General features: G+C 43.3%; 54 protein-coding genes, 2 tRNA genes and 2 other annotated features (2 of these 58 cut by a window edge). Of the genes, 3 read left to right on the forward strand and 53 right to left on the reverse strand.

Translation table 11 applies throughout. The features are described 5' to 3' along the window. The 44 genes from QPK24_RS19090 to QPK24_RS19305 all read right to left on the reverse strand — a co-directional run. Positions 1-1,559: the 5' portion of a LysM peptidoglycan-binding domain-containing protein gene (locus tag QPK24_RS19090; RefSeq protein WP_285743848.1), read on the reverse strand. It extends 49 nt beyond the left edge of the window; the window shows 1,559 of its 1,608 coding nt (coding positions 1-1,559); the start codon lies at positions 1,557-1,559; its stop codon lies off the left edge, out of view. Between the two features lie 228 nt (positions 1,560-1,787). Then, complete coding sequence (gene pheA / locus QPK24_RS19095; protein WP_285743850.1) at positions 1,788-2,660, reverse strand: prephenate dehydratase; 873 nt, start codon at positions 2,658-2,660, stop codon at positions 1,788-1,790. Continuing rightward, positions 2,657-3,619 carry a homoserine kinase gene (thrB, locus tag QPK24_RS19100; protein ID WP_285743852.1) on the reverse strand — a complete coding sequence of 321 codons (963 nt, stop codon included), beginning with the start codon at positions 3,617-3,619 and terminating at the stop codon, positions 2,657-2,659. Before thrB ends, pheA begins: the two co-directional genes overlap by 4 nt. 37 nt (positions 3,620-3,656) lie before the next feature. Beyond that, positions 3,657-4,943 (reverse strand): homoserine dehydrogenase, encoded by a 1,287-nt coding sequence (locus tag QPK24_RS19105; protein ID WP_285743854.1) that lies wholly within the window; start codon positions 4,941-4,943, stop codon positions 3,657-3,659. 38 nt (positions 4,944-4,981) lie between these two features. Next, a complete protein-coding gene (locus QPK24_RS19110; protein ID WP_285743856.1) occupies positions 4,982-5,419 on the reverse strand; it encodes an ACT domain-containing protein in 438 nt (145 codons plus the stop codon). A 152-nt stretch (positions 5,420-5,571) separates the two neighbouring features. Further along, positions 5,572-6,882, reverse strand: coding sequence for a GTPase ObgE (gene obgE / locus QPK24_RS19115; protein ID WP_160036365.1), 1,311 nt, complete (start codon positions 6,880-6,882; stop codon positions 5,572-5,574). A gap of 13 nt (positions 6,883-6,895) precedes the next feature. Next, positions 6,896-7,639: a Spo0B domain-containing protein gene (locus QPK24_RS19120; RefSeq protein WP_285743858.1), complete on the reverse strand. Its 744-nt coding sequence runs from the start codon at positions 7,637-7,639 to the stop codon at positions 6,896-6,898. A 144-nt stretch (positions 7,640-7,783) separates the two neighbouring features. Further along, positions 7,784-8,095: a 50S ribosomal protein L27 gene (gene rpmA, locus QPK24_RS19125; protein ID WP_160036363.1), complete on the reverse strand. Its 312-nt coding sequence runs from the start codon at positions 8,093-8,095 to the stop codon at positions 7,784-7,786. Positions 8,096-8,113: 18 nt separating this feature from the next. Further along, positions 8,114-8,446: a ribosomal-processing cysteine protease Prp gene (locus QPK24_RS19130; RefSeq protein WP_160036362.1), complete on the reverse strand. Its 333-nt coding sequence runs from the start codon at positions 8,444-8,446 to the stop codon at positions 8,114-8,116. A 12-nt stretch (positions 8,447-8,458) separates the two neighbouring features. Then, positions 8,459-8,770, reverse strand: a complete 312-nt coding sequence (rplU, locus tag QPK24_RS19135) for a 50S ribosomal protein L21 (RefSeq protein ID WP_160036361.1) — start codon at positions 8,768-8,770, stop codon at positions 8,459-8,461. Between the two features lie 13 nt (positions 8,771-8,783). Further along, positions 8,784-8,871 (reverse strand) — a sequence feature (ribosomal protein L21 leader region). 76 nt (positions 8,872-8,947) lie between these two features. Beyond that, positions 8,948-10,138 carry an Rne/Rng family ribonuclease gene (locus QPK24_RS19140; protein WP_285743863.1) on the reverse strand — a complete coding sequence of 397 codons (1,191 nt, stop codon included), beginning with the start codon at positions 10,136-10,138 and terminating at the stop codon, positions 8,948-8,950. Between the two features lie 67 nt (positions 10,139-10,205). Continuing rightward, positions 10,206-11,060 carry a M50 family metallopeptidase gene (locus QPK24_RS19145; protein ID WP_285743865.1) on the reverse strand — a complete coding sequence of 285 codons (855 nt, stop codon included), beginning with the start codon at positions 11,058-11,060 and terminating at the stop codon, positions 10,206-10,208. Next, positions 11,053-11,958: a M23 family metallopeptidase gene (locus QPK24_RS19150; RefSeq protein ID WP_285743867.1), complete on the reverse strand. Its 906-nt coding sequence runs from the start codon at positions 11,956-11,958 to the stop codon at positions 11,053-11,055. Before QPK24_RS19150 ends, QPK24_RS19145 begins: the two co-directional genes overlap by 8 nt. A 324-nt stretch (positions 11,959-12,282) precedes the next feature. Then, complete coding sequence (gene minD, locus QPK24_RS19155) at positions 12,283-13,077, reverse strand: septum site-determining protein MinD (RefSeq protein ID WP_160036358.1); 795 nt, start codon at positions 13,075-13,077, stop codon at positions 12,283-12,285. A 5-nt stretch (positions 13,078-13,082) separates the two neighbouring features. Next, positions 13,083-13,745 (reverse strand): septum site-determining protein MinC, encoded by a 663-nt coding sequence (locus QPK24_RS19160; protein WP_285743869.1) that lies wholly within the window; start codon positions 13,743-13,745, stop codon positions 13,083-13,085. 76 nt (positions 13,746-13,821) lie between these two features. Beyond that, the gene (gene mreD / locus QPK24_RS19165) at positions 13,822-14,355 is read right to left on the reverse strand and encodes a rod shape-determining protein MreD (RefSeq protein ID WP_285743870.1); all 534 of its coding nucleotides are present in this window, start codon (positions 14,353-14,355) and stop codon (positions 13,822-13,824) included. Then, a complete protein-coding gene (mreC, locus tag QPK24_RS19170) occupies positions 14,355-15,194 on the reverse strand; it encodes a rod shape-determining protein MreC (protein ID WP_407082928.1) in 840 nt (279 codons plus the stop codon). The genes mreD and mreC overlap by 1 nt, the downstream gene beginning before the upstream one ends. 256 nt (positions 15,195-15,450) lie before the next feature. Beyond that, on the reverse strand, positions 15,451-16,467 hold the full coding sequence (locus tag QPK24_RS19175) for a rod shape-determining protein (RefSeq protein WP_160036354.1): 1,017 nt from the start codon (positions 16,465-16,467) through the stop codon (positions 15,451-15,453). 153 nt (positions 16,468-16,620) lie between these two features. Then, positions 16,621-17,310 carry a RadC family protein gene (gene radC / locus QPK24_RS19180; RefSeq protein WP_285743874.1) on the reverse strand — a complete coding sequence of 230 codons (690 nt, stop codon included), beginning with the start codon at positions 17,308-17,310 and terminating at the stop codon, positions 16,621-16,623. An 85-nt stretch (positions 17,311-17,395) separates the two neighbouring features. After that, positions 17,396-18,013: a Maf family protein gene (locus QPK24_RS19185; RefSeq protein WP_285743876.1), complete on the reverse strand. Its 618-nt coding sequence runs from the start codon at positions 18,011-18,013 to the stop codon at positions 17,396-17,398. Between the two features lie 106 nt (positions 18,014-18,119). Beyond that, positions 18,120-18,458, reverse strand: a complete 339-nt coding sequence (locus tag QPK24_RS19190) for a DUF4321 domain-containing protein (RefSeq protein WP_407083033.1) — start codon at positions 18,456-18,458, stop codon at positions 18,120-18,122. A gap of 25 nt (positions 18,459-18,483) precedes the next feature. Beyond that, positions 18,484-19,791 (reverse strand): SPOR domain-containing protein, encoded by a 1,308-nt coding sequence (locus QPK24_RS19195; RefSeq protein ID WP_285743880.1) that lies wholly within the window; start codon positions 19,789-19,791, stop codon positions 18,484-18,486. A gap of 124 nt (positions 19,792-19,915) precedes the next feature. Beyond that, positions 19,916-21,283: a UDP-N-acetylmuramate--L-alanine ligase gene (gene murC / locus QPK24_RS19200; RefSeq protein ID WP_285749446.1), complete on the reverse strand. Its 1,368-nt coding sequence runs from the start codon at positions 21,281-21,283 to the stop codon at positions 19,916-19,918. Positions 21,284-21,290: 7 nt separating this feature from the next. Beyond that, entirely contained in the window at positions 21,291-22,667 is a 1,377-nt protein-coding gene (locus tag QPK24_RS19205; RefSeq protein ID WP_285743882.1) for a bifunctional folylpolyglutamate synthase/dihydrofolate synthase, read from the reverse strand. 74 nt (positions 22,668-22,741) lie between these two features. Next, positions 22,742-25,429 (reverse strand): valine--tRNA ligase, encoded by a 2,688-nt coding sequence (locus tag QPK24_RS19210; RefSeq protein WP_285743883.1) that lies wholly within the window; start codon positions 25,427-25,429, stop codon positions 22,742-22,744. A gap of 88 nt (positions 25,430-25,517) precedes the next feature. Then, positions 25,518-25,801 (reverse strand) — a binding site (T-box leader). Positions 25,802-26,033: 232 nt separating this feature from the next. Beyond that, a complete protein-coding gene (locus tag QPK24_RS19215) occupies positions 26,034-27,374 on the reverse strand; it encodes a LysM peptidoglycan-binding domain-containing protein (protein ID WP_285743886.1) in 1,341 nt (446 codons plus the stop codon). 147 nt (positions 27,375-27,521) lie between these two features. Then, positions 27,522-28,427, reverse strand: coding sequence for an RluA family pseudouridine synthase (locus tag QPK24_RS19220; RefSeq protein ID WP_285743888.1), 906 nt, complete (start codon positions 28,425-28,427; stop codon positions 27,522-27,524). Next, a complete protein-coding gene (gene hemL, locus QPK24_RS19225) occupies positions 28,424-29,728 on the reverse strand; it encodes a glutamate-1-semialdehyde 2,1-aminomutase (RefSeq protein ID WP_285743889.1) in 1,305 nt (434 codons plus the stop codon). Before hemL ends, QPK24_RS19220 begins: the two co-directional genes overlap by 4 nt. Positions 29,729-29,780: 52 nt before the next feature. Continuing rightward, positions 29,781-30,782, reverse strand: a complete 1,002-nt coding sequence (gene hemB, locus QPK24_RS19230; protein ID WP_285743891.1) for a porphobilinogen synthase — start codon at positions 30,780-30,782, stop codon at positions 29,781-29,783. A gap of 162 nt (positions 30,783-30,944) precedes the next feature. After that, positions 30,945-32,480, reverse strand: coding sequence for a uroporphyrinogen-III C-methyltransferase (gene cobA, locus QPK24_RS19235; protein WP_285743893.1), 1,536 nt, complete (start codon positions 32,478-32,480; stop codon positions 30,945-30,947). A gap of 5 nt (positions 32,481-32,485) precedes the next feature. Then, complete coding sequence (gene hemC / locus QPK24_RS19240; RefSeq protein ID WP_160036342.1) at positions 32,486-33,430, reverse strand: hydroxymethylbilane synthase; 945 nt, start codon at positions 33,428-33,430, stop codon at positions 32,486-32,488. 4 nt (positions 33,431-33,434) lie between these two features. Beyond that, positions 33,435-34,085 (reverse strand): precorrin-2 dehydrogenase/sirohydrochlorin ferrochelatase family protein, encoded by a 651-nt coding sequence (locus QPK24_RS19245; RefSeq protein ID WP_285743895.1) that lies wholly within the window; start codon positions 34,083-34,085, stop codon positions 33,435-33,437. Between the two features lie 11 nt (positions 34,086-34,096). Beyond that, positions 34,097-34,924, reverse strand: coding sequence for a cytochrome c biogenesis protein CcsA (gene ccsA, locus QPK24_RS19250; RefSeq protein WP_285743897.1), 828 nt, complete (start codon positions 34,922-34,924; stop codon positions 34,097-34,099). A 17-nt stretch (positions 34,925-34,941) separates the two neighbouring features. Next, on the reverse strand, positions 34,942-36,327 hold the full coding sequence (hemA, locus tag QPK24_RS19255; protein WP_285743899.1) for a glutamyl-tRNA reductase: 1,386 nt from the start codon (positions 36,325-36,327) through the stop codon (positions 34,942-34,944). A 373-nt stretch (positions 36,328-36,700) separates the two neighbouring features. After that, complete coding sequence (speD, locus tag QPK24_RS19260) at positions 36,701-37,099, reverse strand: adenosylmethionine decarboxylase (protein ID WP_285743901.1); 399 nt, start codon at positions 37,097-37,099, stop codon at positions 36,701-36,703. Positions 37,100-37,526: 427 nt separating this feature from the next. Beyond that, entirely contained in the window at positions 37,527-38,114 is a 588-nt protein-coding gene (locus QPK24_RS19265) for a non-ribosomal peptide synthetase module (RefSeq protein ID WP_285743903.1), read from the reverse strand. A 248-nt stretch (positions 38,115-38,362) separates the two neighbouring features. Then, positions 38,363-39,022 (reverse strand): ribosome biogenesis GTP-binding protein YihA/YsxC, encoded by a 660-nt coding sequence (gene yihA, locus QPK24_RS19270; protein ID WP_285743905.1) that lies wholly within the window; start codon positions 39,020-39,022, stop codon positions 38,363-38,365. Positions 39,023-39,040: 18 nt separating this feature from the next. Then, positions 39,041-41,377: an endopeptidase La gene (gene lon, locus QPK24_RS19275; protein WP_285743907.1), complete on the reverse strand. Its 2,337-nt coding sequence runs from the start codon at positions 41,375-41,377 to the stop codon at positions 39,041-39,043. Between the two features lie 87 nt (positions 41,378-41,464). Further along, positions 41,465-43,204 (reverse strand): ATP-dependent protease LonB, encoded by a 1,740-nt coding sequence (gene lonB, locus QPK24_RS19280; protein WP_285743909.1) that lies wholly within the window; start codon positions 43,202-43,204, stop codon positions 41,465-41,467. 183 nt (positions 43,205-43,387) lie between these two features. Beyond that, entirely contained in the window at positions 43,388-44,485 is a 1,098-nt protein-coding gene (gene ispG, locus QPK24_RS19285) for a flavodoxin-dependent (E)-4-hydroxy-3-methylbut-2-enyl-diphosphate synthase (protein WP_285743911.1), read from the reverse strand. 123 nt (positions 44,486-44,608) lie between these two features. After that, positions 44,609-45,868 carry an ATP-dependent protease ATP-binding subunit ClpX gene (gene clpX, locus QPK24_RS19290; RefSeq protein WP_285743913.1) on the reverse strand — a complete coding sequence of 420 codons (1,260 nt, stop codon included), beginning with the start codon at positions 45,866-45,868 and terminating at the stop codon, positions 44,609-44,611. 12 nt (positions 45,869-45,880) lie between these two features. Further along, positions 45,881-46,471, reverse strand: coding sequence for an ATP-dependent Clp endopeptidase proteolytic subunit ClpP (gene clpP / locus QPK24_RS19295; protein WP_160036331.1), 591 nt, complete (start codon positions 46,469-46,471; stop codon positions 45,881-45,883). A 436-nt stretch (positions 46,472-46,907) separates the two neighbouring features. Next, positions 46,908-48,236, reverse strand: coding sequence for a trigger factor (tig, locus tag QPK24_RS19300; protein WP_285743916.1), 1,329 nt, complete (start codon positions 48,234-48,236; stop codon positions 46,908-46,910). Positions 48,237-48,369: 133 nt separating this feature from the next. Further along, the gene (locus QPK24_RS19305; RefSeq protein WP_285749448.1) at positions 48,370-49,308 is read right to left on the reverse strand and encodes a hypothetical protein; all 939 of its coding nucleotides are present in this window, start codon (positions 49,306-49,308) and stop codon (positions 48,370-48,372) included. Positions 49,309-49,544: 236 nt separating this feature from the next. On the opposite strand from QPK24_RS19305, the gene QPK24_RS19310 reads away from it, so the two are divergent. Further along, positions 49,545-49,618: transfer RNA gene (locus tag QPK24_RS19310), tRNA-Arg, on the forward strand. Positions 49,619-50,021: 403 nt separating this feature from the next. Here QPK24_RS19310 and QPK24_RS19315 read toward each other — a convergent pair. Both QPK24_RS19315 and QPK24_RS19320 read right to left on the reverse strand, forming a co-directional pair. Next, positions 50,022-50,276 carry a hypothetical protein gene (locus QPK24_RS19315; RefSeq protein WP_285743918.1) on the reverse strand — a complete coding sequence of 85 codons (255 nt, stop codon included), beginning with the start codon at positions 50,274-50,276 and terminating at the stop codon, positions 50,022-50,024. Between the two features lie 176 nt (positions 50,277-50,452). Continuing rightward, positions 50,453-50,526: transfer RNA gene (locus QPK24_RS19320), tRNA-Arg, on the reverse strand. A 144-nt stretch (positions 50,527-50,670) separates the two neighbouring features. On the opposite strand from QPK24_RS19320, the gene QPK24_RS19325 reads away from it, so the two are divergent. Then, positions 50,671-50,964, forward strand: a complete 294-nt coding sequence (locus tag QPK24_RS19325; RefSeq protein WP_160036328.1) for a magnetosome magnetite crystal formation protein family — start codon at positions 50,671-50,673, stop codon at positions 50,962-50,964. A gap of 152 nt (positions 50,965-51,116) precedes the next feature. Here QPK24_RS19325 and mgtE read toward each other — a convergent pair whose 3' ends face one another. The 4 genes from mgtE to QPK24_RS19345 form a co-directional block, all read right to left on the reverse strand. Next, a complete protein-coding gene (gene mgtE / locus QPK24_RS19330; RefSeq protein WP_285749450.1) occupies positions 51,117-52,502 on the reverse strand; it encodes a magnesium transporter in 1,386 nt (461 codons plus the stop codon). Positions 52,503-52,752: 250 nt separating this feature from the next. Continuing rightward, complete coding sequence (locus QPK24_RS19335; protein WP_263621324.1) at positions 52,753-52,881, reverse strand: hypothetical protein; 129 nt, start codon at positions 52,879-52,881, stop codon at positions 52,753-52,755. Positions 52,882-52,954: 73 nt separating this feature from the next. Next, the gene (locus QPK24_RS19340) at positions 52,955-53,308 is read right to left on the reverse strand and encodes a hypothetical protein (protein WP_285743922.1); all 354 of its coding nucleotides are present in this window, start codon (positions 53,306-53,308) and stop codon (positions 52,955-52,957) included. A gap of 15 nt (positions 53,309-53,323) precedes the next feature. Further along, complete coding sequence (locus tag QPK24_RS19345; RefSeq protein ID WP_285743924.1) at positions 53,324-53,662, reverse strand: hypothetical protein; 339 nt, start codon at positions 53,660-53,662, stop codon at positions 53,324-53,326. A 179-nt stretch (positions 53,663-53,841) separates the two neighbouring features. Here QPK24_RS19345 and asnB point away from each other — a divergent pair, with 179 nt between their 5' ends. Next, positions 53,842-55,686 carry an asparagine synthase (glutamine-hydrolyzing) gene (gene asnB / locus QPK24_RS19350; protein WP_285743925.1) on the forward strand — a complete coding sequence of 615 codons (1,845 nt, stop codon included), beginning with the start codon at positions 53,842-53,844 and terminating at the stop codon, positions 55,684-55,686. Between the two features lie 105 nt (positions 55,687-55,791). Here the strand turns inward: asnB and QPK24_RS19355 are convergent, their stop codons facing one another. The 3 genes from QPK24_RS19355 to QPK24_RS19365 form a co-directional block, all read right to left on the reverse strand. Then, positions 55,792-56,418, reverse strand: coding sequence for an XTP/dITP diphosphatase (locus tag QPK24_RS19355; protein WP_285743927.1), 627 nt, complete (start codon positions 56,416-56,418; stop codon positions 55,792-55,794). A gap of 6 nt (positions 56,419-56,424) precedes the next feature. Beyond that, the gene (gene rph / locus QPK24_RS19360; RefSeq protein WP_160036323.1) at positions 56,425-57,180 is read right to left on the reverse strand and encodes a ribonuclease PH; all 756 of its coding nucleotides are present in this window, start codon (positions 57,178-57,180) and stop codon (positions 56,425-56,427) included. A gap of 98 nt (positions 57,181-57,278) precedes the next feature. Further along, positions 57,279-57,671: the 3' portion of a GerMN domain-containing protein gene (locus QPK24_RS19365; RefSeq protein WP_285743930.1), read on the reverse strand. Its footprint extends 663 nt past the window's final position; 393 of the gene's 1,056 nt are visible here — the last part of the coding sequence; its start codon lies beyond the right edge, outside the window; it ends in the stop codon at positions 57,279-57,281.

Consider the following 57,671-nt stretch of genomic DNA (forward strand, 5'->3'; position numbering starts at 1 on the left):
CTTGATGCTTGATTATTATTGCTTGGCGCTTTATTTCGCTTATTTGAAGATACCGCTGCTTTTTTCACTTTATTAGATTTGGTAACTGCTTTACTTTTCTGGATCGCCTTCTCTTCTTCTAATATAGGGAGCTGATTAAGTCCGTTTAAATCAACAATCGGTTCCTGTGGCAACTCAGCACTATTCTGTCCACTAGTTTGAATCGTCTCTGCTTGGAAAGATGTCTGCCCATAATCGTTTTGATAATTAGGATTATAATAGGGCGGCTGAACTCCATATTCAGTTGGTCTGAAATAATTTGTGTACTGCGGGTTGTGACCGTAGGCTTGTGGATGCAGCATAGGCTGAGCATTTTGGGCTGTTGCCGCTTTCCAGTCCGCTTCTGCTTGCATATAACTATATGGTAATGGTTTAGTATGACCGCATCCGCAATCTCCTCCATAAGAAGGAACGTCAACAAGAGCATAATTTACAATGTAACCACCCTGTTCATAAGTGGTATGTGGTTGCTGACCTACTTCTCCACCTTTCCCTGACTGATAAGGTGTGTTCTGAACACTCTGCGGGAACTGGTTATACGGCAGCGGCTGAGGATAATCTTGCTTTTTATCATTTACATATCCATATTCCAGAGGTTGTTGATACGGGTTTTGATATCCCTGGTACCCTGCATTTCCCCCGTACATTCCTTTATCATATGCTGGGTATTGATAAGGATTCATGTACTCACTCTTGCAATCCTCTTTTTTTGAATAATACTCTTCTTTCTTAGGTTCGTACTCTGGTTTTTTCAATGGCGGTATTGGAACAGGTATCGGAACAGGCAGTGGTGCAGGTTTGATCATCTCTGGTTTAGGTACGGGTAGAGGCAGCGGCTTAGAAGGTGGAGGAGCTATTGGTTTTACTTCTGGTTTAGGAATAGGTTCAAGAATTGGTTTTTTGACTTCTTCTTTGGGTAGTTCTGGTTTTGGTATCGGTTTTGTCATTTCCTCTTTTGGCGGAATCGGTTTTGGTTTAGGGATCTCTGCTTTCGGAGGCTTCGGCTTTGTTATTTCAGCTTTTGGGAGCACAGGCATTTCCGGCATCTCTGGTAGCTCTGGAAGCTGCGGATAGTTGGGCATAGGAGCGGTATTCTTTTTCCCTGCATGCCCCTGGATAACGGTTGCTGGTGTACCCGAAGTTCCCTCTTGCAAAATTTCTGTTGTTATAACTTTCGGTGTACTGCTAGATCCAGATGGAATAAACACCGTTTCTCCGACAATCAGTGCATTCGGATTCTTTAACTGCGGATTTGCAGCAATCATATCTTGAAGCGAAACGCCCCAGGCTTTAGAAAGCTTCCATAATGAATCTCCTTGAACTACCTTGTGCTGATGCAAAATCGATCCGCCCGGTTGCGTCGCGACGGGGGCAGAAGGGATTTTCACCTTCATACCAACGGTTAATTGATTAGGATTTGCAATCTCTGGGTTTGCACTAATGATTTTTTCAAGCGACACATTATATTTCTTGGACAAGAAATACAGGGTATCTCCTTCTTTTACAATGTGTATTCTCACGGGTTCATAACCTCCTTACAATCTTCAGGCATGACATTCGCCCTTTCTTTCGTTACTCTCATCCTATGCAGGACTTTTGACATTGACATCACTTCTCGCAAAAAAAACCTCATTCAGCAAAAATCTCTCTTGAGAGATAGGTTGCTAAATGAGGTTTAAGGCGGCTATGTAACACAATTACATATTCTTGAGTTTTTTATGAGATGCAATAAGCAGCTATCTCCAGAATTATTCTTCCTTGTATATGTAGCAAGGATAGGAGCCAAGTACACGCACTTGGCAACCAAGCGCCTCGATTTCCGCAAATGCAGCTGGAAGCAACGCAGAATCGACTGATTCCAGTACATCAATATAAAAATGATAATTACCCAATCTTTTTTTCGTAGGTCTGGATTCGATCCGTGATAAATTTAATTTGCGCCAAGCAAAGGCGGATAAGACCTGATGAAGCGCCCCTGCGAAATCCTCTGGAGGAGTAACTAAAATACTGGTCTTCATATGATCGGCTTCTCTATCTAACCGGATAGGTTCACGCCCAATCAGCACAAACCGGGTATAGTTATTATCATGATCTGTGACCCGCTCAGCCATCAGATCAAGACCATGTTTTTGCGCTGCAAGACGTGTAGCAATGGCCGCCCAGCCTTTTCCCGGATTTTTCTTCACAATCTCCGCTGCTTCCGCCGTACTTCCGACGCTCTCAAGTTCTGCTTGAGGTGCATAGGTACGGATAAACTGCAGACACTGCGGGATTGCTACGGGATGAGACATAATTTTCTGAATACGTGTGAAATCAATCTCATCTCTGTCATTCAGAAATTCGGATTGATCCCCGATCAAATTCTGTATAGAAGGATATACCCACTCACATTGCATGGGAATATCCACTTCATGTATTAACCAATCCATATGTAGACTTACGGAACCATCTATTGTATTCTCCACTGGAATAACACTGTAATTACTATCCCCTCGGTCTGTGGATCGAAATACATCGGAGATTAACTTGTAATGAATACCTTTATAGGACTCGCCCCTAAACAAAAAATCGAGCGCTTCATGGGATACTGTACCTTCTGGCAATAGTGCAACTCGTTTCATGCTTTAACTTCCCCTTTTAACATGTCCAAAAATGAGTCTGTGTGCATTTTTGTTATTATTTGCACTCCGCTATGATCCGGTTGGAGCCATAGGGTATCTGCCTCAAGGCCATGTGATTTCATCGTTTGCAGCATATAATTCTCGAGTTCATGCTTCTGATCTTCCTCTCTATGCACAAGCGCAAGCACAGTAGGCCCCGCTCCACTAAGCGATGCTCCAAGCGCCCCCCTCAGAGGAGCTTGTTCCAAAATTTCCGCCATCCCAGGTACAAGTTCTGCACGATAAGGCTGATGGAGCCTATCTCTCATTGCAGCAGCGAGCAAATCATAGCGCCCAGCTGCCACCGCTCCAACTAAAAGAGAAGATCTGCTAATGTTATAGACCGCATCCTGAAGGGAAAGAACTTTGGGTAATGCTTCACGCGCTTTGCTTGTTGATAACTGAAAATGCGGAATCACTGCTAGAATTTCTAATTCTTTTGGAGGATCAATCTTCACATAATGAGCATTATCCCCATCCCAAGCTGTAGCAACAAAACCACCAAATAGCGAGGCACCGACATTGTCGGGATGTTTCTCTATTTGCGTAGCTAACGTAAATAATCGATCCTTTGATAAAGGAGAGCCAATAAGTTCGTTTGCAGCTACAAGGGCACCGATAATAGCAGAAGCACTGCTCCCAAGCCCGCGTGTAAGCGGGACCTCAGAATACATAGATATAGAAAGTTCGGGAATTTCCACTCCTGCTTCTTCAAATACACGCTGTGCTACTTTATAGATTAGGTTTGATTTATCCGTTGGAATTCCGTCCAGGTGTTCACCATGCAAAACGATGCAAGTCTCTTCCGCTTGCTGCATCTCTATATAGGAATACAAGGTGAGTGCCATTCCCAAAGAATCAAAACCGGGTCCTAAATTCGCTGTGCTGGCCGGGACCTTCACTCTTACGATGTTGTTCATAATTCGTACTTCCCCTCCAAGTCATCCGTTAATGAGTTCAGCCTTCTACGCGGTACACGCTCTTTACTTTACGAATTACATCAAGCGATTCAAAATGCTTACGCACTTTCTCCATGTTGGCTTTACTTGCATCATGTGTCACGATAATAATCTCTGCATCCGGATTAAATTCGTTTGGCTGTTGTACGACCGATGCAAGACTCACGTTGTATTCCGCAAATATTTGAGTGATCTGAGCGAGAACGCCTGCCTTATCATCCACATGAAGCAAAAGGAAATATTTATACTTAATTTCTTCATCGCTAATTAGTCTCTTCTCTTTGTAAGGAGCAATTGCTTTCAGTCCGCTGACACCAAGCTTCACGTTACGAATAACGGATACAAGGTCAGCTACAACAGAAGTAGCTGTAGGCATCTCTCCTGCTCCCGCTCCGTAAAACATTGTCTCTCCAACCGCTTCTCCATGCACGTAAACGGCATTGAACACTCCATTGACTGAAGCAATCGGATGCTTTTTCTTTACCATAGTCGGTTGAACACTAATTGTGATTTGGTCGTCTTGACGCTCTGCAATACCTAGCAGCTTCATTTCATAACCGAGACGCCTTGCATAACTGATATCCTCTTTTGTAACAGAAGAGATTCCGCTGACAGATACGTCGCGAAGTTCCACATTCGTATGGAACCCTAGTGTAGCCAGAATTGCCATCTTACGTGCTGCATCAAGCCCTTCTACATCAGAAGTCGGATCTGCTTCTGCATATCCAAGTTCCTGTGCTTCTTTTAAAACTTCCTCATAAGAAACGCCTTCTTGGCTCATTTTTGTCAAAATGTAATTGGTTGTTCCGTTCACGATTCCCATAATTTTAGTAATACGATCAGAGGAGAATCCTTCAATTAACGTACGGATGATAGGAATCCCGCCGGCCACACTAGCCTCGTAATATACGTCACAGCGTTTTTCTGCTGCTTTGGCTAAGATTTCCGAACCATAAAGTGCCATAAGATCCTTATTGGCAGTTACAATATGTTTTCCTCGCTCAAGGGCTTCTAAAATATACTCTTTCGTCTGATCCACTCCGCCCATGACTTCCACTATGACATCAATATCCGGATGACGAATCACTTCCCAGGGATCTTCTGTTAATTTATCGGAATCAACATTGATATTACGGGCTTTTTCTGTATTTTTTACAGCAATCTTCTCGATCACAATCGGTGATCCAACCTGACTGCTAAGATCCTCCTGATTCCCTTCCACGATGCGAACCACACCAGTTCCTACAGTCCCCAAACCAAGCAAACCTACTTTAATTGGTTTCATATCATTCATCCCCTAATGTACGATTTAGTGTTTCTCCTCTAACCCTGGCCAATTAGTCTTGTACGTTTCACTCCATGCAAATTTTCAAGTTGGTCCAACATTTCGCCGATTTCTTCGGTTATATGTGAGATTTCCACAGAGATTACTACATTCGCCCTCCCTTGAAGCGGAAGACTTTGATGTATTGTAAGTACATTCCCTCCACATGCTGCCACTAAAGACAGTACTTGAGAAAGCATACCTGATTCATGCTCCAAGTCAATAGAAATGGTGACAATCCTTTCTTTCTCTAGCTGATTAACGAGATGAATTCCATCCTTATATTTGTAAAATGCACTTCGGCTAAGGCCTACCCGCTCCGCTGCCTCATGCACTGTTTTCACTTCACCTGTCGCAAGCAGCTGCTTCACTTGCATGGTCTTTACGACAGCTTCTGGTAAAATATCTTCCCTAACTAAGTAGTAACGCTCTTTCAAAACGTCCTCTCCTCAAAGACTATTGTATTCATATAGTGGACATTATATAGGATAGTAACGAAAAGGGCAATAGACAGAGGGAAGGAAGATAGTAAAAAAAGCGGATACCCACTATTAGGATATCCGCTTTATTATGTCTTTTTTGCGCTGTTTTAAAAGTAACTGCTGCTCTCAACAAACTCAAATTCAAAATCAGCAATACGAACAATCGTACCATCTTTCGCACCACGTTTACGAAGCTCATCATCTACACCCATGTAACGGAGAGTACGAGCCAACTTCATAATGGCCTCATGTGAATTCAGCTGCATTCGTTTCATCATACGCTCAATCTTCGCACTGTGTACAACAAACATCTCATTTTCACGGACAATGGTAAACCCTTCATCTTCCGCTTTTTCAAGTTTGTAGACTTTACGCTCATTCACTTCAGCAACTTCTTCCACAACCAGTTCTTCTGGAATGGAATCGAGCAGATCTGCTGCTTTATAGAGAAGTTCTTTAATTCCTTGTCTTGTTAAGGATGAGATTGGTAAGATCTCTATGTCTGGACGAACTTCTTTGACTTTTTTCGTAAAGGCAGCCAGGTTCTCTTCCGATTCAGGCATGTCCATCTTGTTAGCTGCAACAATTTGCGGTCTGGACATCAGTTTTTCATTATATTGACGCAGCTCATCATTAATTTTAACCCAATCTTCAAAAGGATCTCTTCCTTCCGATCCACTCATATCCACGACATGAATAATGACGCGAGTCCGCTCGACATGTCTTAAAAATTCGTGACCCAGGCCAACTCCTTCACTCGCTCCTTCAATGAGACCAGGCAAATCTGCCATAACGAAGCTTCGTCCTTCTCCTACTTCAACCACACCTAAATTCGGCGTAATGGTGGTAAAATGATAGGCTCCGATTTTGGGTTTTGCTCCAGAAACAACGGACAGCAACGTGGATTTACCTACGCTCGGAAATCCTACCAGCCCTACATCGGCCATTACTTTCATCTCAAGAACAATATAACGCTCTTCGCCCTCTTCCCCATTCTCCGCAAGTTCTGGAGCCGGATTTTTAGGCGTTGCAAAACGGATATTTCCTCTTCCTCCGCGGCCCCCGCGAGCAATGACAACTTGCTGACCATGGCGCGTCAGATCTGCGAGTATTTCCCCGGTATCTTCATCCGTCACAACCGTACCTGGAGGAATTCGAACAATCATATCCTCTGCATTGGCACCGTGCTGACTTTTGTTACGACCTTTTTCACCGCGTTTTGCTTTGAAGTGGCGCTGATAACGAAAGTCCATGAGTGTTCTAAGACCTTCATCAACTCGGAAAATAACGCTGCCGCCTCTTCCTCCATCGCCGCCTGCAGGTCCACCCTCTGGTACATACTTCTCACGTCTAAAAGAGACAAGACCGTCTCCTCCGTCGCCGCCTTTTACATATATCTTCGCTTTATCTACAAACATAACTGCTCCTTCCTCATATACCGCAAGTCACACGAAACTGGAATAATGCATGCTCTTCCGCTGCCTGTTCCGCTTTGACTTTTACTTTAATTCCTTGCTTTATGGTAAACAAATTACTCCACGCTTCGGTCTCAGGCGATACCTTCTCTCCTTCAAAACGCACGATGATATCACCTTGATCCTGATGAAAAAGTATCATCAGCTTGCGGATCTCTCCCCAAGACGATCGGCTACTGAATTGATAAGCTCTGACCGTATCTGCAATCGCCCCTGTCAATATCTCACCGTCCTCGGGAGAAATCAAGGTGTCTAGTCGCAAGCCTTCTTCAACTTCAATATGAAGCTCTAGGGAGCTGCCACTCGTTCTGTACGATTGCAAATAAAAAACAAGAGAAGATATGCCGAGTTTGGAGATTTTACTTTCTTCCGTTGTTCTCTCTTTTATTCTTTCCACAACTTGTATCGATTTATCAGCTTTACCTAAACGAATATATCCATACAATACTTGCAGATCATTCATCCAGTCATGTCTGTGATGGTTTAATGTTGCTATGGCAGCATTCTCCATCCTCTGTGTAATATGCCTGCGCTGTTCCTCAAGTTGCTTGTCCATCCTTTTACATATGAATACAAAGACAAGAGTGATCCATATGCTAAGCAACAAACATGAAATCAAACTCTTCGAGATGATTACCACTACTAACGGAATTAGAATTGAGGTTATGGCCGCATAGGGAACTTTTTTCCAGGAATTCATAACTTCTCCCCGTTCTTCGAATCTAGTCAGCCTGTCTTCAGGCTATACAGGCAGTATATCACACACAATGTTATCAGACAGTAACACGGTATAAAAAAAGCCTTCGGCAAACATGCCGAAGGCTCCTTAGGCTTAAATGCCTTATTACGCTTCTACTGCAGCTGCTACAGGAGCAACATCAACAGGGTAGACGCTCACTTTTTTACGATCGCGGCCCAAACGTTCAAATTTAACAACGCCTTCCACTTTCGCAAACAAAGTATCATCTTTACCGATACCTACGTTCGTACCTGGGTGAATTTTCGTTCCACGTTGACGAACAAGGATGCTGCCACCACTAACTGTTTGACCGTCTGCACGTTTAACACCAAGACGTTTAGAGTGGGAATCACGACCGTTCTTTGTGGAACCTACCCCTTTTTTGGATGCGAATAACTGAAGATCCAATTTTAACATTGTAGTCTACCTCCTTCTTTAGTTATTATGCTGCTTTATCTGAATATACTCACCGTATGAATCGACAATTGAATTCAGCATTACCACAAGTGATTCAAGCAGCAGCTGTACCTGAGGATAGATATTGTCTTGAATTCCGGAAGGAAGATAAGCACTAAGAAAACCATGCTCCATTTCCGCATCAAGTTGAACACCTGTAAGGGCCTCAATTGAATTCACGGCACCCACGGTTACGGCAGATACACCCGCACATACAATATCTTCACCGGCTTTTGCATAATTCGCATGGCCTTTCACTGAAAAACCACGAATACTGCCATCACTAAGACGAAAAATGTGTACAGTAATCACTGTTCCACCTTCTTACGCTTGGATTTTGCCGATTGTTACTTTAGTGTAAGGTTGACGATGACCTTGTTTTACACGGTAGTTCTTTTTAGGTTTGTATTTGTAGATAACAACCTTTTGACCTTTGCCATGTTTTTCAACAGTCGCTGTTACAGTTGCGCCGGCTACTACCGGAGTACCTGCAGTCAAACCATTTTCACTGGAAACAGCCAAAACACGGTCAAACGTTACAGTTTCACCATCAGCTGCGTTCAATTTCTCGATGAAAAGAACATCGCCTTCTTGAACTTTGTATTGTTTACCACCAGTTTCAATAATTGCGTACATTTGCTTGCACCTCCTCATGTCTCAGACTCGCCTAATCCAGGTGACTGCACGTCCATACGGAGTGTAGTACTTCAACCTGATCGGAGCGGTTGCAGCATGTGCAGCAATGAATACTAAACACATACTTTGTGATTATAACAGATCCAATTAGAAAAATCAATAATTTCTCTAAACCTTCTAGTCGATAAAAAGTGTACTTTCTTCTCTTACTTTTTTGCGTGTTAACTCAAGTAACCCAAGTCTTGTCCATCCAATGACTACGGATTTTGTTCGATCTTTCTTAATTTCTACCTCAAGAGTCCGTAAGACCCTGCTACGGTTCTCTTCCTTCTCCATATCAATAAAATCAATAATGATAATTCCACCGATATCTCGAAGACGAATAAGCCTAGCGATCTCCGCTGCGGCTTGGAGGTTTGTTGCGGTTACTGTCTCCTCAAGATTTCGTCCGCCAATATACTTTCCTGTATTGACATCAATTACGGTGAGAGCTTCCGTATGATCGATAACTACATACCCTCCACCGCCAAGCCAAACTTTCCGCTTAAAATCTTTCTCCAGCTGTTCTTGAACACCGTAAGCTTCAAACACAGTTTGATTTCCTTGATAGACATGAATTTTCGGAATTTCACTATATACCATTTCCAAAAAATATGCTGCAGCCTCTTTAGCTCTTTGCTCATCGTCGATGACAAATTCATCGCCGCCTTCTGTATAGCTGTCACGTATAAATCGCTGCACAATACTTAAGTCCCGATGAAGCAAACGCGGAGCGCTGCATGTCTCTGCTTTGAACTGAATCCTTTCCCATTGTTTACGGAGCTGAATCAAATCTCCATCAATGGATTCCAAACTTTCTGATTCTGATACGGTGCGAATGATCATGCCTTCTTTTTCTGTTCTGCACTTTTCACTCATGATCTTTAACCGGTTTCGTTCACTTTCTTTAGCAATTCTTTTGGAAACAGCGACGTATCCAGCGAGCGGCATGTATACAATGTAGCGCCCAGGGAGTGCATAATGTGTCGTTACCCTGGCTCCCTTGCCTCCTACGGGTTCTTTGAAGACCTGCACGATGATCTCCTGACCAACATGAAGTAGTTCCGTAATCGAAGGTTTGACCTCGGGCTGCTTATCCAAATGCGGGTGTAATACATCATCAATGTATAGAAAGGCGTTTTTTTTCTGGCCAATATCCACAAAGGCAGCTTGCATACCTGGTAATACATTGACCACCCGTCCTTTAAAAAAAGACCCGAGTAATCCACGTTCCCCTGTCCGTTCTGCTGCGTACTCAACTACCTTGCCTCTCTCCAAAAGTGCCATTTGCGTTATGTTCGGTTGGCATTGTACAATCATTTGTTTCATGGCTTCACCTCTAGAGACTTTTAAAAAAGGAAAATAATAGCGACTGAACGTTCACTTATTTTGTAAATTACCCCTTTTTCTCGAAATATGACTCAATAATGCGCTGTTCCGGCAAAATACCTATGATCTTGCCCCTAGCATTCATGACATAGATCATATGATATTTCTCTCTCTTAAATAAACGCAAGATTGTATCTAAAGGTTTCGCAGGTATCGAAATTATTGGCTGTGCAAGACTAGCAGAGGATAAATGATAAGCAAATAACTTATCTCTATTAACTAAAAACCGAACAAATCGGTAAGGAATATTGCGATAATCTTCGATCCCCGAATAGAGTAAAAAGCATCCCATCAGCAGGATATTTAATTCTATTTTACCTGACTCCTTCATAATAAGCGGGGACAACGAGATAATAATCATGACGACACTAGCGACAATGCTGAGCCTGTAAGTAATAACGAGTGTTTTGTAATAAGGAAGAAATAAACTGATCAAAGCCTGAGCGATTTTCCCTCCGTCAAGCGGAAGAATAGGGAGAAGATTAAACAAGGCAATGATCGCATTCGCCTGAATAAAATAAATCAAAAACTCTCCATCCCACCAGTGTAGGCTGAGCATTCCAACTGCTGCTCCCATCATAATTACATTCTGAAGAGGTCCGGCTAGTGAAATGAGGATTTCTTTTGCCGCTGTTAAATCACCTCTGTCCTCAATGACAGCAACACCGCCAAACGGCAGCATCTGGATAGATCTTACCTGAATACCGAGAAGTGCTGCTGCTGATGCATGTCCTAATTCATGAATAAACACAATCACAAATAAAGTGATGAGTTCAATAAACTGTCCCGTGGCAACAGACAGCATCATTAGGAGAACGAATACCGGATGCATGGACAGCTGAACACCCATCACATTAATCAAATGATATCACTTCCGTCGGATCAATATAGGTGTCTCCTTCTTTCAGTGCAAAATAGAAAGTTTGATCCTGCTTCGAAGTACTTGCCGGGATTTGACCTATGAGATCTCCCTCTTCGACCCAAGAACCCACGGTTAACTTGGTTTCTTCCAGACGACCATAAATACCAGTAAGTGTTGCTGTGTGCTGAATGACGATCGTAGTTCCCGCCTCGGGACTGTTACTGACTTCAATAACCCGTCCTGCATCCATACTTTGTACTTGCTGAATTCCTCCCCCATTCGAATCGGGTACAATCTCAATCCCCTTCATCGTAATCGCAAACGGCTGCGCAATGGTTCCCTGTATCGGGGCCATATATTTGCGCGAGGCAGAAACTTTTAGCGGGGATGGATCATCATTTTGAAAGATCGGAAGAAAAGAAGGAGCGCCTCCAAAGTGTTCTGTATACCATACTGCAGCTGAAGAAAAATCCATCTCGCGGTGGAGACTATCAGCAATAAACAGTTTGGCTGGCTGTAGAAAAGAAACATCCCACTTGAATGCTCCCATGACTGCTCCAAATAATATCACACTGACAGCAAGCCTCCTTACAAAACCTCTCCTAAATCCACCAGAACGGACGGGAGGACTTTCTTCAGGCAGTTCACCCCAGCCTCGATATCCCTGTTTCCATAGAATTTCCGGGTCCCGTTCTTCCTCTGTTTGATCTGTTTGATCTATTCGCTCATATGGGAAAAGCCGCTCAGCCGGCTGTTCAAAAGGCTGCTGTTTCTGCTGCAATCCTTGTCCTGTTAATTCAAACCCCAGTAAATTCTTTTCCGGATGGCTTGTCTCGGATTCAAGAAGCTCCCTAATGCGTTCTTTTCTTCGTTCTTTTATATTTTGTTTGATATCCATATTCAGTCCTCCTAGTGAGGTATACTTCCACTATTTGATTTTATGAGCTGGAACAGATGAATATGAACAAGCCTTCTTTTTATATCAAAAAAAGGCACTAGAGCTTTTAAGCTCCAATGCCTTTTAATCATTCGCAAACCATCGCTTTTATATCATTTATCTCAGTGCCGACAAAAATACGAGAACGATCAAAAATAGACCCATCCCGTAAATACAGCACAATATTTAAGTACTCACGAAGATGAACAACATAAGCAGATATATTAAACATAATCAGAAACATGCAAACATAAGTTTGGCCGTTTCTTTTGAGCCGACCCGCTATTAACCCATCCCGAAAAATTTCTTAAAGCGTGTAAACACACCTTTTTTCTGTTCAAGCATCATAAGCGGAACCGTATCACCAAGAATCCGTCTTGCTATGTTACGATACGCCATAGCTGCCTGCGAATCAGGATTCATAACCGTTGGTTCACCTGAGTTAGCTGCTCTAATCACAAGTTCATCATCAGGAACAATTCCAATAAGGTCAATGTTTAACACTTGAAGAATACTATCAATATCTAGCATATCGCCTGATTTGACCATATTATTACGAATTCGATTGACCACAAGTTTAGGAGATTTCACATGCGAACTTTCAAGCAGACCGATCACTCTATCCGCATCACGTACAGCCGCATTCTCAGGAGTGGTTACAACAATCGCCTGATCTGCTCCTGCAATCGCATTTTTGAATCCTTGCTCAATTCCAGCCGGGCAATCGATAATGACATATTCAAAATCTTTTTTCAGTTCTAACACGATATCTTTTACCTGGTCGGGGGATATCGAATTTTTATCTTTGGTCTGTGCAGCAGGAAGCATATATAGTTCATCAAAGCGCTTATCTTTGACTAATGCTTGTCCTAATCTACACCGGCCCTCAGCCACATCTACCAGATCATATATAATCCGATTTTCAAGGCCCATAACAACATCTAGGTTGCGAAGTCCGATATCTGTATCTACCAGACATACCTTCTTGCCCAGTAAGGCAAGAGCGGTGCCTATGTTGGCGGAAGACGTTGTTTTTCCAACGCCGCCTTTCCCTGAAGTGACAACAATCGCCTCTCCCATGTATGCTACACCCCTTTAAACGCGTTAAAATCACGGTGCAAACGAACGATATTACTCGTCTTGTCGATCTGCATTTGTCCGTTCTGCAAGTAAGCAAACTCCATTCCCGCTTCACGCTTCTCCCATTCATCCGGAGGACGGCTGATAACCTCTGCAATTCGCAGTTGAGTCGGAGCAAAATGCGCGGCACTAATGATTGCTTCTTCATCACCGGCGCTTCCAGCATGAGCCATCCCGCGCAGCGCACCCATAATAAATATGTGACCTGTACAGCTGACGGTCCCGCCTGGATTAACGTCTCCAAGTAATAGAAGGTTACCCTCATGATGTAAAACTTGACCCGACCGAATAATCCCAGTGATGGTCGTAATCGCTTTTGCATCGTTATGGTCATTCTTAGCATCCGGAGACTCAATGGAACGGATCAGCAGATTACCTTTCTTTTTCAAAATTTGAAGAATGGCATCTTTCTGATCTTCAGTTACGACACGCGAACCTAATTTGACATCGACATGAATAATGGGACCAGACAATATATTTTGATGGCTGTGTTCCAGTTTATATCGTAATTCACTTAGTAGCTCTTCTAAATCACACTCGTCATCCATCAGAAAAACCAGGCCATCCTTGATGCCTTTAATCATCACATGATTCGATTTTACTGTCATAAGCCTGTCCCTCCCATCTCAAACATTCGTGCCGAAGCGCAGCAGTTCCTTCTTTTCCCTGCAAAATGCAAAAACATTACGTCTTATCTTTACTTAGTGATCTATGTCGAGACAGCTTATCCAGCTGTTTACGCAAAGGTACATAGATAATAAGAGCAAATATAAAATGAATAAATACCGTAGGTATCATGTATTCTACAAGTGCCCAGTCATAGGAAACATGATTAAGCTGAAAGAGTTTGTATATAAAGAACAAAATCGTATCGAACAATAAACTGCCTAAAATGACAACCATCATCATAACAGGCATCGTCGTTCGCTGAGATTTAAAAATAAGACCTAGTAAATACGCGGCCAGTCCCATGGAAAAAGAATACGGGCCAATCATGTGTCCATAAAAAACAACATCATGCAGCAACCCGAAAATAATACCAAGGACTAATGCCGTATGTCTGTGATAGTACACGGTCACAAACAAGATCGCAATATACACTAAGTTATAACCGATCCGAGGCAGCAATGCATCCGGAATAATCCATGGCATGACCGTACCTTCCAGCACAAAGAGGAGGAACAACAGAATGATGAGTACCTGCTTCCGGCCTGCCATTATGGAGTAACCTCCGGAGGAATAACAACAAATACTTCCTTCCAGTCAGTGAAGTTTGCTGCTGGCTTAATATAGGCAACTTGGGCCAAGCCATATTCACTTACTTCTATATCTTTAACTTCACCAATAATCATATATTTCGGAAAACCTTCAATGATTCCAGAAGACATAATAATATCGTTCACTTTAATGTTGGAACTTTCCGAAATTTTGGTCATTTGCAGGTACCCAGTTTTCGGATCATATTTCTCAATCATACCAAATGTATTATTCTCTTTGCCTACGACGGTAGCTGCAATCGCATTTGCATCACTTGAGCTTGGATCGAGTGCGGTAAGAAGAGTGACGGTCGCAGTAAAGTTACTTACATGACTAATTGTACCTACCAGTCCATCAAGGGAGGTTACTGCCATTCCTTCCTTAATTCCTGCATTCTCACCGATGTCAATGTTCAGTACACGGTTGTTAGGATCCGAATTTACACTGATGACTTGTGCAGTCCGAAGTGTATAGTTATGTCTATTCTTCTGTTCTTCAGTGAACTTCAAATCTTCCTGAAGCCTTTGATTCGTCTCGGCGAGATTACCGTATCTAACAGAATCCTGTTTATACTGTGCAACTGCTGTTTTTAACTCTTCGTTTTCTTCCTGAAGTCTCTTCAGGTTGGCTATATCCTCAAAAAATCCGGAAACATAAGAGGCAGGTTTATAAAAAACTTGCTGTACAAATCCAACCATATCTTTGGTGAATTTCTCAGGCAAGGAAAGTCCTGCTCTTGACCCCACAGTGAAACCCATTAAAGCTATAAAAATAATGATACCAACAAGTAAAATAAACAATCTTTTGTTGCCAAGCCATTTAAACAGTTATAACACCCTCTTACATCCCTATTTCGTTATCATGTCTGATACTTAAAAAGGGAAAGCAAGTGTAGCGAGGCCAAAGGCCTGTTCTCTACTTTCTTGCGATCCCAACAGTAGCATCAACATAAAAAATGAATGGTGCATGATGCCATATTGCACCAACACCTACAGCCATACCGGCTCAGCTCGCGGCGGATGCAGCCAGCGGGCTGAAAGTATAAACTATCGCGGCTTAGCGTTTACTTCTTGATTTAAATAAATGAATATTATCCAGTGCTTTACCTGTACCAATCGCTACACAATCCAGAGGATTCTCAGCTACAATCACAGGCATGCCTGTTTCACCAGCAAGAAGCTTGTCCAGATTACGAAGAAGCGCACCTCCACCTGTTAGAACAATACCGCGATCCATGATATCGGCTGCGAGTTCTGGCGGACATTTCTCAAGTGTAACTTTCACTGCTTCTACAATAGAGCCTACTGTGTCTGCCAAAGCTTCGCTGATTTCATCAGATGTAATGGTAATCGTCTTAGGCAGTCCAGTAACAAGGTCACGACCACGAATCTCCATTGTCTCAACTTCATCCAGCGGAAGAGCTGAACCAACTTCCATTTTGAGCTGTTCTGATGTACGTTCACCAATCATCAGATTATACTGACGCTTGATGTATTGGATGATCGACTCATCCATCTCATCCCCTGCAACACGTACAGAACGACTTGTAACAATACCTCCAAGAGAGATAACTGCAACTTCCGTTGTACCTCCACCGATATCAACAACCATGCTGCCTGTTGGCTCCCATACCGGGAGATCAGCACCAATCGCAGCTGCGAATGGCTCTTCAATAGTGTAAGCTTCACGTGCACCTGCTTGTTTTGTTGCATCTTCTACTGCGCGCTGTTCAACAGCAGTAATACCGGAAGGTACACATACCATTACATTCGGATGACGATGGAAGAACGAACGCTGTTTTTGTGCTTGGCGAATAAAGTATTTAATCATTGTAGCTGTTGTATCAAAATCAGCAATAACGCCATCTTTCATTGGTCTAATCGCACGGATATTTCCTGGTGTACGACCAATCATCTTCTTGGCAGATTCTCCGACTGCCTCAATGACTTGTGTATCTGTACGTATAGCTACTACGGATGGTTCTCTTACGACAATTCCTTTTCCGCGGACATAAACGAGCGTATTCGCCGTTCCCAAGTCAATTCCCAAATCTTTTGTAAAGCCACCTAACATGCTGTAATCTCCCTTTCTTTTCCCTGCATTATTAACGTTGCTTGTTTCATGAGCAACTGCAACTTTATGATCCGATTCAATAAATAGCTAGATCAGAACACAAGGTATGTATTCTGTTATTCCGCTTATAAACCGTTAACGTACCACATTATATTATATGAACCCTTGTTCCTTCAAACTTACAAATTTTCCATCACCGATCACAACGTGATCCAAGACCTCAATTCCTACAATATCTCCTGCCTCAAGAAGACGCTTTGTGAGCTTGATATCTTCCGGACTTGGAGTAGGATCTCCGCTGGGATGGTTATGTGCACAAATCAGAGATGCGCTGCTGCATTTGATCGCTGCACGAAATACTTCTCTTGGATGAACAATAGCAGCATTGAGACTGCCCATCGAGAGTGTTTCCTGAGCTATAACATGGTTTTTGGTGTTCAGAAACAGACATACAAAATGCTCTTTCTGCAAATACCGAAGCTGTTCCATCAATAAATCTGCTGCATCTCTTGGACTTCGTATGGTTGGACTGCTAGGCAACTTTGATTGAGACAGTCTTTGTCCTAGTTCAATTCCCGCCTTGAGCTGAACCGCTTTGGCAGGACCGACGCCTTTAATTCGTACCAATTCCTCGATACTAAAATCAACAAGACTACGCAGGCTGCCTGCCTCACTCAGAATTCGCTGAGCAACATGTATAGCAGATTCCTGCTTCGTTCCTGTCCTTAGTAAGATAGCTAGTAGTTCCGCATGACTAAGTGCACCCGCCCCATGATGAAGCATGCGTTCTCTCGGGCGCTGTTCTTGGGGGATGTCGCGCAACATGTACCCTGGCGAACTCATCTTTTCCCTCTTTTCAAAAACAAACCTAGAACTTCCCCATCATTTGAATCTTTAAGATCTAATTGAATCTAAAAAACATCTAATTTTACGTTTCATCTATGGCAAGCACATGCATACCAAGCTCCGCAAGCTGTTCGCTTAGCAAGGACAATGGCAAACCTACAACGTTAAAATAACAACCTTCAATCGATTCAACCAGGATGGAACCAATGCCTTGAATTGCATAGGACCCTGCCTTATCAAATGGTTCTTTGGTTGCAATGTAGGCACGTATTCCTTCATCCGTCTGCGCTTTCATCTTCACTTTAGTCTTACGATGGTCTACGATGATCCGCCCTGTATCTCCCGATATGCAGGCCACTCCGGAGTACACCTCATGAGTACGGTTCTGCAGCATACCTAGCATTCGAAAAGCGTCTTCCTCATCCTTCGGTTTACCAAGTATCATTCCGTCCATTACGACAATGGTGTCGCTCCCAACGACTATTGCACCCTCGAGACTTAATTCGTAGGAATCATAAACCGCCTTTGCCTTGCGAAGCGCTAATTCTTCAACGACTTGTTCAGGTGTATAGTCTCCTGGTGTATCCTCATCTGCATGACTTGGAACTACTTCAAAAGGTAATCTAAGAGAAGCAATGAGTTCGCGTCGACGTGGAGATGTTGAGGCTAGAATGATTCGATGGTTCTGCTGCTTTTTCAAAGGGATAACTCCTTACTTCACCGATAATGCGATAAGCATTTCTGTTTTAATCGTTTTTTGTACTGACTTAAAACTGCTAAGGCATGATCAAAGTGAACATACCGGATTACAATTTGCGATAGAGCCAAATTGCTGATACCATACCCAGCAGACTAAGCAGGCTCATTTTCAATTGAATGTTTAGGTTATAACTAATAATGTCGAAATTTGCTTTGGGCGACCAACTGATTGTCGTCGTATTCGTTAGAATAGAAAGAGCCTTGAATTGCTCTAGACCCTTGGATATGAAGGCTCCTATTAACCAACCCAAGAGCAGAAACAGTAACAACATGCCGAAATTTTTTTTCATTGTACTCTTCCCTCGCCATATTTTGACACCTACATTATTATACGGGAAGCAACGCGTAAGTACAAATACAAATCCGGCCTGGGGAAGTATTTCCATTTCCCGGCCGGACCAAAGGGTCACCTTATGTTTGTTTCATTACCTCTAGCAGCTGTTTTTCCTGCAGGATATAATCCATTACAGCAGACTGCACCTTCCACATATGCTCTTTATTAGGGTTTTTATTATATTCAGATAATGCACTGATGGCAGTGCTCATGGAGGATTCCATCTTCCTCTCTATCTGCTTTCCGTTCTCAGAGAGTCCTGCATGAATTGTTCCAACACTGCTCGTAAATCGGTGATGTAAATCGGAGATCTCGCTTAATTTGTCCTTTGGTACAGCGGTTTGAACTTGCTCGCCAATATGAGTTATCGATAAGGAAGCAAGCATGTCTGTGAGTATCCTGCTATTTTCAAAAAAAGGACTGACTTCATCTGCATTCCCTATGAATACAACATCTGAAACCGCAGGCAAAGAAATCTCTCTTACGTACAGCTCTACTCCCTCTGTCTTCAGCTGATTGCTTACTAGTTTTGCTTCTTCCCGGTTGGAAGATACTCCTGCATACACTCTTGATTCATCTAGCGGGTCACTTCCCGCTGCAATCCCTGCCTTAGTTAGTTCATGTTTTGCCTGACTCGCACCTTCTGTTGTACTGAACACGCCATATTGAAGCATAAAATAGGTCGCTGCAGGTATGGATACAGCGGTGCTGGCAAGGTTCAAAGTGTCCGTTCCTAGTGATTGCGTCTGTGTATTTTCAGCAGAAGAGACAAGCTCTGTTCCGGCAGGTCCCTTTACGGTCTGAGAGGTTGCATCTGTTCCCGAGTCCAGCAGAGACATGGCAACAAATCCGAACAGAACGCCCGTCATAATCGCAGCTGTTACCGAACCAAATACTTTCCAACCTCCTGGGGACTTCCGGTGATGAACAGCATATGATTTGGCGGTTACCTCCGGGTAGTGCGGCGTAGGCAGGTCATCATAAGGATCTCGATTATTTTCCCTGACAGAAGAACTCTCGGGAAGCGTGCTTTTCTCGATCATGGAAGAACCGACATAGGGACCAAAAGGTTCCCCCCAATCATCGTATATGGGATTTCCATAATAGGTATCTTCTTTATCCTGTTTCTGCTCTTCGGAATGATACCTTAAATGATGCTGTTCACCACGGTAACCAGTCCGATCATTTCCCTCATCTAACTGATGATGAGTTTCAAGTGGAGGGACGCTCCCTGGGTCCAGCGAGATGGGAGTAGTATCAGTTTCCAAAGCGATCTTCTGATTCGTACGAGGAGTCTCTTTTTTTTCTACTATGTGATTGGAAAGCTGATGAGCAGTCTTCTGAGACTCCTCTCCAAAACGAAATGTCATTCTCGCCTTATTCACGGTGCAAGCCCCTCCCTTGTCCTTTTTATCAGCTATATGTGAGAAAAAGGTTATATATGCATAAAAAGCACCATCTCTGCTATCGCAGAAATGATGCTTTTTATGATTGTTCTTGTCTGGCCTTCTATTTCAAACCTTTAGCCAGCTCATAGCCAGCTTTCCAAATATCGCCTGCGCCCATAGTCAGCACGAGGTCACCTGGGTTTAATCGGTTTTCCAAATCTTTAACTACATCCTCTTTTGTTGGGAAGTAGATTGCATTTGGATTACTATTTTGCTTAATAAGCTCAACTAGCTTAGAGGAATGAACCCCTTCAATTTGCTTCTCCCCGGCAGGAGAGAAAATGTCTGTAATAATGACTTCATCTGCTTCAGCAAAAGCACGACTGAAAGCATCTAGCAAGAAGAAGGTACGAGTATAACGCTGCGGCTGGAATACAGCAATAATCCGTTTTCCTGTTGCTTTTGCCGCGCTGATTGTAGCTTCAATCTCTGTAGGATGATGAGCATAATCATCAATAATCAGAATATCGCGTGCTTCGCCAAGCACCTGGAATCTGCGTTTTGCCCCGCTAAACTTCACGATCGCTTTCACGATGGATTCAAAAGGTATACCTGCTTCTAGACAAGTAATGATCGTTGCCATCGCATTGCTTACATTATGTTTACCAGGTACAGAAAGTTCTACTTTACCAAGCGGAGCTCCGCGATGATTCATCGTAAATGAAATATGACGATCACCTAACGTAAGATCGGTTGCTGTATAATCTGCTTCTGCATCAATTGCATACGTAATAATGTTAGATTTGAGCTGAGGCATAATACTTTGAATGTTCTCATCATCTGCACAAACAATCGCACAGCCTTCAGGTTTCACCTGATTTAAAAACTTCACATACGCATTTTTCAGCTCATTAAAATCATTATTGTAATTTTCAAGATGATCGGCTTCCAGATTCGTTACAATCCCAATCCAAGGATGATAATGCAAGAATGAACCATCGCTCTCGTCCGCTTCAGCAACGACACAATCGCCTTTTCCTGCCTTAGCATTCGTTCCGAGATTCATGATCTCCCCGCCGATGATGTAAGTAGGATCTGTTTCACATTCTTCCATAACAAGCGCGATCATCGAGGAAGTTGTTGTCTTACCGTGTGCTCCCGCAACGGCAACTCCCTTACGCTCGTTAAGTAAACGCGCCAACATTTGTGCACGGTGAAGAACCGGAATTTTTAATTGTTCCGCTTCCACTCGTTCCACATTGTCCGCAGTTGCAGCCGTTGAATAAACAACTAGATCTGCACCGTGTACCTGTTCTGCCGTATGGCCGATATATACTTTTGCTCCTTTTGCGGCGAGCTTTTCAGTTAGCTCCTGGGATGCCACATCCGAACCAGTTACCTTATAACCCATTTCTAACATAACTCTTGCAATGGCGCTCATCCCATAGCCGCCGATACCGATAAAATGTACATGTTCCGTAGTATTCAACAAGTTTTCACCAACCTTTTTCAGAATCGGTTTGATGCAAAAGACTGGCCCGAACATCTGCAATTAAATACAATGTGCCGGACACAATCCCCAGATCGTCCGCTTCCGTCCGTAACTTAAGTAAGCTCAGTGCATTTTTCCATGAAGGTTCTACAATGATGTCAAGGTTTGGTTTGGCAAAGGATGGACGAAGCTCTTCTACCATATTTTTTAACTGTGCCGCATCCATTTTACGTCGGAAATCAGGCTCAGTCAGGATAAGCGTATCCACTAGTGGCAGTATATGCTCTAAATATGATTTGTGATGCTTATTCTCAAGCATGCCCATCATTAAAATTAATTTCCGATCTGCATACAAATCCTTGATCGTTCTGGCAAGTGTTTCTGCACCTTCCGGATTGTGTGCCCCATCCAAAATAAGAAGTGGATGATCGGACACTTTCTCAAAACGTCCGGCCCAAAATGTCCTTTGAAATCCTTTTTTCAAATCTTCCTCTTCCATATAGAACGCCATGTACTGGCGCAGCACTTCAAGTGTCATTAGAGCACATGCAGCATTAGCACTTTGGTGCTTGCCCTGCATAGTCAGCTCCACATCAAGTTCACGAAACGGTCCATTATAATGGAATCTTTGACCATTCTTATTAACCTCAAGTTGCTCATAAGTAAACTGTTCACCTGCAACATACAGGGTTGATTTTTTCTGAGCACAAGTTTCACGAATGATCCGAATTGCTTCCGGCTGTTCAACCGTAGTAACAACAGGGACGCCGGGTTTAATAATCCCTGCCTTTTCAGATGTAATTTGTTCAATCGTATCTCCAAGAATATCGGTATGGTCAAAACCAATATTCGTAATCACCGAAATGACAGGAGTCACGACATTTGTTACATCAAGCCTTCCCCCAAGCCCAGTCTCCCATACTACCACATCGGGATAGCATACCTCCGCATAATACAGAATTGCGAGCGCTGTCGCAACCTCAAACATCGTTGGAGATCCAAATTCTGTAGCAGCTACTTCTTCCACAAAAGGCTTCAGTTTGTTAGCCAGCTTAAGCAATGTATCTTCCGGGATGTCTTCTTCATTATACTGAAATCGGTTTGTAAACTTGGTGATATACGGAGAAGTAAATGTCCCTACATCATACCCGCCCTGTCTAAGGGTAGAAGTTAGAAAGGCACAAGTGGATCCTTTTCCGTTCGTTCCCGCGACATGAATGAATTTCAGATGTTTATGCGGGTCGCCCAGCTTTGATAATAACAATTCAATGCGGGATAGTCCCGGTCTTATTCCAAAAGGAATAAGATTGTTAATCCAAGCTACTGCATCATTGTAGGTTTGTAAAGGAGCTGCACAAGCAGCTCCAGTATTTTCAGACATTTTCTTCACCCTCCGATTGCGATATTTGTGAGACTTTTCTTTAAGGGATACTGCGAAAATAATAACCAGTTTAATTAGCTTTGTAATTCCGCAATACGAGCAATAACTTTACTGCGTTTATCCGAATAATCTGCAAGTTTTGCACGCTCTTCCTCAATAACTTTTGCTGGTGCTTTGGATACAAAGCCTTCATTACCGAGTTTTTTCTCAATACGAAGCACTTCTTTATCTAAATTCTCGCGTTCTTTCTCAAGACGAGCAATCTCCTGGTCAATATCAATAAGTCCTGCGAGCGGGAAATAAATTTCAGCACCTGAAACAATTGCTGTCATCGCTTTTTCCGGCGTAGGCAGAGAGATGCCTGTAGTCAGATCGGACGTATTACAGAATCTGCTAACATAAACAAGGTTGTTATCGATGATCTGCAGCGCTTCTGCATTACTTGCATTTACGTTCATTTCGATCTTCTTACTCATCGGCACATTCACTTCTGCACGAACATTACGAACGGCGCGAATGAGATCCATCAGCATATTCATCTCAGCTACAGCCTGATCGTTAACAAGTTCTTCGGTGAATTCAGGCCATGCTGCAAGCGTAATCGTCTCTCCATCATGCGGCAAATGCTGCCAGATTTCCTCTGAAATAAACGGCATGAACGGATGGATAAGACGCATTGTATGATCCAGTACATAAGCAAGTACCGACTGTGTCTTCCGTTTTGCCTGCTCATCTTCACCGTATAGCGTCAATTTGGAGAATTCGATGTACCAGTCACACAGATCATCCCATATGAAGTTATACAGCGCACGTCCGGTTTCTCCAAATTCATAAGCGTCCATAAGACGAGTTACTTCTCTTGCTGTTTCATTTAGGCGATGCAGAATCCAGCGATCAGCCGTGGATAGTTCACCTGTAATGTCAATATCCTCATATTTAATGCCTTCAAGATTCATGAGTGCAAAACGGGAAGCATTCCAAATCTTATTCGCAAAGTTACGTGCTTGTTCTACACGTTCCCAGCGGAAACGAAGATCTTGTCCTGGTGTGCTGCCTGTTGAAATCATATAGCGCATTGCATCAGCACCATATTTCTCAATTACTTCAAGCGGATCTACCCCGTTACCAAGAGACTTCGACATTTTGCGGCCATCAGCATCACGTACAAGTCCGTGCATCAATACGTCTTTAAACGGAATTTCATCCGTAAATTCAAGTGCTGTAAAGATCATACGAGCTACCCAGAAGTAGATAATATCGTAGCCAGTTACAAGAACAGAAGTTGGATAGTAGCGTTTCAAATCCTCTGTATCTTCAGGCCAGCCGAGCGTAGAGAACGGCCATAACGCCGAACTGAACCAAGTATCAAGTACATCTTCATCTTGACGAAGATCTTGAGAGCCGCATTTGGTACAAGTCGTGAGGTCTTCCTGACTAACATGAAGCTCTCCGCAAGCATTACAGTACCACGCTGGAATACGGTGTCCCCACCAGAGCTGACGAGAAATACACCAGTCGCGAATATTTTCAATCCAGTGAAGATACGTTCTCTCAAAACGATCGGGAACAAAGTTTACCCCTTTTCCGTTCTTCTGAGCTTCAATCGCTTTTTCCGCAAGCGGCTGCATCGCAACAAACCACTGTGTAGACAGATAAGGCTCTACAACAGCACCTGAACGCTCACTATGACCCACTTGATGTACATGGTCTTCAATATTAATAAGTACACCCAGTTCCTTAAGGTCAGCAACGATCTGCTTACGGCACTCACTGCGGTCAAGCCCTTTATATTTACCAGCTTCCTCATTCATAGTACCTGTCTCATCCATAACCGTGATTTGCGGCAGGTCGTGACGCAGACCAACTTCGAAGTCATTTGGATCGTGCGCAGGCGTAATTTTTACCGCTCCGCTACCAAACTCTTTTTCTACATATTCGTCTGCAATAACAGGAATTTCACGGCCAATAATCGGCAGTACTAATACTTTGCCAATCATATCTTTGTAACGGTCATCTTCGGGATGAACCGCAACAGCCGTATCACCAAGCATGGTTTCTGGTCTTGTCGTTGCAACGGTAATAGAGCCGCTGCCGTCTTTTAAATCATATTTCAGATGGTACAAGTGGCCTTGTACTTCTTTATATTCAACTTCAATATCAGATAACGCAGTACGTGCTGCCGGATCCCAGTTAATGATACGTTTCCCGCGGTAGATAAGACCTTTATTATACAGTTTTACAAACACTTCACGTACGGCTTTCGATAACCCTTCATCCAGCGTAAAACGCTCACGGGAATAATCAAGAGACAAGCCCATTTTTGCCCATTGAGAGCGGATTGTATTGTTATATTCTTCTTTCCAGTCCCATACCTTCTCGAGGAACTTTTCACGTCCAAGATCATAACGAGTAATCCCGTCTTCTCTTAGCTTCTGTTCTACTTTGGTTTGTGTTGCGATACCAGCATGGTCAGAACCAGGCAGCCAGAGCGCGTCATAACCTTGCATCCGTTTCGCACGGATAATAATATCCTGAAGGGTAAAGTCCAGCGCATGACCGATATGAAGCATACCCGTTACGTTTGGCGGTGGAATCACAATGGTAAAAGGCTGCGCATCCTTGCGCTGACCTGCTTTAAAGAAATTGTTCTCCATCCAATACGGGTACCACTTCTGCTCCGCAGCATGCGGATCATACGTTGTTGGCATTTCCGTCTGATTCGGCTGTTTCGGCTGATTTGGTTGATTTGTTGCTTCAGACATATACATTCCTCCTGTTATTTTAGAAATCAAAATTCATTTTTTCATCAGTAGCAAGTAACGATAAAAAAAACAAAAAGACCCTTCATCCTCAAAGGACGAAAGGTCATTCTTTCGCGGTACCACCTTTGTTTCATACCAAAACATGATGACCACAAACTTTAGTTTGCGGGCTTGATATGACACTTTGTTAGGCAGTATAACGGCTGCAGCCGGCCACATTCTAGTGCTCTCTATGTACAAAGCATACGAAAGCATTCAAAAGGGCAACTCCCGGGTGACTTCGGATCAGTAAAGTATCCTGCAGAATCTCACACCAATCGATTCCACTCTCTGAAGGGTTTACTGCTTACTACTCCCGTTCTTCGTTGTTCCATGTGTAATTCAAGAGATCTATACGAACCACAATGAATTATATTCATTGTATCCCCAATCCTACAGACATCATACATTTCTAGTCTAAATTCGTCAACAGGCGAGCACCTATTTTCCGTATAGGGAAAGACTGGAGCAAGATTCTAGCTAAGTTTCATGAAGCGCCAACATGATAATAAAAAAAGTGTCCCTGGTCGTTGTTACGTCCAAGAACACATCATTTTACGATTTGTTACGGAATATAAAGCACCTGTCCCTCTTCAATGGACTGCTCGGATAAACGATTATACAGCTGTAACTCACGCGTACTTAGCTGATATCTATCTGCAATCGTATCCAAGGTTTCTTCCCGCTGTACTATACAGAGCTTGACCCTCTTAAATGGCGTCTGTTCAGAACTACCGCCAAGAAATAGGTTCTTCCACTGTACATCTTCTATCTGCTCTTCTTCCCGCTTTTCAACTGGAATCTGCTCTTCTAACTGTAATACTTCTTCCGTTCTCTTGCTCTTTTGCAGAAGAGAGGTAATTCCATACGAATCAGCAGCAGGTGCATCACTCTCTTTTTTACTGCCAAAGGCTACCTTTAGCTCCGGTTTCTCGTCTTCTGTCTCTGGCTGAGGTACATCTGCTGTAAGCAGCACGCCCTCATCCTCCCAGGTAATCTCCTGATCGTCTCGCTGGATCGCGGCAGGTTCTGCTGCTGGTTCTTCTATAGGTGTTCCTGCTTCTTGATGACCTATAACCTCAACAGACTCCACAGGCGTTTCAAAATGCCAAACTTCTGGCGCATCAGAATGCTCAATCGCAGAATTATCTTCTTTCACGTCCTGGATATCTTTTGTCTCTCTTAGCTCCCCGTTCTCTTGGTTCTCTATTCTCTGCTCTTCTATAATAGAATCTTCCTGCTGATCCGTACCATCATCGACAGAAAGGGTCTCATAAGGAAGATTCCAAACGTCTCGCTCCTCCTGCTCCTCATCATGAACTGAAGTCGGTGTTATATAAGGAGCATAAAATCTAGGCGGTTCTGGAGAAGTGTCACTTGTGCGTTCTTGCTCAAAGGAAACTGCGCCATCTTCCCTGGCAGAATCGTATAGATACAAATTATTTTCACTATCCTCTTTTGGTTCGCTATTTCCCTGTTCAGAAGCAGAATTCGTGTGTACTACCGTAAATTCGTCCGAATTCCAGGCAGGACTTTCCTCTGTTTGAATCCCTTCAATTCCTCTGAGAGACAACACCCCGGTAATATTCAAGCTTCTTGTTGACAATAGGTCAACGTCAAAATTCTCAATCTCAACAGCGATCTCCTCCACAGAGGCAACCCGGCTAAGCGGAATCGTAATCTCCACCGGGATCAGGTGCTGCAAACCTTCCTGTTCCTGATTCTCACCAACATACACACCTGACAACAGCAAATGGCCCCGAAGAGCTGCGTGCTCTTGATCTGTAATCACCTGTATTCGAGGATAAAGTTCAATCTCTTCAAGTTCTGCAATCGCGGGAACATGTTCTGGTAATTGCACACGCTCATAAATATCAAACCGAAGTCCGTAGGGCGGGTTTAACATAGCTGTAGTCCTCCTTTCGGGCATATAGTTACCATGAAAAAAGACCATGGCTTTCGCTCATGTGACGAGAGTTCAGCAATAAGTTTCTTCTCGTTGACATGTATATGCACCGAATAGAGGACTCATACCATTTTATGAGTATTCGCCCTATTCCTCTTTTTTTCTCGCTTCATATAGTTCCGTCATATCTTCCGGCCAAGGCGCCTCAATGGTGAGCAGCTCTCCTGTAAACGGATGCTGGAACGTAAGCCTCTCTCCGTGCAGGGCTTGCCTGCGGATCCCTTCTCTTCTGCCCCCATACATTGTATCTCCGAATAAAGGATGACCGATGTGGCTTAGGTGAACTCTGATCTGGTGGGTTCTGCCTGTCTCCAGCTTCAAACGGACAAGAGTGGCCTCCTCTAACCGTTCAGAGACCTTCATATGGGTTACCGCATGTTGTCCTGTAGGCGAAACTCTTCTTCTCTGCTTGTGATGACGATCTTTGCCAATCGGATATTGCAGCACTTCTTCATCCTGAGTAATGACCCCGTGGACGATTGCCACATAAGCACGGTCAATTGCTTTTCGTTCCATCATCGAATTTAGTTTTAATTCAGCGTATCGATTCTTAGCATATAGCACAGGTCCCGATGTATCTACATCGAGCCGGTGGATATGGCGTACTGCAATCTCTTGGCCTTCCGATTCATAGTAGGCTGCAACCGCATGATCCAGCGTAATAATTCCATCATGCCGCTCATTCCCATCAGGATGGACTGGCATACCTGCCGGTTTATGAACAACAAGACAAAAGTCATCCTCATATAAAATATCAAGCAGAATGTAACGCGGAGAGATCCCTAGAGGTACAGACGGAAAAAGGGCCAGCCTCAGCCGGTCCCCCGCAATTTTAATCCCTTGATTATGCTTCAATTCGTGAAGAAGTTTCGGCGGCATGCCAAGCTCCTGTAAGAGCCAAGCTTCAGCAGCTTCATTCCGATTCTCGCCAGAGAGTGCCTTCTTTCCTGGAGTAAGCTCCAGCCACTCTCCTCTTCTTTTTGAAGTAATCATAGTTTTCTCAGCGCATTATAATTTGCTTCAATTGTATCTTCAATATCTTGCTTTGAATGCACACCCGAAATAAACATTCCTTCAAATTGAGACGGTGCTACGCTGACTCCTTCCTGAAGCAGATGTCCAAAATAAGCTCGGAACATGTCGAGATTACTTGATTTTGCAATATCATAGTTCGTTACAGGCTCCTCTGTAAAGAACGGACATACCATCGAGCCTACCCGATTGATCGTCATAGGGATACCAAGCTCTCGTGCATTTTTCTCGAAACCAGCTTGCAGCTTCGCTCCTAGCATTTCCAAACGATCATAGACTTCTTGATTGAGTAAACGAAGCGTAGTCAGACCTGCTGACATAGCAAGCGGATTACCGCTTAGTGTACCTGCCTGATAGATCGGTCCAGAAGGTGCAATCTGCTCCATAAGATCACGACGACCTCCATAAGCACCAACAGGCAGCCCGCCGCCAATCACTTTACCAAGGCAAGTCAAATCTGGTGTTACTCCAAATCTGCCTTGAGCACTGTTAAGTCCTACTCGGAAACCAGTCATGACCTCATCAAAAATAAGAAGACTTCCGTAATCTTCTGTTATTTGGCGAAGACCTTCCAAGAATCCTGGTACAGGCGGAACGACACCCATATTCCCTGCAACCGGTTCAACGATCACCGCTGCGATCTCTTCTCCAAATTTCTCAAAGGCTACCCCTACGGATTCCAGATCGTTATAAGGCACAGTGATTGTATTTACAGCAACCCCTTCTGGAACGCCTGGACTATCCGGCAGACCAAGCGTTGCTACTCCAGAACCTGCTTTGATAAGCAAACTGTCTGCATGTCCATGATAAGATCCTTCAAATTTCAAAATTTTACTGCGTCCCGTTATCCCCCGAGCAAGGCGGATGGCACTCATCGTTGCTTCAGTTCCTGAATTAACCATTCGCACAATATCAATAGATGGCACACGTTCACAAACAAGTTTGGCCATTTCTGTCTCTATTAAGGTAGGTGCGCCAAAGCTTGTCCCTTTTACTGCTGTCTCTTGAATTGCAGCGATGACCTCTGGATGAGCATGTCCCATAATAAGCGGTCCCCAGGAAGCTACATAATCAATGAACGAATTTCCATCGATATCATAGATTCTTGATCCGATCCCGTGATCGGCATAGATCGGTGTAAGTCCAACGGATTTAAATGCACGAACTGGACTGTTTACCCCGCCCGGCATATACTGTTTTGCCTCTTCAAAAGCCTTTCTGGACTGTTCCTCCATACGAGGCTGACGTTGATTGCTGCTCATTACCTTCACTCCTCTTTGTGTAGTCACTTCCAGCTTCTGCTTTGCCGTGCTCTTATTTCTCTGAAAGCCAGCGAGCCGCATCTTTACCATAGTAAGTGATGATCATATCCGCACCTGCTCGTTTCATGCTCAGCAAAATTTCCATAGCCACTGACTTCTCATCTATCCATCCGTTCATTGCTGCTGCTTTCACCATCGCATATTCACCACTTACGTTATAAGCGACCATCGGCAGATCAAATTGATCTTTGAGGGTACGCATCACGTCTAGATAAGAAAGAGATGGTTTTACCATCAGCATATCTGCTCCTTCTAGAACATCACTTTCTGCTTCACGAAGCGCTTCCCGTGCATTTGCTGGATCCATCTGATATCCTTTGCGATCCCCATACTGCGGAGCAGAGTCAGCTGCTTCACGGAAAGGTCCGTAGAAACCGGAAGCGTATTTTACAGAGTAGGACATAATCGGTATATTCTCATACCCTGCTTCATCCAAACCTTGGCGAATTGCACCCACAAATCCATCCATCATGTTAGAAGGAGCAATAATATCCGCACCTGCTTTTGCCTGGGATACTGCCGTTTTCACAAGTAGATCAAGCGATTCATCATTTAAAACGTGTGCATGTACATGCCCGTCTCTTTCATGAGTATGAACCATTCCGCAGTGTCCATGATCTGTAAATTCACACAAGCAGGTATCCGCAACAACCAGAAGGTCTGGGTACCATGATTTGATCAATCTTGTCGCTTCCTGAACAATTCCGTCTTCCGCAAAAGCAGATGACCCTACTGCATCTTTGGTATCTGGAATTCCAAACAAAAGTACAGCCGGAATGCCGAGTTCAGCAATCTCTTGTACTTCTTCTTTTAAGGTGTCCAAAGAAAAGCGGTAAACACCAGGCATGGAAGAGATCTCCTGTTTGACTCCCGTTCCATAAGTTACATAAATCGGTTGAATAAAATCACTCACATGAAGATGTGTTTCACGCACCATACTGCGAATTGCGGCAGTACTGCGCAAGCGGCGAAGTCTAACATTTGGAAATCCCATAATTGATATTCCCCTTTCTGTATCCCTTTATATAACTGAATCAATTTCATAACTCATTAAAATGATGAATTTGTAACTATATATAGACAAACAAAACCATTTTGATCTATATATACCCCTGATTAAAGCAACTAAAGGGATTATGAAATTGATTCATCTTAATTATTTATCTTTTAGCTCGCACAAAGCATCTGTCAAACTACCCATCGTTGCCTTCTCCGATATGATGCTTACAGAAAGACCCGCTTTTTGTGCCTCCTGAGCAGTAACGGAACCGATACATACGACATGCACTTTATTAAGAAGCTCTACTGGATTGTCATTACCCATTTTCTTCAATAGTGCAAGCAGGTGTGTTACGGTAGAAGAGCTTGTAAATGTGACCGCATATATTTTCCCTTTTTGCAGCAGCTGAATGACATCATCATCCCATTCATCAGGAATCACTGTCTCATAAATATGTGCTACAGTAACTTCCAGTCCTTTTTCACGCAGTCGATCTGGCAGCCAAGAGCGCGCAAGATTTCCACAAGGCAGGAGAACTTTCTGACCTGGCAGAAGTTCATCTCCAAAGGTGTCCATTAATCCTTCCTGCTGGTAAGACCCTTGCACTTCTTCTGCTACAATTCCTTTACTTCGTAAAACTTCTCTTGTAGTAGGTCCAATTGCTACGATTCTAGCTTTTGATAAAGCCCGGATATCCAGGCCCTGCTCTTCAAGATGCTTAAAGAAATATTCTACTCCGTTAACACTCGTAAAGAATACCCAATCATATTCTGGCATAGAAGCGAGTGCGTTTATGATCTGATCTCTTGCTTCTGCTGAAGCGGGAGGCACTGTTTCAATCACAGGCAGCTCATAAGCTTCTCCGCCAAGCTCTTCGATTCGATCTACCAGATCAATTGCTTGTGTTCTAGCCCGTGTAACCAAGATTCTTTTACCGAATAAAGGCATCGATTCTACCCATTTAAGCCGTTCACGTTGTTTAACTACATCGCCGACCACAATCACACCGGGCGGAAGGAATTTATTCTCTATGACTTTGGCTTCAATATCCTCCAGCGTTCCGATTAGTGTATCTTGTTCTGCCCAAGTTCCCCAGCGAATAAGAGCCACAGGTGTATCCTTTGGTCTGCCATGATTCATCAGTTGCTTACTAATGTATCCAATATTCGCCACACCCATCATAAATACAAGTGTTCCGGTTGCATTCGTCACCTTATCCCAGTGGATCGCTCGGTTCATCTTTTCTGGGCTCTCATGTCCTGTAATAATGGAAATAGAAGAAGCGTAATCTCGGTGAGTTACCGGGATTCCCGCATAGGCAGGTACACTGATTGCCGAAGTTACCCCTGGTACAATTTCAAAAGGCACGTTATTCTGCTTCAATAACTCTGCTTCTTCTCCCACTCTTCCAAAAATGGTCGGGTCCCCGCCTTTTAGACGAACGACCTTTTTACCTGCTAAAGCTAAATCCACAAGAAGCTGGTTGATATCCTCTTGTTTCATTGTATGACGATTCGTTTTTTTGCCTACATAAATCTTTTCTGCCCCTGGTTTCATAATTCGCAGCAGTCTAGGGCTCGCTAGTCGATCATATACGACAACGTCTGCCTTTTGAATACATTCCCATCCCTTAACAGTAATGAGCTTTGCGTTCCCCGGACCTGCCCCTACTAAATAAACTTTTCCTGTCATGGAGATCATCCCCTTACATCTGCTAGTATCTTCTCTGCGCCCATTTCAATTAATCGGCTGGCCACAGCCTTACCCAGCTGTTTGGGATCAGCACCTGTTAAAGTATGTTTTAATACGGTGTTCCCGTCTGGTGTTCCTACCATGCCCGTGAGTTCAATCTGTTTATCTTCCGCATTGCTGCCAGTAACCCATGTGGCATAAGCTCCAATAGGAACCTGGCACCCACCGTTCAGTACATGTAAAAACTCGCGTTCAGCAGCAACTGGTTTGGCTGTTATTTCATCATTATATAAAGAGAGAAGCGCAAGCAGTTCCTCGTCATCCTTGCGGCATTCAATGCCAAGCGCCCCTTGACCAACCGCTGGCAAACAAGTTTCAGGAGATAAATAGGAAGTGATTCGATCACTCCATCCCATACGGGAGAGACCCGCTGCCGCTAAAATAATCGCTTCAAAACCTTCCGTCTCGAGTTTACGTAAACGAGAATCAATATTCCCGCGGATCCACTCTACATTGAGATCAGGTCGATAAGCCTTTAACTGACTAGACCGGCGAAGACTGCTGGTACCCACTTTTGCTCCATGGGGAAGTTCATCAAGCGAAGCTCCATTTCGAGAAATTAGAGCATCTCTTGGATCTTCTCGCTTCGGGATCGCTCCCGTCGTAAGGGATTCAGGTAGTACAGAAGGCATATCTTTCATACTATGTACCGCCATATCAATCTCTTTGTTCATCATTGCCTGTTCAATTTCTTTGACAAACAGTCCTTTGCCGCCTACTTTTGACAGCGTCACATTTAGAATCTGATCTCCTTTGGTGACAATTTTCTTCACCTCAAAATCAAATTCAAGTCCATGCTCTGAACATATCTTTTTCAAATCTTCGATGACATGACCTGTCTGTGTCAATGCCAACGCACTTTGTCTGCTTCCCACGATAATTGTACGCATCTTGTTACTCCTCCCGATTGACAGTAATCCACTTCACCATTTCTTCCTGTGACCATGGACGATACCGTTTTTCTCGTATTTGTACTAAAATATCCATTTCAAGTACCCGATCAAGCAGGCGCTTTCTATCTCTCCGATCTTCGACTTCAAACTGAATGACTTCTCGGAATTGTTGTAAAAAATCAAGGTAAATCTGATACTCATCCCCATAATCTGTTCTCAGCTGTTCAATAATTTGCTTTGCAAGCCCCGGGCTTGCACCTGATGCAGAAACCGCAATCGTTAATTTGCCTCGGCGTACAGTGCCAGGAGTAATAAAATCTCCCGTACCCGGTGCATCTGCACTATTCACAAGAATGTTCCTCTGCTTTGCTTCCGCAATGACTTGTGCGTTTACTGCCGGGCTGCTCGTAGCCGCATATACAAGAAAAGCCCCTTCCAGGTCTCCCTGGAGATAGGGCTTCTTACGCCATTCGGCTTCACCCCGGTCAACCATGTGAAGAATTTGATCCGTCACTTCGGGGCTAATAATAGTGAGCAGTGCTCCTGAACCTGCAAGAGCCTCTATCTTTCGCTCCGCTACCTTACCTCCGCCGATAACAATGCATCTGCGCCCTGAGCAGTTCAACATAACTGGTACATAGTGATTCTCCATGTGCTTATGCCTCACTCTCCCGTCCAGCGATGAAACATAGACCAAGCGTTACTCATAAAACTGATAATAACAAAAGCATATCCAAGCAAAATCCATCTTGCCATTACATACTGGGGTGCATCAATATATCGTTTGGATACAAAATAACCAACATAGATACATAGTGCAATAATAGTCGCGAGTACTTTTAGGTCCAATAGATAAAGCCACTGCTTCTCGGCAACAATCGACAAAATAGCAAGGATCACAGATATGCCAAGAATAGGTGTACCAATTAGACTGGCTTTGTTCATATACAATTGCAGAATTTCAAGGCTTGGGACACGTCTCATAGAATCATTCCATCGCTTAAGCTTCAGTCTGTAATGTAAAAAGAGATAAGTCATTGCAAAAACTGCCGCTACCGTCAGTGCCGCAAATCCAAGATTAGCAAGTGCAATATGCATTACCAGCATACCATGTACGGTCTGCCAGTTGAGCAGCCTATCCTCACTCGGTACGAGCCAAAAATCACTCAGCACCAAAGCACTGAAACTGACTACATTCAGAAGGAATACAATATATTCAGACCTCTGCCCCCGGCTTAATATGAATGAAATGAGTACGATACAAAAAGAAAACAAGAAAATAAAATCATACATAGAGTAGATTGGAACATAACCTTGATTCACCGTATAAAACACAAGATACATAAGCTGCATTATCGATACAATAACAAGAAGCCCTGTGCCTATCCGCTTTGCATTCGCATTACGACGAATACAATCCGAGAAATAAAACAGAAGGCTCAGAGCGTAAATATAAATGATGAAACTGTGAATTGTATCATGAACCGTCACTTAGCTCTACACCTGCCTTACAGACTTACAGGAACATAAGTTAGACGCGAAGATTCCTTTGCAGCGCCATGGTTCATTTCCATGGAAGGCTGTAAGTTCCCATGTGAAAGAGCAACGTCCTGTTTCTTGTCATCGATCTCATCCTCGAGCCCAAACAGCTTAGTGAACATTAATAAAGCATCGTCTGCTTTTTTATCAGCAGCCATTTCTTTAATTTGGTTAATCGGCTCATGAGTTATTTGATTTAGCATACTTTTGGTAAGACGCCGAATGACTTTGCGCTGTCTGTCATCTAGTTCCGGCAACTTATTAAACAAACTTTCGAGTGTATCCTCGTGAACGGTATTTGCTTTTTCTTGAAGGGCACGAATGACAGGACGTACCCCCAGCGTTTTAAGCCACTGCTGGAAAGTTATCATTTCCTCTTCAATGAAAGCGTCAATTTTAGCGGCTTCCATACGGCGCATTTCAAGATTCGTCTCTACTACGCCTTCCAAGTCATCAATATCATATAAGTAAACGTTGGACAAATCACTGATCGCAGGATCAATGTCTCTTGGAACAGCAATGTCAATCATAAAGAGCGGACGTGATTTTCTCCGCTTCATGCTTTCTTTTATCATATCCACAGAAATAACAAAGTCTTTAGCACCCGTAGAACTGATCAAAATGTCAACTTCATGTAATCTAGAAAATGCCTGTTCCATAGTACAAGCGGTTCCTTGAAATTTCTTAGCCAATTCTTCAGCACGCAGAAAGGTCCGATTCGCGACAATAACCTCTTCCGCTCCATTTGCGTACAAATGTTGCACAGTTAGTTCGCTCATTTTCCCAGCACCCAGAATCATGACCTTTTTGTTTGAAAACGAACCAAAAATTCGCTTGCCAAGTTCTACGGCCGCATAACTCACCGAGACGGCAGCTTCCCCAATGGATGTTTCAGAATGTGCCCTTTTACCAACCGTAATCGCATGTTTAAATAGTTCATTAAACCACGTGCCTGTTGCTTTCTCTTGCTGCGCACATAAAAAAGCTTGTTTAACTTGCCCAAGAATTTGAGTCTCTCCGATAACCATAGAGTCAAGCCCGCTTGTCACACGAAACAGATGACGGATTGCCTGCTCATTTTCGTAGATATAAAGATGCTGGGTAAATTCTTCACGAGAAATCCCAAACCATTTCTCCATAAAACTACGAATAAAATAGCCGCACATATGAAGACGATCGACTACCACATACATTTCAGTCCGGTTGCATGTAGCTACAATGACGCCTTCCAATACACTATTTGTCTTTTTTAGCTGCTGGAGTGCAAGGGATAAGTCCTTCTCATCAAACGTAAAACGTTCCCTGACTTCTACAGGCGCTGTGCGGTAGTTCAATCCAACTGCGACGATGTGCATTGCAAGTTCACCTGCCTCTACGTTTTGTTAATTTTGTAAATGATCTATATCACAATGCGCTGTAAACAGCACATGATCCTGAGTACATAATGCAAACAATACTTAGTATAACATATGTATTTGCCCGGCTAAGTGCTTTTTATGACATGTTTATGAAATCCTCATCTTAGAGGCATAGCGCTCGCTTAATTTTGCCGGCTCTTCCTATCTTTATGCAGGAACGCAGGCAGCCTACACCTTTTTTAAAGTTAAAATCTCAAAACTATGATTATTCATCCCATGAAGCATACCAAAAATGTAAAATATCTACAAATATAAAAACAACCATGGATGATCCATGGTTGTCAGTTTAATTCATATTATTAACTTTCCATCAAACAAGTTCGATCTGATTCATTTCAGGCGTTTCAACCTTTATTTCACCTAAACCGCGAACTAATCTTTTGGCGTACGTTTTTTCTGGTTTTAATACGGACACCAGGTAGTCAATGGCTAACTGCGGGTCTACCGTTTCTCCACAAGTGTAACAATCAATTGCGGCAAAACCTCTCTCAGGGTACGTGTGAATCGAGAGATGGCTCTCTGACAGCAATACAAGTACTGTCGCTCCTTGAGGTCTAAACTGCTTTGATTGTACGGACAATACGGTAGCACCACAAGCTTCAGCTGCATCAATCAACTGTGCTTGCAAAAACTCCTCATTGTTCAGTAAATCAAAGTCGACTCCCCAAGTATCAACAGCAACGTGTCTTCCGAAAGTTGAATATTCCATCTTCCGGTTCCCCCTTCCTAGGAATAAAATGTTTGAAAAAATTTCATCCGCTAGGACCTACGTCATTCACTTCCCGAGGGAATAATCTCTCGCAACATTCAATGTCCTGAGTGAATCCTGGTTCCTATTTTCTTTTCAACGAGATTAAAAATAACATCTAACTGAGGCAATTGCAATAGTTATTTTACAAGTACTACAAATAAATACATTCGCTGCTAGGAGATAGATCACACAGCTCTCATCGTCGGAATTTACCGGTATTTACACATCGTTTTACTCCGGTTTGATACACCGATTTTTGTATGGTTTTACAATTCAGAGAGGTCGTTCATCCATTATTTATATACAAACAAAAAAAACTCCATACCACAGCCGGGTAAGGAGTTAATAAATAATCAAATGCTAACGTATTTCCTTAATGAAATACTTATGCTTCTAAAGCGAATAAAGTAACCGTATGAGTGCGTAATTGCTCGTCAATCTTCGAAATTTCTTCTTGACTACAAGTTGCATTTCGTAAATCAAGCAGTCCGTTCACACTTTTTTTCACCTGTGTAATCTGTTGCTCGATCTTTCTCATCTGGAATACATCCTCCATCTCCTGGAGTGTGTTTTTGTATTGATAGACCGTTTGGGATTGATTTTCTCTTACTTCAACAATCTTTCGCACAGATCCTTTGAAATAAACATAAGACATTGTAAACCCAGCATAGATCCGATTTACAATCCCTTCTCCTTTGAAGCTGAGGAATAACTTCCGCACCAAATTAGCTAAGTGTAGATTTACCAAGCGGCAAGATAACTCACAGACATAAAACCCTTCTCTATGATGAAATGGAAAATGAACTTCCTCGCCTGCATGATTCACTAGTACAATATCCTGTCCCCCATTACCGAGAACTTTCACTCTTGAATGGACCTGGCCGTCTTCTGCCATCTGCAAGAACTGTTTCATTTGAGTTTCCGATAATTTCAAAGTGGCTTTAACATATTCTGTGGCTAACCGCTGAGCCATAAAAATCTCCCCAATTCTTCCCTGATTCATCAGGCCGGTGTATTCACCGGAAATTTCGTAACAAGCTTATGCCTGAATTCATTATACACTACCTTTTAAACGACTCGCTCATCCTCTAATCCATAAAAACTTGCGCAAAAACCGTAAAAAAAGGGATAAACGCTTATATTCTACAGCTGATAGGGAAGATGCTCACTTTCCTGTATTAAAAGTTCATGCTAACTCTGTCATCCTGCATTTTAGGCTTGTCACGCTTCGTGAGTTGAGGTTTCCTGGCCTTCCTCTACTTCATCCAGCTCTTCTTCCTCACCGAATGGATCTTTAGAGAATGCATAGCGGGAAATAACTGACCATAGTTCATCTCTGCCAAGACCTTCTTCCGAAGAAAAAGATACAAATGAATCATCTGGATGAATCTGAAGGGCTTCTTTTATAATTTTCGCATGTTTCACACGTTTTGTTTTTGGAATCTTGTCCATTTTGGTAGTCACGATGCAAACAGGAAGACCATGGTGTTTGAGCCAGTCATACATCATAATATCGTCCTTCGTTGGTGCATGCCGCATATCGATCATCTGCATCACAAGTTTAAGCTCTTTACGTTCGAGCAAATATTGCTCCATCATTTTCCCAAATAGGGCGCGCTGTGTTTTGGATACTTTGGCATACCCATACCCCGGGAAGTCAACAAAATAAAGTTGATCATTAATACGATAATAATTAAGCTGCTGTGTTTTACCTGGTGTGGAACTCGTTCGTGCCAGGTTTTTACGATTAATCATCCGATTAATCAGCGATGATTTACCCACATTGGAACGCCCTGCCAGAGCAATCTCCGGCAAGGCGTCCTCAGGATATTGGCTGGGGCTTACAGCACTAATAATAAATTCTGATTTTGTTACTTTCATAGTTGATAATTGTCCTCTCTAATGCACTCCTGCTTGTTCTACAAGAGCATGCTGCAGTACTTGGTCCATATGAGCAACAGGAATGAATTCGATATCTTCCCGAACACTGTCCGGAATGTCTCTTAAATCACGTTCGTTGTCCTTAGGTAATAAAATTTTCTTATATCCAGCTCGGTGAGCGGCCAGTGATTTTTCCTTGAGTCCCCCGATGGGTAGTACTCGGCCCCGCAGTGTAATTTCACCCGTCATCGCTACATGTTTGGACACATGACGATTCGTAAGGGCTGAAATAAGTGCAGTTGCCATCGTGATCCCAGCGGATGGGCCGTCTTTCGGAATCGCACCTTCCGGAATATGAATATGAATATCATTTTTCTCATGGAAGTCTGGTGCAATCCCAAGTTCAATCGCTTTGGAACGAGTATAACTGAATGCTGCTTGTGCGGATTCTTTCATCACGTCTCCAAGTTTCCCTGTTAGGGTTAACTTGCCTGTACCCGGCACAACAGTCACTTCAATTACCAACGTTTCACCGCCAACCTCAGTCCACGCAAGACCTGTCACTGTACCGATCTGATCTTCAAGATCTGCTACACCATATCTAAATTTCCCTGGGCCCAGATAATCTTTAATCTCTTCCGGCGTAATGACAATGCTTCCTTCGTATCCTGTTACAATTTTCTTGGCTGCTTTACGGCAAAGGGATGCCATCTGCTGTTCCAAGTTCCGTACTCCGGATTCTCTCGTATATTCACGAATGACTTTCAGCAGTGTGTCTTCACCAACCTGAAGCTGCTGCTCCGTAAGACCATGTTCTCGAATCTGTTTTGGCAGCAAATAGCGATTCGCGATTTGCAGTTTCTCAAGTTCCGTATAACCCGGAATATTCAAGAGTTCCATCCGATCAAGAAGAGGTCTTGGGATACTGTGTACCGTATTGGCAGTTGTCACAAACATGACGTTCGACAAATCAAAAGGCAGTTCCACAAAATGATCACTAAACGTGTTATTCTGTTCCGGATCTAGCACTTCAAGAAGTGCTGATGACGGATCACCGCGGAAGTCAGAAGCCATTTTATCAATCTCATCTAGTAAGAAGACAGGGTTTAGTGAACCGGCTGTTTTCATACCTTGAATGATTCTGCCCGGCATTGCACCTACGTAAGTACGGCGATGACCGCGAATTTCTGCCTCATCACGAACTCCGCCAAGTGAGATACGTACAAATTCTCGTCCCAGTGATTTCGCGATCGAACGGGCCAGAGATGTTTTCCCTACCCCAGGAGGCCCTACAAGACAGAGAATTGGACCTTTGAGCTGCTTAACCAGCTTCTGAACAGCCAAATATTCAAGCACTCTCTCCTTCGGTTTCTCTAGACCATAATGATCGGCATCCAGTACTTCTTCGGCAGCCTGAATATCAAGATCATCTTCTGTCGACCGGCTCCAAGGCAAAGCGAGCAGCCAATCCACGTAGTTTCGAATAACGCCGCCTTCCGCAGAACTGGCTGGCATTTTCTCAAGACGATCGATTTCTTTGTTAATCTTCTCTTGAACCTTCTCGGGCAGATCAAGTGCAGCTGCTTGGTTTCGCAGTTCTTCCACTTCACCTGCACGGCCTTCTTTTTCTCCGAGTTCCTTTTGAATTGCTTTCATTTGCTCGCGCAGATAATATTCCTTCTGCGTTTTTTCCATCTGCTTTTTCACACGCTGGCTGATTTTACGTTCAAGTTCCAGAACTTCACGCTCGTTATTAAGAATATCGAGAAGTTTCTCAAGTCGTTGCTTGACGTTAATCGTCTCCAGAATTTCTTGTTTATCCTTAATCTTAAGTGAAAGATGACTGGTTATGACATCCGCAAGACGCCCAGGTTCTTCAATATCAGATACTGCTGCGAGTGTCTCCGGAGTAATCTTTTTAGACAGATTTATATAATTTTCAAACTGATTCAGTACCGTCCTCATTAGAGCATCCGTCTCTGGATGGTTAGTCTCTTCTTCAGGAAGTTCTACTGCCAGCACTTCATAAAAATCAACATTGTCTGTGTATTCGGTAATCTCCGCACGTTCCAATCCTTCTACAAGGACCCGAATCGTCCCATTCGGAAGCTTCAGCATCTGTCTGACCTTAGCCACTGTCCCGATCCGGAAGATATCTTCTCTTGTAGGTTCTTCAATATTTACTTCAGATTGGGAGCACAGGAGGATTAAATGTTCTTCTACCATCGCTTTTTCCAAAGCCTTAACTGATTTCTCCCTGCCCACATCGAGATGGAGTACCATACTCGGGTAAACAAGAAGTCCTCTCAAAGGCAGTAAAGGAAAACGACGACCTTTGGCTTTGCTCGGTCCCATCGCTTTCACACCTCCAATGGCTCTCAAGTTGTTATCATTCATTATTTTATCAAATGTTCACATAAAAAACCAATGAAGGGACAAGCATTACATGCTTTCGGTACTATTCAGTTTACCGTTCCGATTGTGGTCCGCATGCAAAACAGAGGGAGAGGAAGGCGGAAAAAGTTCTGCATGCGGAGAAGCAATCTCTTCCACTGCTGTTTTTTCCGAATCTCCAAACACATGCTGGAATACTTCTTCAGCTGTCTCAACCGGAATTACACGTAAGCCTTCCAAGTTATCAAAAATGGATTGCCAATTTTCAGCTGGAATGATTACTTTTTTGACTCCTGCCTGGAATGCGGCTTCCACCTTAGCCAAAACACCGCCAATTGGTTTCACTTTTCCGTGTATACTTATTTCTCCTGTCATCGCCAGCTCATGGTCTACAGGAATTCCCCGAATAGCCGAGACAATCGCCGTCGCCATAGCAATCCCAGCGGAAGGTCCATCAATCGGTGTCCCACCGGGGAAATTAATATGAAGATCGAAATTAGATGGTGAATACCCCATCGCACGAAGAACCGTTAGCACATTCTCCACAGACCCTTTTGCCATACTTTTGCGGCGCAGCGTTCTTGAACCACCGCCAATCTCTTCTTCCTCTACGACACCCGTAATATTATAGGTACCTTTACCCTTTCCTACAGGTACAGCAGAAACTTCGATTTCAAGCAGAGCCCCCATATTTGGACCATACACAGCAAGTCCGTTAACAAAGCCGATCTGAGGACGACTTGGCACTTTACGATCAGGTCTTGGCTGAATTTGACTGCTGCTGGCTACCCATTCCAAATCAGAGGCCTCAAGTTCATCCCGATTCTCCGTCAAAGCAAGTCCGGCGGCAAGCTGTACGATGTTTACTGCTTCCCGGCCATTTGTCGCATACTTTTTAACAACTTCTACTGCTTCGGGATTCGCCGAGAAACCGATTTTGGATATAGCATCTTCCGCAATTCGTCCGATTTCTTCCGGTAACAGCGCACGGAAAAAGATTTCCATACAGCGAGAACGCAGTGCTGGCGGAATTTCATGAGGAGATCTAGTCGTTGCACCTACAAGACGAAAATCTGCCGGCAATCCATTTTGGAAAATATCATGGATATAAGCAGGAGTATGCGTATCTTCGGAATTGTAGTACGCACTTTCCAAAATCACTTTGCGATCCTCGAGTACTTTTAGCAGCTTGTTCATCTGGATCGTATGAAGTTCACCGATCTCATCCACAAATAAAATTCCGCCATGCGCTTTGGTAACGGCACCCGGTTTCGGCTGAGGAACCCCAGCTACCCCCATTGCACCCGCTCCTTGATATATCGGATCATGCACGGATCCAATGAGAGGATCTGCAATTCCTCGTTCATCAAAACGCGCTGTGGTCGCATCAATCTCTGTAAATTTGGCATCAGCCTTAAAAGGGGAGGCCGGGTTCTTTTTTGCTTCCTCTAAAATGACTCTGGCTGCCGCTGTCTTCCCTACTCCTGGCGGACCGTAAACAATGACATGCTGAGGATTGCCACTGCAGAGAGCAGCCTTCATGGCACGCAGACCATCTTTTTGGCCCACGATATCTTCAAGTTTGGCAGGTCGTGTCTTTTCGGCAAGTGGTTTTGTCAGCGAAATAGCTCTCAGCTTCCGTAGTTTATCCATTTCTTTACGAGATTCTTTTTCTACCGCACTTCGATTACTCTTTTGCGAGCGCAGCATATTCCAAAAATATAACCCAATCACAACTCCAAAAAATAAATTGACCAACATAATGATAATCGTTATTTCATTTCCCATATTTAAGTCCTCCTGTTCAATCTTTCTTCCCCTTATTTTTGCCACGTAAAAAGTTCGATACTTGGTAGTATAGCCTTTTCCTTTTGTGGTAAACGTAAAAAACGGATGAAATAGGACAGAAAAACAAAAAAAGCCAACTTTCGCAGGTGGAAAGTTGACTTCATTTATATAGATAATAATAGATTAGTGCTTACGGCCAGGGATAACCCCTGTTTCTTCATAGGCAACCACAATTTTATCAATTTCTTTTTTGAGTTCATCGACCATCTCAGCCTCAGGGACTTTGCGAATCATCTCTCCATAACGGAATAACAATCCTTCGCCCCGAGCACCGGCAATACCGATATCTGCTTCTCTTGCTTCCCCTGGACCATTGACCGCACAGCCGAGTACAGATACTTTAATCGGTACTTTAATCTGTGAGATATACTCTTCCACTTCGTTGGCAATGGAGAATAGATCAATATCAAGACGTCCACAAGTCGGACAAGAAATGAGCGTAGCTGCATTCGAGATCAGTCCAAACGCTTTGAGCAGTTCTCTTGCTACTTTTATCTCTTCAACGGGATCGGCACTTAGTGAAATACGCATTGTTGAACCAATGCCGAGTGAAAGAAGTGCTCCCATCCCCGCAGAACTTTTAATCGTTCCCGAGAACAAGGTGCCGGCTTCTGTAATCCCAAGATGAAGCGGATAAGGAATGACCTGAGCCGCTTTGGTATAAGCTTCAATCGCCATAGGTACGTCAGATGCTTTCAGGGATACGATAATATCGTGAAAATCAAGCTCTTCAAGAATACCAATGTGATAAAGTGCGCTTTCTACCATCGCATCTGCTGTTGGATATCCGTACTTTTCAAGCAAATGATTCTCTAGAGAACCCGCATTAACACCAATACGAATCGGGATGCCTTTTGCTTTGCAAGCTTCTACCACTGCTTCTACCTTCTCACGGCGACCGATGTTTCCTGGATTAATACGAACTTTATCAATCCCGTTCTCTATCGCCTTCAAAGCCAGCTTGTAGTTAAAGTGAATATCCGCTACCAGTGGAATATGAATCCGTTTCTTAATTTCTTTGATTGCATCTGCTGCTTCGTCATTATTTACCGTTACACGAACGATCTGACAACCTGCTTCTTCCAGACGCAAGATCTCAGCTACGGTTGCTTCTACATCGGCGGTTTTTGTCGTACACATACTTTGTATAATAACTTCGTTGCTTCCACCGATGGTAATATTTCCAACTTTTACGGGACGTGTATCCTGTCTCAGAAACATGATGGCTTTCTCTCCCCATAACGTCAAATCTCCACTAGTAAGAGGACTGGAATATCCAGTAAGCCCCTGTACCAGTGGAGTATGACTAAATTATTTAAACTAGATAAGTGGGATCAGCCAAGATCACGCACTTTCTTCCTGTTTTTTATCTTTTTCGTCTCCACTACGTAATTCAGGTGCTATTTTTTCTTCAACAACCTGTTGTGTAATTACGCATTTGGTTACATCTTCACGAGATGGCACTTCATACATTACATCAAGCAATAAGCCTTCGATAATGGCACGAAGTCCACGAGCTCCTGTATTCCGTTTGATCGCTTCACGGGCAATAGCCTCAAGTGCGCCTGGTTCAAACTCAAGGGATACATTATCGAGTTCGAGCATTTTCGTGTACTGTTTAACCAGTGCGTTCTTCGGCTCAGACAGGATGCGAACTAGTGTGTCTTCATCAAGCGGCTCCAGAGTAGAGATGACCGGCAAACGTCCTACAAATTCCGGAATCAAACCGAACTTGAGCAAATCTTCTGGAAGAACCATGCCAAGATATTCGCCTGGTTTCAGATCCTTTTGCTCTGTTGCAGAGTTAAATCCGATCACTTTTTTACCGATACGGCGTTTAATCATTTGCTCCAGTCCATCAAAGGCACCGCCGCAAACGAACAAAATATTCGTTGTATCGATCTGGATAAACTCTTGGTGTGGATGCTTGCGTCCACCTTGCGGCGGTACAGAAGCAACGGTTCCCTCCAAAATTTTGAGGAGAGCTTGCTGCACACCTTCACCAGAAACGTCACGTGTAATCGATGGGTTCTCTGATTTACGTGCCACTTTATCAATTTCATCAATATAAATGATGCCGCGTTCTGCTTTTTCTACATCATAATCTGCAGCTTGGATCAACTTGAGAAGGATATTCTCAACGTCTTCACCCACATAACCTGCTTCCGTCAAAGACGTAGCATCTGCAATAGCAAACGGTACATTCAGGATTTTAGCCATTGTTTGAGCAAGTAGAGTCTTACCAGAACCTGTTGGTCCTAGAAGCAAAATATTACTTTTCGACATTTCCACGTCGTCCACTTTGCTCTGCGTATTAATCCGTTTGTAGTGATTATATACCGCTACAGACAATGATTTCTTCGCTTGATCTTGACCAATGACATATTGATCAAGAATATCCCGAATCTCTTTTGGTTTCGGAATATCCTTCAGATCGATCTCTTCATCATGACCGAGCTCTTCTTCCACGATCTCCGCGCAAAGCTCGATACACTCATCACATATATACACCCCTGGTCCCGCTACCAACTTGCGGACTTGTTCCTGGGATTTACCGCAGAAAGAACATTTTAATTGCCCTTTCTCATCGTTAAATTTAAACATATAACCACCCCTTTAAGAATTAATCGGTTTGGTGAGTACTTGGTCAATGATACGGTACTCTAAAGCTTCTTCCGCACTCATGAAATAGTCACGGTCCGTATCACGCTCGATTTTATCAAGGGGTTGACCTGTACGCTCCACGTAAATCTGATTCAGTTTCTGACGAGTCTTAATGATCCAGTCAGCATGAATCTGAATATCGGATGCCTGACCTTGGACTCCGCCCAGCGGTTGATGTATCATAACTTCGCTGTTTTCAAGTGCATATCGCTTACCAGGAGCACCCGCTGTTAATAGCAGCGAACCCATGCTGGCAGCCATACCTACGCAGATCGTGGATACGTCTGGCTTGATAAACTGCATCGTATCATATATACCCATCCCCGCTGTAACAGAACCACCAGGTGAATTGATATATAAACTGATATCTTTTTCTGGATCTTCTGCAGCCAGGAAAAGAAGCTGGGCGATTACCAGATTCGCCACATCATCATCTATTGCACCGCTGAGAAAGATAATCCGATCTTTCAGCAGTCTAGAGTAAATATCGTATGAACGTTCTCCGCGATTCGTTTGTTCAACAACCATAGGTACGAGACTCATGTGTAAACCTCTTTTCCATAATAGAATCTTTACCGCACAAGTCAGGGAAAATATAAGAATCTGTAAATATCATTACAGTACATCTTATTTTAACATGTTCCCTGTTTCATGTCATATAGATCCGCTTTCTCACATGAACCAATAATAAGAAAGCTTGATCATATTTAACCATTTTTTTTATGTATGTGCAAATGCGCCTTCCGGCATATAGAGTAAAGACCTATATCTTAAGTATATGGAAGGATATAAAAATTATCACGCATATTAATTAATATCCATCTAATAATAAAAATTGCTATAAAATGGATATTACTTAGAAAAAATAAGGCACGTAAAAAACATTACGTGCCTTATCTGATATACATGATACGCATTCCGTATAAATCCATACCCATGTTTGGTCCTGGATTTATACTACATGCTCATATGTGAGTGATTATTCAGCCGCTTCTTCTTTAGCTTCTTCAGCAGGAGCATCTACCTCTTTGCTGTTTGCCAATAGGAAGTCGATTGTTTTGCGAAGCAATACTTCTTCTTTCAAGCTGTCAAGAGAACCATTGCTTTCAAGAATTTGACGAATCTCTTCAACAGAGCGTTTGAAAGAAGCAGCCATGTTGTTCAGCTCTTCGTTTACATCTTCTTCTGTTACTTCAAGATTCTCTTGTTTACCGATTGCTTCAAGAACCAGGTTGTTACGAACGCGTTTTTCAGCATCGTTTTTCATTTGGTTTTGAAGATCTGCTTCTGTTTGACCAGAGAAGCTCATGAACATTTCAAGGTTCATACCTTGTTGACGAAGACGGTTGTCAAAGTCACGCATCATGTTGCGAACTTCGCTGTTGATCATTCCTTGTGGAATTTCAACTTCAGCATTTTCAGCCGCTTTTTCAACTACGATATTTTCTTGAGTAGCTTTTGCTTCTTCTTCTTTACGGGAAGCAAGTTGTTTTTTCAGATCTTCTTTGTACTCATCAAGTGTGTCGAATTCACTAACGTCTTTAGCGAACTCATCATCAAGAGCAGGAAGTTCTTTACGTTTGATTTCGTGTACTTTCACTTTGAATACCGCTTTTTTACCAGCTAGTTCAGCTGCATGGTACTCTTCAGGGAATGTCACTTCAACGTCTTTGCTGTCGCCTGTTCCAAGACCAATGACTTGATCTTCGAAACCAGGAATGAATGTGTTAGAGCCAAGTTCAAGAGATTGACGCTCAGCAGATCCGCCTTCGAAAAGTTCACCGTCAACAGAACCTTCGTAGTCGATAACAACAACATCGCCAGATGCTGCTTGTCCTTCTTCAACGACTACCAGTTCAGCATGACGCTGTTGCAGACGCTCTAGTTCAGCAGTCAATTCTTCTTCAGAAACTTCAGTGCTTACTTTAGGAACTTCAAGACCTTTGTATTCGCCAAGTTCAACTTCAGGTTTAACTACAACTTTTGCTTTAAACTTGAATGTTTGACCTTTAGCAAATTGATCAACATCTACTTCTGGTTGTTCTACAGGGAAGATTTCTGTTTGATCAACAGCTTCCGTGTATACTTCTGGAAGAAGGATGTCAATAGCGTCCTGGTACAAGCTCTCTACACCAAAACGTGCTTCGAAGATTGAACGAGGTACTTTACCTTTACGGAATCCAGGTACATTTATTTTTTTAACGACTTTATTAAAAGCCTTGTCGAGAGCAGCAGCTACACGATCTGCTTCTACTTCAACTTCAAGAACCCCAAGGTTCTTCTCTATTTTTTCCCAAGTTGCTTTCATTTATGCTTTCCCCTCCAAATTTCACGTGTTAACCATTGTCAAGCGCGTACAAAATAACCATTTTAGTATAAACAACATTAAATGCAATTTCAAGGGTAAACCCTTGTAAACACAGCAGGAAAAGTTTTATAACCTATTTTGTGCCCAGTCCGCCTGAAACAAATTGCTTAATTGAGCGATACGCCTGCTCAAATCGGAACCTAACCTCGCTCGTGATCCCATACAAAGTGCGAATCTCTTCTTCATTGTGCGAACCTCCCAAACTCTCAGCCACCGCTGCATGAAGTGCAGCAGCCCACATATCGAGCATGGATTCATCGCCCTCCAGCATAGAGCGGTAATCACTTGTTCCAAAAACGGCCATGATATATTGCGACCAAAGTTCCTGAGCGAAATAATAAAGCGTCGGCTCATGAACTTCTGTCTGATCGGCGACACGTTCTAGAATCCGAAGAACAGCATGCGGGAAATCTTCTGGCGTCAAAGGTACTGTCTCTATTTCTACTTCGACCTTCTCTGTTCCTCTTTGCAGAGTAACATGAAAGTCAGCCCCTCTTTTCCGCAGGGTTTGAAGCACCCTGAACTGGAGTAATGGATGTAATCTGCTATGTTCAATCCATTCCTTAAGGGAATCATCAACGCTCGGCACATCTACGTATGCTAACTGGTCAAGTGCAAGCATCGTTTGTTCACTCAGCGGCTCATCCTTCAGAATGCGCAGTAATTTATTCGCATAATCTCCGTCTTCAGCCATCTTATTCTTCGCATTTTGGCGTGCTAAATCCTCTTCACTTTCAATGTCATCCTCTTCTTCAGAAACCGGATTATTGTCATCAGCACTTATATATTGAGGAAAGGCTGCCCTGAGCCACTCAAGCAGCGCTGCCCATTCTTCATAGTTTCTCTGATCTTGTCCTTGGCACTGAAGCAGAAATTCAAGCAAATTCATCGCTTCCGCATAGCGTTCATTTTCCAGCATAACGGTGAGCTGAATTTGATAAAAGTCTAGTGTCTTAGGAAACAATACAATATTTTTATCTGTGGTTTGTGAACTTGTATCTTTAATTAAGATGACCTCCTCTCTACCCGGAAGCGTAAAGCGACTCGTTGATTATATAGAAACCCGTAGACTATGTATAGCACTAATATACTAGAATAACCGAAAGTGACATAGAAAAAACACAGAGCTCTCTATTTTATAAAATAATTAGGATATATTAAAAATTCTATATTCTTTTTATTTTATTTTTACGATAACTATTGATTTTATAATTTATATATGTTATATTCTATTTCGCGCTTGAATTTGTCCCAGTAGCTCAGCTGGATAGAGCAACGGCCTTCTAAGCCGTCGGTCGGGGGTTCGAATCCCTCCTGGGACGTAAAATATGAAAGGCATCCTTTATTGGATGCCTTTTTTTTTATGTCCTGGGGATGAGAACCCCTACAAGGGGGGCGTCGCAGCTTTTTCTTCGGGAGCTTTACTTCGCAGTCAGCCTGTAAGGCTGTATCCCTCCTGGGACGTAAAATATGAAAGGCATCCTTTATTGGATGCCTTTTTTTTATGTCCTGGGGATGAGAACCCCTACAAGGGGGGCGTCGCAGCTTCTCTTCGGGAGCTTTACTTCGCAATCAGCCTGTAAGGCTGTATCCCTCCTGGGACTTTGTAAAATAAAAAAGACTGCAGGCAAAATAGTTTAAGCTACTTTGTCTACAGTCTGAAGAGAGACATTCAACGGATGTCTCTCTTTTTTGTATACGTAAGCTCCCATGTATGACACAGCCCTACTGAACTGATCTCTTCTTCAAGCCAATAATTAAACGATCCAATAACATACCGATTAGCAACCAGAAAACAACGGCAACGATGTAAACAACAAAAGAAGAAAGATGCACATGATTCATGTTAGGTACAAATTCAATGAACCAAGCAACAGGACTAACACCCATAAGCAATATATTGTACTCATCTAGTCCAAAATAGTTTAACAATACCACTAATAAAACTACGAAGGGCAACCACACAGCAAATTTTTTCATAGCATACCTCTCCCTGACCTATGTCTGTCTGTAATTTCCACACAACATCGTCTAATACCCAATTCAATTTCATATCTCCCCAGCGGGTAATACAATCCTCTGATCAGATGAGCAATCGATTTTATAAAAGAGCAACAAAACAAAAAATACATCCTTTCGGATGCCTTTTCTTTGTACGTCCCAGGAGGGATTCGAACCCCCGACCGACGGCTTAGAAGGCCGTTGCTCTATCCAGCTGAGCTACTGGGACAAGTTATGTAGTTAATTTTCACGTGCGAGATTTATTATACCGTAAAATCATTATTTGTCAAAGTATTTTTTTAAGTATCATCCTGGGCATGCCAGGGTAATATGATGTAAATATAACAAAACAACAAAGGAGCGTTCGTAGCTTATGCGACAACTATTGTCATCTCTGAGTTATTTCAGTATTTTCTTCGCCCCATTTTTGCTTCCACTCATTGTATGGATTATAGCACAAGATAATTATGTTAGAGGACATGCCAAAAAAGCATTATTCTCACATGTGTTTCCTTTTCTTGCGCTGATTCCGCTGTTAATCTTCATGTTTAACGCGAACCATACCACGTCTATTATCGGCTATGCGATCCTTTTCTTCATTATTTATGTTGCTGTTTTTATCTATAATGTCTTTCAAGGTATTAAGGTGCTCCGCGATGATGCTTAATCCCTTGTTGTAATTTAGAAAGCAGTTGATTCCCTGTAAGTTGTCTCTTATTGTTATTTCTATCTAACAATAGAGTACAGCTTTGGAACAACTGCTTTTTTTATTTAACCTAGTTTAATCCGTACCATTCATCATGCTTTCGTCTGCTTCCATCAGGTTAAATAAGAAATAAATATAGTAGCGGTACCAAAATAAACAGATAACGAGAACAAGTCATTCAGTGTAGTGATCAGCGGTCCTGAAGCTACAGCAGGGTCTATTTTCAACTTGTACAAAATGATAGGAATGACGGTTCCCGCCATCGTACCAATAATAATCGTTAGGAGAAGGGAGAATCCAATAACAGCCCCGAGTGCAAAACTCGCCTGCCAGAAACCAGCCACAAGTGCAACACTGACACCGCATATTACCCCAATCATGATACCTACGAGTAATTCACGCCGTAACAGACGAAAAATGGTCTTCCGATTCATTTTCGTTTGGGGGCCAAGTCCCCGAATAACCACTGCTAAGGACTGTGTCCCCGTATTTCCTGTCATCCCTGCAATCATTGGCATAAAGAAAGTTAGAGCTACTACCTTACTAAGCGTCCCCTCAAATATACTGATGATACTGCCCGATAACAAACCAAGAAACAAGAGCATAATGAGCCATGGCAGACGGCGCTTGGCAGCGGTCAATGGGTGCGTGTTATAATCAATCGTCTTATCGGTCGCTGATAATTTGTTAATATCTTCATTTGCTTCTGCCCGTAATACGTCAAGGACATCGTCAAAAGTAACAACCCCGATTAATTTTCCATTTACATCTTCAACCGGCATGGATACGAGGTCATACTGTTCAAATAAGTGGGCTACTTCCTCCTGGTCCATATCTGCTGGAACTTTGACTACATTTTCGCCCATCAAGTCTTCAATCAGATCCGTCGCCTGAGCTAGTACCAAATCTCGGTATGTTGTCAGTCCAATTAATTCTTTTTCTTCATTTAACACGTATAGATCCTGTATATCATTCGTTAGATCTGCAAAATGTTTTACTTTCTCTACCGCTTCGCGAACCGTATATTTCGCATAAAACCATACATAACGGTTCGTCATGATGCCCCCGGCCGTCTCTGGACCAAAGTTCATGAGCTCACGGACCGTCTCTCTCTCCGTTACTTCCATTATAGAGAGTAAATATTCTCTCATCTCTTCAGGGATCTCACCTAATAAATCAGCAAGGTCATCGTTATCCATTCGATTGAGGACTTGTGCTGCCTTTTCTTTACCAAGTATGTACAGTGCACTTACTTCAATCATAGGAGAAAGTTCACTCAGCATCCTTGTCAATGTTTCAATCTCAAGAGCATTCATAAACTGTGGACGGTAGACCTCATTTATCTCTTCATAAACAACAGCAAGATCGTATGGTTCCCACTCTTCAAGCTCACTTGCCATCTGATTGATGCGCCCCGTATTTATAGCTTCTTCAATGCTTATCGTCAGGGCTTGAAGATCCTCTTCTCTACTGCGTTTGTCTCGTCTTCTCAATATCATCACCTTCTGTCCCTCATGCAAAATAGATATCAAATCATACAGACAGCAGCTGTACACTGCTTGTCTATGGGAAATAATACTTTACCCTCGTAAACTCTTACCCGAGTTAAGGAAAGCAAAATCACCCCAAACAACCTTTTCTTCTTATGTTTTTTCTGAAAAAACGTAGTATATGTAATTTCCCTTTTTTAAGTAGACAGCCTCCACCCTTTCCAAAGGAAAAGAGTGGAGGCGTCTGTTGCAGCCCGGGTTATTTGTTCCCGAAGCGCATCGGGTTACGATGTACTTCATGTTGATTGTTCTTCGCAAGTACTTCCTCAGCAAACTCATTATTGTCCTTATAACGGTTTCCCTTACTTTTCTTGTACTTTGAAGTCACTTTCAGTTCACCTCCCCGGGTTACAGGAGTATTATGTGTAATTGCTGCATTTCATAAACAAAAAGGATTTGCCTTATTTATGGCTAAGAAGTCGATTTTGTAAATCCTGATTCATAGATCCATAACTCAGTAAAGACTGCATGAACTGCTCTTTTTCTTGCTCAGCCAATACATCTACCCGATTCTCAAATGCAATCTCCGTCGCATCCTCAAAAGCAGTATTCGCATTATCGTTATACCAGTCCAGTGTAAGGTCATGATGATTTCTTATGATTCTGTGGAGTTCGAGCGATCCATCTGCACCGCCTGTTATGTATAACAGTAAGGAGGAATCTCCCATTCTGGCGGGTTCGACTTCAACTTCTACACAAGATCGGCCATCTAGCTCCAGTTCTTTTGTTATCTTAGCATTCTGAATGACATACATATTCCCCTTCTCCTTTCATTCATGAAAGTCTTGTTTATTCACGAAATCTCGTACGATACCATATTGCGACAAGTGGCTTCGCGTCTCATTCGTTCCTAACCGATAAATTTCGTTATACACGTTTTGAAGTGCTTCTTCATATAACACATTAACGGAGGCTTCTTCTGTATCGGGCCACGGAAAAACATATCCGGGGAAGGCCTCTTCTTCTTTTTCCTGCATCAAACTTAGCAACCCTTGCAGATTTTCTGCCTGTTCAGGCGTTGCTTGTATGATCCACTCGTAAGATGCAGCTCTTTGGTCAGCTAGAACGGATCGTCCCCCTACCGACACGAAATACAGGCTCTTTTGCAATCTTCATCGCTCCTCATGCATCGTATTCACATTTATAGTTTCGGATGAGGACAGACATTTTATGCCTGAATTCGGCATATATTTGTTTTACTGTGAGAATAGAAATGTAAGGTAGGACCGCTCTACACTCATAAAAGACAAACTTCTGTGGAAGAAACGACCAGAAAGGATGAACTCTCATGTGCGGAATTACTGGATTTATACAGTGGAATCATGATCTCACGCAGGACTCTGAACTTCTTGTTCGCATGACTGAAAGTATGTCGAATCGAGGACCTGATGCGGGAGGAACCTGGATCTCTGGACCGTGCGCTTTTGGACATCGAAGACTGAGCGTCATGGACCCTGAGAACGGTGCCCAGCCCATGATTATGAATCATAGTGACAAACAGTATACCCTTGTATACAATGGAGAGCTTTATAATGCGCCCGAGCTAAAAAAAGAATTAGAACAGCGTGGACATCAATTCAAAACCACTTGTGATACAGAGGTGCTTTTGGCGAGTTATGTAGAATGGGGTCCCGGTTGTGTAGACCGGTTTAATGGTATTTTCGCTTTTGTTATATGGGACAGCGGACGTGAACATATTTTTATGGCAAGGGATCGTTTAGGCGTGAAGCCACTTTTCTACAGTCATCAAGGGGATACACTCGTATTTGGATCAGAACCAAAAGCCCTGCTGCTGCACCCTGCTGTGGAAGCCGTAGTTGGATCCGAAGGACTTGCTGAAATCTTTATTATCGGTCCTGCTAGAACACCAGGTCATGGTGTATATTCCTCAATGAAAGAACTTCGAGCAGGTCATGCCGCTCTCTTCACGAGAAATGGCCTCCGTACTTACGCTTACTGGAAGCTCGAAAGCAAACCTCATGAAGATGATGTGGAGGCAACGGCCGCGGAAGTTAGACGCCTGCTTATAGATACGCTTGAGCGTCAGCTTGCTTCTGATGTACCGCTCGGCTCTTTGTTATCAGGTGGACTCGATTCGAGTGCGCTCTCTGCACTTGCCGTTCATTATTATAAAAGAACAGGGCAAGGCAATATCGATACCTTCTCGGTCGATTACGTAGATAATGATAAACATTTTAAAGCCCACGCTTTTCAGCCTAATTCAGATGCCCCTTTTATTCAGCGAATGGTTGACGAACTGAAAACGAACCATCATTTTATCGAATTTGATACAGATGAAGTTGTGGAAGCACTCAATGCAGCTACTTTATCCAGAGATTTGCCGGGGATGACGGATGTGGATTCCTCGCTTTATTTGTTTTGCCGGGAGATTAAGAAAAAAGCAACGGTTGCTATATCTGGTGAAGCGGCAGACGAAGTATTTGGCGGTTATCCGTGGTTCCATCGTGAAGACATGCTGAACTCCGGCACCTTCCCTTGGGCGGTTGCGCCCAAAATGAGAGCAAGTCTCTTATCAGCTGATATCGCCGAGTGGACTCGTCCGCTTGAATACTTAAATGATCGCTATTCCGATGCTGTCGCAGAAACGCCGCTTCTAGCAGGCGAAACGAGTAAAGCTGCTCAAATGCGTGTGATGTCGTATCTAAATATTACCCGCTTTATGCCAACGCTGCTCGATCGAAAAGATCGGATGAGTATGGGAGTGGGTCTAGAAGTACGCGTCCCTTACTGTGATCATCGTCTGGTTGAATATGTATTTAATGTTCCTTGGGAGATTAAGATGACCGGGGATCGTGAAAAAGGAATTCTGCGTAAAGCACTTGAAGGCATTCTGCCGGATGATGTGCTCTACCGTAAAAAAAGTCCATATCCTAAAACCCACAATCCAAACTATTTGGCGGCGGTACGCCAGCAAATGCTAGATGTGCTGGACGATCCTAATTCACCGATACTGCCGCTTATTGATGTGAAGAAAATTAAAGAACTCGCCTCGTCTAAAGACGCGTCTTCCAACTTGCCATGGTTTGGCCAGCTGATGTCTGGTCCTCAGTTATTCGCCTATCTTACGCAAGTAAACTTCTGGCTTAAAACCTATAAAGTCGCGATTCGTTGATTGAAAAATAGAAATGTATGATAAAAGAGACCTGCCGCTGGCAGGTCTCTCTTCTCTTCCCTGGATCATAATCCTAGGAAGGTATTTGTGTACTTATCCGTGTTACTAAGACTTTAACTTTGCCATTAGTTCGCGCAGAGCAGCTCCACGGTGACTAATCGCTTGCTTCTCATCCAAGCTGAGTTCAGCCATTGTCTTGTCATACTCCGGTAAATAAAAGAGCGGATCATATCCAAAGCCGCCTTGTCCAGCACCTTCTGATGTGATAAACCCTTCTACTGAACCGAATGACTCCACCTTGTTTCCCGTTGAAGGATCGTATAGCACTAAGGCACACACAAACCGTGCAGGACTAAGGAGAGGCTGCTCTGTATCTTCACCCAGCTGCAGAGAGAGAAGTGTACTTAGCAGCTTCTCATTATTGTCTGCATCACTCGCATCTTCGCCGGCATATCTCGCAGAGTATACGCCCGGTGCTCCGTCTAATCGATCCACGCATAAGCCCGAATCATCAGCGAGTACAGGCAGATGCAGCGCATCGCCTACGGTTTTTGCTTTTTTAAATGCATTAGCAGCAAACGTCTCTCCGTCTTCCACCACATCAGGCAAATCCGGATAGTCATACATGCTCTTTACTTCTATACCAAGCGCAGCAAATGCATGAGAGAATTCACGGACTTTCCCTTTATTCTTCGTAGCTACAATAACAATGGAGCTGTCAAGCTGAAACATGGAGAATCAAGCCTCCCCAATTCCGCGTGAACCGATCTTCAGTGCAATCGGGCCCAAGGTTTCTTTCTGCAGCTTAATCATCTCAAGCACACCGCGTTCCCCAAGGCTGAGTAATTCGTCCAGTTCCTTACGGCTGAATGGTCTCTCTTCGCCTGTTCCTTGCAGCTCTACAAACTCTCCGCTGCCTGTCATCACGATATTCATATCTACTTTCGCTTTGGAATCTTCCTCATAGTTCAGATCAAGCATAGCTTCCTGTCCAACTACACCGACACTCACCGAAGCAAGATAATCAGTGATCGGGAATACAGGCAAACGATGCTGCTGAGCAATTTTGTCAATCGCAATGGCCATGGCAACAAAGGAACCGGTAATAGAAGTTGTACGTGTTCCTCCATCTGCCTGGATTACATCGCAATCAAGGGTAATGGTGCGCTCGCCAAGTGCTTGCAAATCAACTACGGACCGCAATGCGCGTCCGATGAGCCTTTGTATCTCCATGGTACGTCCCGTTAATTTGCCGCGAGCTGCCTCGCGCTGATTCCGGGTTTGTGTTGCCCGAGGAAGCATGGAATATTCAGCTGTCACCCAGCCTTTGCCTTGTCCCTTCATGAAATGCGGTACCTTTTCATCCACAGTTGCTGTACAAATTACTTTGGTGTCCCCCACCTCAATAAATACGGAACCTTCTGCGAATTTGTTGGTACCTGCGGTCATCGTGATCGGCCTAAGCTGTTCACTGGTGCGTCCGTTAGATCTCATCTTTTACTGCCTCCTACGTCTTAAGCGTCCTGTAATCGTCTTTTTTATTCTACCAAAATGGTCCATCAAAAGCACCTTTACAGGTTAAGAATTATTCATTAAATCGGAATTTCATTAATATACTCAGGTTTCGTGACCGGTTCCCCATAATTCTGTTCATCTTCACCCATTACTGTCTGCTGATCATTTAGTGTAATTTTTACTTTGATATCCGGATTGCCTGAGTTATCAGCTACGGTCATTACAACCGATTGTAAGAGCGAGGTTGGGACCGTAACTCCTTCGTCAAAAATATCATCCTGCAGAGCTACGGTCACGATACCATCTTCTCCAGTTACGACCGATTCTAGAAGTGTGCCTGCTGTCAGCACCATATCCAGATCATCGCTTCCTGGTCCTTTAATGAGTTCAGTCAGGGCTGATTTGAGGCGATCATTACTCGGTTCGATTAACCTTGTCACAGGTACATAGTACTCTACTCCGTCCGGAGT

The organism is Paenibacillus polygoni, assembly GCF_030263935.1.
Lineage (GTDB): Bacteria > Bacillota > Bacilli > Paenibacillales > Paenibacillaceae > Paenibacillus > Paenibacillus polygoni.

Excerpts from the sequence above, each read along its gene's own strand:
- lon (WP_285743907.1), bottom strand. The coding sequence starts at position 41,377 with ATGGGACCGAGCAAAGCCAAAGGTCGTCGTTTTCCTTTACTGCCTTTG.
- hemL (WP_285743889.1), bottom strand. The coding sequence starts at position 29,728 with ATGAGCAGCAATCAACGTCAGCCTCGTATGGAGGAACAGTCCAGAAAG.
- QPK24_RS19355 (WP_285743927.1), bottom strand. The coding sequence starts at position 56,418 with ATGTTTCAGCTTGACAGCTCCATTGTTATTGTAGCTACGAAGAATAAA.
- mgtE (WP_285749450.1), bottom strand. The coding sequence starts at position 52,502 with ATGATATTGAGAAGACGAGACAAACGCAGTAGAGAAGAGGATCTTCAA.
- tig (WP_285743916.1), bottom strand. The coding sequence starts at position 48,236 with ATGAAAGCAACTTGGGAAAAAATAGAGAAGAACCTTGGGGTTCTTGAA.
- obgE (WP_160036365.1), bottom strand. The coding sequence starts at position 6,882 with ATGTTTGTAGATAAAGCGAAGATATATGTAAAAGGCGGCGACGGAGGA.
- mreD (WP_285743870.1), bottom strand. The coding sequence starts at position 14,355 with ATGGCAGGCCGGAAGCAGGTACTCATCATTCTGTTGTTCCTCCTCTTT.
- yihA (WP_285743905.1), bottom strand. The coding sequence starts at position 39,022 with ATGAAAGTAACAAAATCAGAATTTATTATTAGTGCTGTAAGCCCCAGC.
- QPK24_RS19265 (WP_285743903.1), bottom strand. The coding sequence starts at position 38,114 with ATGGCTCAGCGGTTAGCCACAGAATATGTTAAAGCCACTTTGAAATTA.
- cobA (WP_285743893.1), bottom strand. The coding sequence starts at position 32,480 with ATGACAGGAAAAGTTTATTTAGTAGGGGCAGGTCCGGGGAACGCAAAG.
- QPK24_RS19140 (WP_285743863.1), bottom strand. The coding sequence starts at position 10,138 with ATGAAACAAATGATTGTACAATGCCAACCGAACATAACGCAAATGGCA.
- rpmA (WP_160036363.1), bottom strand. The coding sequence starts at position 8,095 with ATGTTAAAATTGGATCTTCAGTTATTCGCATCCAAAAAAGGGGTAGGT.
- clpP (WP_160036331.1), bottom strand. The coding sequence starts at position 46,471 with ATGAGTCTCGTACCTATGGTTGTTGAACAAACGAATCGCGGAGAACGT.
- QPK24_RS19160 (WP_285743869.1), bottom strand. The coding sequence starts at position 13,745 with ATGACAGTAAAATCGAATCATGTGATGATTAAAGGCATCAAGGATGGC.
- QPK24_RS19245 (WP_285743895.1), bottom strand. The coding sequence starts at position 34,085 with ATGGAGAATCACTATGTACCAGTTATGTTGAACTGCTCAGGGCGCAGA.
- thrB (WP_285743852.1), bottom strand. The coding sequence starts at position 3,619 with ATGAACAACATCGTAAGAGTGAAGGTCCCGGCCAGCACAGCGAATTTA.
- QPK24_RS19205 (WP_285743882.1), bottom strand. The coding sequence starts at position 22,667 with ATGTCTGAAAATACTGGAGCTGCTTGTGCAGCTCCTTTACAAACCTAC.
- QPK24_RS19220 (WP_285743888.1), bottom strand. The coding sequence starts at position 28,427 with ATGATTACTTCAAAAAGAAGAGGAGAGTGGCTGGAGCTTACTCCAGGA.
- QPK24_RS19210 (WP_285743883.1), bottom strand. The coding sequence starts at position 25,429 with ATGTCTGAAGCAACAAATCAACCAAATCAGCCGAAACAGCCGAATCAG.
- hemA (WP_285743899.1), bottom strand. The coding sequence starts at position 36,327 with ATGCACATCGTCGCAGTTGGATTGAACTACCGCACAGCGCCTGTAGAA.
- clpX (WP_285743913.1), bottom strand. The coding sequence starts at position 45,868 with ATGTTTAAATTTAACGATGAGAAAGGGCAATTAAAATGTTCTTTCTGC.
- hemC (WP_160036342.1), bottom strand. The coding sequence starts at position 33,430 with ATGCGTACAATTATCGTGGGAAGCAGACAAAGTGCGTTGGCATTGACA.
- QPK24_RS19120 (WP_285743858.1), bottom strand. The coding sequence starts at position 7,639 with ATGAATTCCTGGAAAAAAGTTCCCTATGCGGCCATAACCTCAATTCTA.
- radC (WP_285743874.1), bottom strand. The coding sequence starts at position 17,310 with ATGAGTTCGCCAGGGTACATGTTGCGCGACATCCCCCAAGAACAGCGC.
- QPK24_RS19215 (WP_285743886.1), bottom strand. The coding sequence starts at position 27,374 with ATGTTAAACCCGCCCTACGGACTTCGGTTTGATATTTATGAGCGTGTG.
- asnB (WP_285743925.1), top strand. The coding sequence starts at position 53,842 with ATGTGCGGAATTACTGGATTTATACAGTGGAATCATGATCTCACGCAG.
- QPK24_RS19315 (WP_285743918.1), bottom strand. The coding sequence starts at position 50,276 with ATGAAAAAATTTGCTGTGTGGTTGCCCTTCGTAGTTTTATTAGTGGTA.
- lonB (WP_285743909.1), bottom strand. The coding sequence starts at position 43,204 with ATGGGAAATGAAATAACGATTATCATTATGTTGGTCAATTTATTTTTT.
- QPK24_RS19105 (WP_285743854.1), bottom strand. The coding sequence starts at position 4,943 with ATGAAACCAATTAAAGTAGGTTTGCTTGGTTTGGGGACTGTAGGAACT.
- minD (WP_160036358.1), bottom strand. The coding sequence starts at position 13,077 with ATGGGAGAGGCGATTGTTGTCACTTCAGGGAAAGGCGGCGTTGGAAAA.
- QPK24_RS19175 (WP_160036354.1), bottom strand. The coding sequence starts at position 16,467 with ATGTTAGGTGGCTTTACAAAAGATTTGGGAATTGACTTGGGAACGGCG.
- QPK24_RS19150 (WP_285743867.1), bottom strand. The coding sequence starts at position 11,958 with ATGGATATCAAACAAAATATAAAAGAACGAAGAAAAGAACGCATTAGG.
- ispG (WP_285743911.1), bottom strand. The coding sequence starts at position 44,485 with ATGTTTCTGAGACAGGATACACGTCCCGTAAAAGTTGGAAATATTACC.
- hemB (WP_285743891.1), bottom strand. The coding sequence starts at position 30,782 with ATGGGATTTCCAAATGTTAGACTTCGCCGCTTGCGCAGTACTGCCGCA.
- pheA (WP_285743850.1), bottom strand. The coding sequence starts at position 2,660 with ATGAAACGAGTTGCACTATTGCCAGAAGGTACAGTATCCCATGAAGCG.
- rph (WP_160036323.1), bottom strand. The coding sequence starts at position 57,180 with ATGAGATCTAACGGACGCACCAGTGAACAGCTTAGGCCGATCACGATG.
- QPK24_RS19340 (WP_285743922.1), bottom strand. The coding sequence starts at position 53,308 with ATGTATGTCATTCAGAATGCTAAGATAACAAAAGAACTGGAGCTAGAT.
- QPK24_RS19190 (WP_407083033.1), bottom strand. The coding sequence starts at position 18,458 with ATGGAAATACTTCCCCAGGCCGGATTTGTATTTGTACTTACGCGTTGC.
- rplU (WP_160036361.1), bottom strand. The coding sequence starts at position 8,770 with ATGTACGCAATTATTGAAACTGGTGGTAAACAATACAAAGTTCAAGAA.
- speD (WP_285743901.1), bottom strand. The coding sequence starts at position 37,099 with ATGGAATATTCAACTTTCGGAAGACACGTTGCTGTTGATACTTGGGGA.
- QPK24_RS19325 (WP_160036328.1), top strand. The coding sequence starts at position 50,671 with ATGCGACAACTATTGTCATCTCTGAGTTATTTCAGTATTTTCTTCGCC.